Consider the following 54,091-nt stretch of genomic DNA (forward strand, 5'->3'; position numbering starts at 1 on the left):
ACGCGAAGGGCACGGCGATCCAGTTGCTCGCCGTCACCACGGTCGCAACATGCTTGCCGTAGCCGAGCGGACGCGCGAGCGCCGCCAGAAGCACGAGCGGCAGCAGCCAGCCCGCCACGTCGATCACCAGGAGCTTGACGAAGAAGGAGAGGCCGGCCGGCGTTCCCGCCGGCATGCTGCCGAGAAAATACAGCCGCCAGGATGCCCAGATGACGGCAAAGGCGGGAAGGCACCAGGCGAAGGCCCAGAAGGAGCGGACAAGCCCGCGCATCGTCAGGTCCAGCCAGCCGAACCCTTCCTGCTTCTGCCGCACGAGCAGGAAGACGCCGGTGAGATAGTGCAGGACCTCGTCAAGCCCGGGCATCGCCGAACCAGCGCTGGAGGAAGGTCTCGTAGATCACGGTCAGCGTCTCGAGATCGGCGATCGCCACCCGCTCGTCGACCATGTGCATGGTCTGTCCGACGAGGCCGAACTCCACGACCGGGCAATAATCCTTGATGAAGCGGGCATCGGAGGTGCCCCCGGTCGTCGACAGCTTTGGCGCGCGTCCGGTCACGGCTTCGACGGCGCCTGACAGCGAGGCGATCAGCCGGTCGTTGCGGGTGAGGAAGACGTGGCTCGGCCGCTCGGCCCAGGCGATGTCGTAGCGGAGCGGCGGGCGGCCCGGCCGCAGCCTTTCGTCGCGCGCGGCGGCATCGAGCCGGCGCACGATCTCGGCCATCACGGTCTCGGCCGTCCAGCTGTCGTTGAAGCGGATGTTGAAGCGGGCGATCGCCTGTGCCGGCACGACATTCGTCGCGGGATTGCCGACATCGATCGTCGTTACCTCCAGATTCGATGGCTGGAAATTCTCCGTGCCGGCGTCGAACGGCGGATGCATCAGGGCATCGGTGAGCGCGATCACGCCGCGCACGGCATTGTCGGCGAGGTGCGGATAGGCGGCATGGCCCTGCACGCCATGTACCGTGATCGTGCCGGAGACGGAGCCGCGCCGGCCGATCTTGATCATGTCGCCGAGCTGGTCCGGGTTCGTCGGCTCGCCGACGAGGCAGGCATCCCAGCGTTCGCCGCGCTCTGCGGCCCATTGCAGCAGCTTGATCGTGCCGTTGACTGCCGGGCCTTCCTCGTCGCCGGTGATGAGGAAGGAGAGCGAACCCTTCGGCGGACCGTTCTTCGCGATCTGGCGCGCGACGGCCGCGACGAAGCAGGCGATGCCGCCCTTCATGTCGACCGCGCCGCGGCCGAACATCTCGCCGCCGGCGACCTCGGCGCCGAAGGGCGCATGCGTCCAGGCCGCCTCATTGCCGACGGGCACGACATCCGTGTGGCCGGCGAACATCAGGTGCGGCCCCCCGGTGCCGATGCGGGCATAGAGGTTCTCGATCTCGGGCATGCCGGGCTCGCGCGCCGTCATGCGCTCCACTGTGAAGCCGAGCGGCTGCAGCATGGCGGCGAGCGCCGTCAGCGCCCCGCCCTCGGCAGGGGTGACGGAGGGGCAGCGGATGAGCGTTGCAAGATTGGCGATCGGATCGGCGGAGGTCATGGACATGCGGTCACGGCACGAAAGGGAGGAAGGAGAATCGAGATTTAGCCGATCGGCCGTGCGCTGTCACGCGCACCCGAAGCGCGCCTCTCAGTCTTTCGGGCGGTTGGGCAGGCGGCCGTAGTCGTTCGGCCCGTTCGTGCCCGGCCAGACCATGAAGGCGAAGAGCGCGAAGAAGGAGATGGCCGGGATGAACAGGCAGATGATCAGCGGCAGCGGCAGGTTCATGTCGTGCAGCCGCTTGACCGTCAGGAGGACGGAGGACACCGTGGAGACGAGCGCCACGCCGACGAAGACGAAGGACCAGAAGAGGAAGGAGGGATCCTCCTCCGGCACGATGATGATGCGGGCGAGCGCAGCCGAAAGCAGCATCAGCCAGAAGGCCCAGCCGAGCGCGAAGGGCGCCCGGCTGACCCGGCCGGACCAGCCGAAGAAGAGCCAGGCGAGGCTCGGCCTCTGCTCTTCCACGACCGCCATGGCTCAATCCCGGAGCAGTTCGTTGATGCCGGTCTTCGAGCGGGTCTGCGCGTCGACACGCTTGACGATGACGGCGCAGTAGAGCCCCGGCGCCGGCAGGCCGTTCGGCATGGTCTTGTCCGACGGCATGGAGCCGGCGACGACGACGGAATAGGGCGGCACCTCGCCATAGGTCACCTCGCCCGTCGCGCGGTCGACGATCTTGGTCGACTTGCCGATGAAGACGCCCATGCCGAGCACGGAGCCCTCGCGCACGATGCAGCCTTCGACGACTTCCGAGCGGGCGCCGATGAAGCAATTGTCCTCGATGATCGTCGGTCCGGCCTGCATCGGCTCCAGCACGCCGCCGATGCCGACGCCGCCGGAAAGATGCACATGCTTGCCGATCTGCGCGCACGAGCCCACCGTCGCCCAGGTGTCGACCATCGTGCCCTCGCCGACATAGGCGCCGAGATTGACGAAGGAGGGCATCAGGATGGCGTTCGGCGCGATATAGGCCGAGCGGCGCACCACGCAGTTCGGCACGGCGCGGAAGCCGGCCTTCTCGAATTCGTTGACGCTCCAGCCGTCGAACTTGGAGGGCACCTTGTCCCACCAGGACGAGTCGCCCGGGCCGCCCTTGACGATCTCCATCGGGTTGAGGCGGAAGGACAGGAGAACGGCCTTCTTCAGCCACTGGTTCACCGTCCAGGTGCCGTCCTCGCCGCGCTGGGCGACGCGCACTTTTCCGCTGTCGAGCAGGTTGAGGGACGTCTCCACCGCATCGCGCACTTCACCGCGCGTTCCGGTGTTGATGCCGTCCCGTTCCTCGAAGGCGCGCTCGATGGTGGCGGAAAGGGTGGCGAGGTCAGACAGGCTCATCGGAATTCCTTAAACTTCGAGGCTTATTTTCGATTGTCGGGATGCCGGAAGGTTGATTTCATCAATCTGCAAAATGCTCTAGAGCAAGTGCCGGAAAAGATGAAGCCCCTTTCCGGCAGATACTGTCGCACGGGCGCAATGGTAATCCCGTGGGGCCGGAAAGCGGGCCAGCAAGCAGGAAAATGACATGGCAAGACTGAAGAAGAAGAATCTGCGCCGCAAGGACGGCGTGTGGGATCCGTTGGCCGACAGCGCGCAGGACAAGCACCGCGCCGCCGTCGTGCCGCAGACGCCGCAATCGGCCCATCCGGCCTACCGGCTTGCCTATGTCGACGACGATTTCCTCTGCCGCGAGGAGCTGCGCCCGGTGCGCCTGCAGCTGGAGCTTCTGAAGGTCGAGATGATGCTCGCCGAGCGGGGCATCAAGTCGACCGTCGTGATGTTCGGCGGCGCGCGCATTCCCGCCCCCGGCCAGGAGGCCTGGGCGGCGCGCAACGAGACGCAGCGCCTCAATCTCGAGGCCGCCTCGGTCTATTACGACGAGGCCCGCAAATTCGCGCGCAAGTGCTCGGAGAAGTCGGCGGAACTCGGCTTCAAGGAATATGTCGTCGTCACCGGCGGCGGGCCTGGCGTCATGGAGGCGGGCAACCGCGGGGCGGCCGATGTCGGCGCGCCGTCGATCGGCCTCAACATCGTGCTGCCGCACGAGCAGGCGCCGAACCCCTATGTGACGCCGGAGCTCAGCTTCAACTTCCACTATTTCGCCATCCGCAAGATGCATTTCCTGCTGCGCGCCAAGGCCGTGACGGTGTTTCCGGGCGGCTTCGGCACGCTCGACGAACTGTTCGAGACGGTGACGCTGATGCAGACGGGCCGCATGGCGCTGGTACCGCTCATCCTGTTCGGCAAGGAATTCTGGCGCAGGATCATCGATTTCGACGCGCTCGCCGCCTTCGGAACGATCGCGCCCGGCGATGTCGAGCTGATGCAGTTCGTCGAGACGGCCGATGAGGCCTGGGACATCATCGTGAAGTTTTACGAGAAGCTGGAGGCCGAGCAGGCGGCAGCCGCGCTCGCTTGAGAGGCCTGGCCGGAATCGTGGCCGGGGCCTTCCGGTGCCGTTCCTCAATAAAAACGCCCCGGCATCGACCGGGGCGTTCTGCATTCGGCGCGGGGCTTACTTGTGGCGCCTGCCCATCTCGTCGGCGGTGATGAAGCCGTCGCCGTTCCGGTCGCGCTGCTTGAACATCGCGGCGGCGGCGGTTTCCATTTCCGCCTTGGTCAGCGTGCCGTTCTTGTCGGCATCGGCCCGCTCGAACATGCGGCCGCCCATGCGGTCGATCCGGGCTTCGCGCAGCGCCTCGCGGGCGGCCGCCTTCGCCTCGCCATCCGTCGCCTTCACTTCGCGGAAGGCCTTGCGGGCGTCTCGGAAGGCCTCGCGCCTGGCGTCGACTTCGGCCTTCGTCACCTCGCCGTTCTTGTCGGCGTCGAAGCGCTGGAAGGTTTCCGAGGCGCGCTGCAGCAGCTCCTCCTGCGAGACCTTGCCGTCGCTGTTGGCATCGAGGCGCTTCAGCATGCGCTCGGCCCGTTCCTCGCCACCCTTGCCGTGGTGACCCTTGCCCTTATGGGGGCGGGCATCGGCCGTGTCGATCGCGCCGTCCTTGTTGCTGTCGCGCCGTTCGAAGATCTTCTCCGCCGAGGCAAGCACTTCCGCTTCGGAAAGCGTGCCGTTCCTGTCGGTGTCTGCACGGTCGAACATGCGGCCGGCGCCCGGCAGCATGAAGGGGCCGGCGGACCGCAGCGCCTCGCGTGCCTTGTCCTTGTCTGCATCGGCGGCGTCACGCACGGCCTTGCGGGCATCGCGGAACGCGTCGTGGCGGGCCTTGATCTCGTCCTTCGTCACCTGGCCGTCGCCGTCGGCATCGAAGGTCTTGAAGGCGGCGGAGATGTTGGTCTTGAACTCGTCGAGCGAGACCTTGCCGTCCTTGTTCGCGTCGAGACGCTCGATCATCGCGGCATGGCGCGGCCCGTGCCGGCCCTCGCCCTTCGCGGCGAAGGCAGGGGCGGCGACGCCCGAAAACAGAAGGCCGGCGGCGACGGCGCCGAGGAGAAGTTCCTTTTTAGCCATGGTCATTCCTTTCATCCATCATCGTCCCTTGGGGAGGCAGGATAGGGGGAATGCCGGCCGGCACCAGTTACAAATTGGTAATTCAAGCTTTTGACGGAAAAGGGTTTTTTCCGTGTCGGGAATGTGTCGGGGCCTGCCTAGAGCAGCGCGTTGAGGAAAGCCGTCAGGTTCGAGGTCGCATAGTCGATGTGCTTGTCGCCCTCCGTGCGTTTCTCCCAGGCATCGGTGAATTCGTGACCCTCGTCGCGCGGGGTGAGCAGCACGGTCTTCATGCCGAGCGTCTTCGGCACGATGAGGTTGCGCGGCAGGTCCTCGAACATCACGGCCTGCTTCGTGTCGACCCGGTGCAGCGCCATGAACTTGTCATAGGTCGCGCCGGCCGGCTTCGGCACGTATTCGGCCGCAACGATATCGAAGACGTCGTCGAAATGGTGGAAGATGCCGAGGGCCCTCGCCGCCATCTCGGCATGCTTGACGCTGCCGTTGGTGAAGATGAACTTGCGGCCCGGCAGCGCCTGGATCGCCTCGCCGAGCGGCAGGTCGGGCGACAGCACGTCATAGTTGATCGCATGCGCCTTTTCGAGGAAGTCCGCGGGGTCGATGGCGTGATGGATCATCAGGCCCTTCAGCGTCGTTCCGTGGTCGAAATAATATTGCTTCTGCAGGGCGCGCGCTTCCTCGCGCGACAGGCCGAGCAGGGCCGAGACGTAAGCCGTCATGTTCTTGTCGATCTGGGCGAAGAGATCGACATGGTGCGGATAGAGCGTGTTGTCGAGGTCGAAGACCCAGTCACGCACATGGCTGAAATCGGCTTTGTTCGGAAGATCGGTCATGGAGCGTCTTATGGCATGCGCCTGCGCGGAGGGAAACGGAATTTTCCATGGGAGGCTGGCGCCGGCGATGGATTTGGCCCGGCCCGCGTGCTAGCGGCAGGGCATGGAACTCTGGATCCCCATCACCATCGCCGCCGCCTTCCTGCAGAACCTGCGCTCGGCCCTGCAGAAGCATCTTCAGGGCAAGCTCGGCACGCGCGGCGCGAGCTTCGTGCGCTTCGGCTACGGCTTTCCCCTGGCGATCCTCTACGTGCTGGTGCTGAACCGCATCGTCGGCCTCGCCTTCCCCTCGCTGAACTGGACCTTTGCCTTCTGGGCCGTCATCGGGGGGCTGGCCCAGATCTTCGCCACCATGCTGCTCGTCTATCTGTTCTCTCTGCGGAATTTTGCGGTCGGCACGGCCTATTCCAAGACGGAACCGGTGCAGGCGGCGATCTTCGGCTTCGTGCTGCTCGGCGAGCGCATCACCTTCGGCGCGGTTGTCGCCATCGTCGTCGGCGTCATCGGCGTGATGCTGATTTCCGTCGCCCGCGCGCCGCTTTCCTGGCGCAACACCGTCGCTGCCCTGACGAGCCGCACCGCCCTGATCGGCATCGCCTCCGGCGCGGTCTTCGGTGTCTCGGCCGTCGCCTATCGCAGCGCATCCCTCTCGCTCGACGGGCCGGGGCCGATCATGAACGCTGCGGTGACGCTCGCCTGCGTCACCACTTTCCAGACCGCTTTCATGCTGGTCTGGATGGCCTGGAAGGACAAGCGGGAAATCGTCGAGGTCTTGAGAAGCTGGCGCTCGTCCGCGCTGGTCGGCATTGCCGGGGTGCTGGGTTCGGCCTGCTGGTTCACGGCGATGAGCCTCCAGCAGGTCGCCTATGTGCGCGCGCTCGGCCAGATCGAGCTGGTCTTCACCTTCATGGCCTCGTATTTCCTCTTCCACGAGCGGGTCAACCGCACGGAAGTCGTCGGCTGCCTGCTCATCGTCTGCGGCATTCTGGGCCTGCTCTTCTGGTGAGGGGCCGGCGGCTTGGCGTCGCCGGCAGAAGCGTCAGGGCACGATCAGCGTGCCGGCGCCGTGCTCGGTGAAGATCTCCAGCAGCACCGAATGGGCGGTCTTGCCGTTGAGGATGACGACGCCCTGCACGCCGGCCTTGATGGCGTCGATGCAGGTCTCGACCTTCGGGATCATGCCGCCGGAGATCGTGCCGTCCTTGATGAGGGCGCGGGCCTCGGCGACCGAGAGTTCCTTGATGAGCTGGCCGTTCTTGTCGAGCACGCCCGGCACGTCGGTGAGGAAGAGCAGGCGCGTCGCGTTGAGCGCGCCGGCGATGGCACCGGCGAAGGTGTCGGCGTTGATGTTGTAGGTGTGGCCGTCGCGGCCGGGGGCGACCGGGGCGATGACCGGGATCATCTCGGATTTGGCGAGCAGGTCGATCAGCGTGCGGTCGACCTCCACCACCTCGCCGACGAAGCCGAGATCGAGGATGCGCTCGATATTGCTGTCCGGATCGACGACCGTCTTCTTGGCCTTTTCGGCGAAGACCATGTTGCCGTCCTTGCCGCACAGGCCGATCGCCCATTCGCCCGTCTGGTTGATGAGCGCGACGATCTCCTTGTTGATCGAGCCGGCGAGCACCATCTCGACGATCTCGACCGTCTTCTGGTCGGTGACGCGCAGGCCCCCCTCGAATTTCGATTCGATGCCCATCTTGGTCAGCATCGCGCCGATCTGCGGGCCGCCGCCATGCACCACGATCGGGTTGACGCCCGACTGCTTGAGCAGCGCGATGTCGCTCGCGAAAGCCTTGCCCAGTTCCGCATTGCCCATGGCGTGGCCGCCATATTTCACCACGATGGTCTTGTTCTCGTAGCGCTGCATGAAGGGCAGGGCTTGCGCGAGAAGGCGGGCTTGGGTTTCGCTTTCGGATAGGGACATGGCGGCCTCTTGGGAATGGGTGGGCGCCTGTTTAACGCATGTTTCGTGACGATGGAATGATCCGCCCGCCATATTGCTGCCGGGGCTTGGAAAAAGACGGGCAAGGCCCGCCGGGGGCGCAAGATCGGTGGCGGGAAAGGGCGATGGGGAATATGATGGCGCGCTTGCGCATTTGCATGAGCAAAAGCGCGCGGGAATGCCTATATAGGGCCGGAGGCCCGTTCCTCGCCCCGACGCTGCCGAAACCAGAGGGAGTGCATGAGCCGATGACGGCGCCCGACCGAGAGATGAGAGACCCCCGCCGCGACGAGGTGATCGCCGGCGAATATGTGCTCGGGGTGCTTTCCGCCGAGGACCGCCGCAAGGTCGAGGCGCGGCTCGTCAAGGACCGTCAGTTCGCCGCCATCGTCAATCGCTGGGAAGAGAACCTCGCCACCTTCGAGGACGACTACGAGGCGCTGCACCTGCCGCCGCGTGCCCGCTCCCCCATGGAGCAGCGCCTGCTCGGCGCGGCACCACGGGATGCCGCCTTCTCCGGCAGGGTCGCGGGCGGCTGCTGGGGTTCGCTCGCCTTCTGGCGGGCGCTCGCCCTTGCCTCCTTCGCCGTTGCGGCGGGCCTTGCCCTGCTGATCAGCGCGCTCATCGCTCCGCGTCCGGTGAGCGGCGGGCGCCTCGTCGCGGACCTGGCGGGAGAGGGCGCCGCGATCGATCTCGTCGCGCGCTATGACGAGGCGAGCGGCTCGCTCAAGGTGACGCCGGTCGCCGGCGGTAGCAAGGACAAGTCGCTCGAACTGTGGCTGACGCAGGAGGGCAGGGCGCCCGTCTCGCTCGGCGTGCTGCCGCAGACCGGCGAGGGCACGCTCACCGTGCCGGGGGAACTGCGTGGCCGGCTCGTCCAGGGCGCGACGCTCTCCGTCAGCGCGGAGCCCTTCGGCGGTTCGACCGGCGGCAAGGCGACCGGCCCCGTCCTCGCGTCCGGTGCCGTCCGGTTCGATTGAGCCCTATCGGGCGATGGCCGCGATGATGGCGTTGCGCAGGTCGTCGAGCCCGCGGCTTTTCTCCGAGGATGTGGCCAGCACCTCCGGATAGGCGGCCGGGCGCTTGGCGATCTTCTCAAGGGTTTCGCCCACGAGGCGCGGCACGCCGGCATCCTTGATCTTGTCGGTCTTGGTCAGCACGATCTGGTAGGAGACGGCCGCCTTGTCGAGCAGGGCGAAAACCTCCTCGTCGTTCTTCTTGATGCCGTGGCGGCTGTCGACCAGCACATAGACGCGCTTCAGCGTCGAGCGGCCGCGCAGGTAGTCGAAGACGAGCTTGGTCCAGGCATCGACCTGTTCCTTCGGCGCCTGGGCATAACCGTAGCCGGGCATGTCGACGAGCGCCATCGGCGGCAGGTCGTCCTCGGCGCCGGAAAAGCCGTCCGGGACGAAATAGTTGAGCTCCTGCGTGCGGCCGGGCGTGTTGGACGTGCGTGCCAGGCCCTTGTGGCCGACCAGCGCATTGATCAGCGAGGACTTGCCGACATTCGAGCGCCCGGCGAAGGCGATCTCCGGCGGGCCTTCCGGCGGCAGGAATTTCATCGCCGGCACGCCGCGGATGAAGATCCACGGCCTGCCGAACAGCGGCTTGTCGTCCGGCGACGTCGTCTCGGTCATAAATCGCGCCCTTGTTGTCCGGCCCCCGGCTTCCCGGTTTTGGCCGCGAAAGTCAAGCGCGCCGCTGCCGCCAGAGCTCGACGCCGAGATAACACAGGAGCGCCGCCAGCACGATGATGCCGCCGATGACGGTGCGAGCGCCCGGCACTTCGCCATGGATGACCGCCACCCAGAGCGGCGCCAGAACCGTCTCCGCCGTGCCGAGCAGGGCGGCGAGCGCCGAGGGGACGAGGCGGGCGCCGGTGACGAAGAGGGCGAGGCCGAGGCCGAAATTGAGCGCGCCGAAGACGATAAGAATGCCGAGTTCCTGGCCGCTCACGGCAAAGCCGGAGGCCTGGCTTGCCGCCACCGCGCAGGCGACGAGCGTGCCGAAGAAGACGGCGGGCGTCATGCGCACATGGGCGAAGCGCCTGGTGATGATCGTCGCGGTGGCGAAGGCGAAGGCGATCAGCAGGGCGAGCGCATCGCCCATCATCGAGACGCTGCCGCCGAGCGATTCCGAGACCATGATGGCAACGCCGCCGATCACCGCCGCGATGGCGACCCAGGTGTGGAGGGCGATCCTCTCGCGGAAGAGCAGCCATGCCATCAGCGCGGCGATCAGCGGCACGCCGGCCTGGATCAGCACGACATTGGCGACGGTCGTATAGGCGAGCGCGAGGATGAAGGATGTGGAGGCGGTGGCAAAGCACAGCCCCACCGCGATGCCGGCAAGACCCATGCCCCTGAACAGCTGCACGGTGCCGCGCGGCCCGTCACGCAGCAGCATGAAGCCGAGCAGAAAGAGGGCGGCAAAGAGCGAGCGCCAGAAGACGACGGTCCAGCCGTCCTCAATGGCCAGAAAGCGCGCCAGCGTGCCGCCGAAGCTCCAGACGACGGCCGAGCCGAGCACGAGGGCGGCGCCATAGCCCTGCCCCCGTCTCTCCGGAAGCGTGGGGGTGAGCGGAAGCGTGGAAGCGGACATGGTGCGCTCGCAAGGGCAAGTCCGGCAAAAGGGCGAGAAGCGGTCTTGCGTTCGGGCTTGCATGAAGACAAAGGGATCGCCGGGAGCATGACAGGGATGCGCCCGCACCGCTTCCATGCCAGCGACGGGGCGATGTCGCAAGCGGGCCTTGCGGAAAAATCGGCAAAAAGAAACCCCGGCGCGAGGCCGGGGTTTCCTTGGAGTTCGTCGAGGCGGTCGTCAGGATGATCCGGCTTTCTTTCCGAACAATCCCTTCAGATTGTCGAAGAGCTCGATCTTCACGCCGTGGCGCTTCATGATGATGCCCTGCTGGATGATCGAGAGCAGGTTGTTCCAGGCCCAGTAGATGACGAGGCCGGCCGGGAAGGTCGCCAGCATGAAGGTGAAGATCAGCGGCATCCAGGTGAAGATCATCGCCTGGGTCGGGTCCGGCGGCGTCGGGTTCATGCGCATCTGCAGGAACATGGTGATGCCCATGATGATGGGCCAGACGCCGATCAGAAGGAAGTGCGGCACGTCGTAGGGCAGCAGGCCGAACAGGTTGAACAGCGACGTCGGATCGGGCGCCGAGAGGTCCTGGATCCAGCCGAAGAACGGCGCATGGCGCATCTCGATGGTGACGTAGATCACCTTGTAGAGCGCGAAGAAGACCGGGATCTGCAGGAGGATCGGCCAGCAGCCCGCGAGCGGATTGATCTTCTCCTCCTTGTAGAGCTGCATCATGGCCTGCTGCAGCGCCATGCGGTCGTCGCCGTGCTTGGCCTTCAGCTCCTCCATCTTCGGCTGCATCTTCTTCATGTTCGCCATGGAGGCGTACTGCTTGTTGGCAAGCGGGAAGAACAGGCCCTTGACGACGATCGTGGTGATCAGGATCGCGATGCCGAAATTGCCGAAATAGCGGAAGAAGAAGTCCATCATCTGGAACATCGGCTTTGTGAAGAACCAGAACCAGCCCCAGTCGATCATCAGGTCGAAGCGCGGGATGGAGTAGGACGCCTCGTACTGGTCGATGATCGGCACTTCCTTGGCGCCGCCGAAGAAGAGGTTCTTGACCTCGATCGACTGGCCGGGCGCGATGGTGACGTCGTCCTGGCGGTAGTCCGCCTGGTAGCGCGGACGGCCGTCCTGGAAGTAGGAGAAGCGCGTCTCGTAGGGCGTCGCCTGCGGCGGCACGAGGGCCGTCGCCCAGTACTTGTCGGTGATGCCGAGCCAGCCGCCGGTCGCCTTGCCGGGCGCGACCGTCGTGTCTTCCTCGGTCTCGCTATACTTCACCTCGTGCAGGCCGAGATCGCCGAGCACGCCGATGAAGCCTTCGTGCAGCACGTAGACGGACGGATCCGTCGGCTTGAAGAAGCGCGTCGAGCGGCCATAGGGCGAAAGCGCGATCGCCGCATCCGTGCGGTTCTCGATGCTGTCGGTGATCGTGAACATGTAGTGTTCGTCGACCGCGATCGTGCGCGTGAAGGTGACGTTCTTGTCGTTGGTATAAGTCAGCTTGACCGGGGTGGTCTGCGTCAGCTTGCCGGTGCCGTCCTGCGTCCACACTGTCTGCGGGCCGGGGACCTGGCCGGTCGCCTCGCTGCCGACATAGCCGATTTCGGCAAAATAGCCGTGTTCGGTCTCGGCGGGGCTGAGCAGTGTGATGATCGGGCTCGTCTTGTCGACGGTCTCGTGGAATTCCTTCAGCTTCAGGTCGTCGAAGCGGGCGCCCGTCAGGCTGATGGAGCCGGAAAGCGACGGCGTGTCGATCTCGATACGGGCGGACTTGGCAAGCGCCGTCTCGCGCGTCTCGGTCGTGGTGGTTGCCGCCGTGCTGCCCGGCAGCGTGCCGCTCGTGCCGGTCGCGGTCGTCGTCGTGCCGCCGGAGGTGGTGGTCTGCTGGCTCTGGGCGGCCTGCTGCGCCTCGAGCGCGGCGCGGTCCTTTTCCAGCTTGGGGTTCACATAAAGGAACTGCCAGGCCACGAGGATCAGCACGGACAGCGCGATCGCCACGAAATAATTGCGGTTTTTTTCCATCACTCTTTCCCGGGAGCAGCAGGGCGCTGCTGCTGCTTCTGTTTCTTGACCGTCGCGATCCTGTCGTTGAGACGGGCTTCAAGGGTTTTGAAGGGGGCGCTCAACACGTCCCGTCTGGCGACAACCACATAGTCGTGTCCGGGCTCCATTGCAAACCCGGCCGATAGCCGCACCGCCTCTTTCAGGCGCCGGCGCATGCGATTGCGTTCCACGGCGTTGCCGTGCTTCTTGGTAACGGTGAAGCCGACGCGGGGCGCTTCGTCCGGCATCTGCCGGTCGCGCACTTCGAGAAGGAACAGTGGTCCCTTGCGTTTCTCGCCCTCGCGCACAAAAAGAAACTGCGGACGGCTTTTCAGCCGTCCGACAGCAGGTTTCTCAACAGTTTTCGTCATGTGCCCGTCGCCTCTGTTCGGGCAGGCACGGCCTTAGGCCGAGAGACGTGCGCGGCCGCGGGCGCGACGTGCGGACAGGACCTTGCGGCCGCCCTTCGTTGCCATGCGGGCGCGGAAACCGTGACGACGCTTGCGAACAAGCTTGGAGGGTTGGTAGGTACGCTTCGACATTTATTTAATACCGCGGTGTGCGGCCCTTCTTGGGTTTGCGTTACGCAAGGAGCGTTGAAGTCCGGCATAGGCTTGCCCTCGCGGGAAGCCAAGCTTTCCGGACGTGCGCGGCTTATAAGGGCAAAAACGGTCGAAAGTCAATTGCGGACGCGGCGCCGTGCGCGACTGTCACAATGGTTAACGGGGTAACGCCTAGAAGTTGCACCTGAATTGTGCTTTGACATGCTTTGGTCACGTAACGTGAGGCGGCTTTCCCGGATTTCCAGGCTTCCTTCCCGCCCCGGTGCATTAGCGATTGCAAATGCGCCCAATGTTTGGGCGGTTGTATCAAAGTCTAATTAACTTTTAGCGTTTACCTTCCTTCCCAAGGCGAAGCGGGTGGGGCCCTCTTGCCATCCATCCTTCTTGGAGTGTGACGTGAAGATACGCGGCAAAATCTATCTCATCGTGGGCTTGATGGGCCTCATCTCCGTCCTCATCGGCGGGATCGCCGTCCATGTGGTGTCGGAATACAGCGACAAGCTCCGCCAGTATGAGAACGCCGCCGACCGCGCCTTCCTCGGCGAACACCTGAACCGCCAGGTCACCGCCGTCGTCATGGAATCCCGCGGCATCTATGCCTCCAAGGACATGGAGGGCGCCGCGAAATTTGCCGAGGGCATCGCCAAGGAGCTTGACGGCATCGACAAGACGCTGAGCGAATGGCGCCCCATCGTGCCGGAGGCACAGAAGGCCGCGTTCGACGCCGTGGTGGCGCGCGCCGCAGAATTCCGCACCTTCCGCATGGAAACGGCCCGCCTCGGCACGAGCGTCTCCATCGCCGCGGCCAACGAACAGGGCAACAACGAGGGCAACCGCGCCAACCGCAAGGCCTTCCAGCAGGAGATCGACGCCGTTGTCCAGACGGACAACGAGAACCTCACCGCGATCAAGGCCGATGTCGCCGCCTTCGAAACCCTCATGCTGATGCTCGTGCTCGGCACGGTCGGCGTCGGCCTCGTGCTCGGCGGTGGCGTTGCCTTCTATATCGCGACCAATGAGCTCAGCCGTCCGATTCAGAACGTGACCGAGACGATGAACCGTCTTGCCGGCGGTGATCTCGACACGGAAGTGCCCTATACCGGACGCAAGGACGAGATCGGCGAGATGGCCGCCGCCGTCGCCATCTTCCGCCAGAATGCCATCACCGTGCGCGATCTCAACGCCCAGGAGGAGATCCTGCGCGAGAAGAGCGCCGACCTGCAGTCCTCGATCGCCACCGTGGTGCATGCCGCGGCGGCGGGCGACTTCTCCTCGCGCATCGACAAGGACTACCACAACGAGGACCTCAACCGCTTCGCCCGCAGCGTCAACGAACTGGTCGCCGGCGTGGAGGAGGGCATTGCCGAAACCCGCCGCGTCATCGGCGCGCTCGCCGAGGGCGACCTGACGCAGACCATGGACGGCACCTTCCGCGGTGCCTTCGCCGAATTGCAGCAGAACGTCAACGCGACGCTCGCCACCCTCCAGCGCACCATGCGCGAGGTACGCGCCTCGACGGATGCGATCAACGCCAATTCCGGCGAGCTGCGCACCGCCTCCGACGACCTTTCCAAGCGCACCGAGCAGCAGGCCGCCGCGCTGGAGGAGACCTCCGCCGCCCTCGAGGAGATCACCGCCGCCGTCAAGAACTCGACGGAGCGGGCGAACGAGGCGACGACCATGGTCGGCGAGGCGACGCAGAGCGCCAAACAGTCCGGCGACATCGTGCGCAATGCGATCGGCGCGATGAGCCGCATCGAGCAAGCCTCGAACGAGATCAGCCAGATCATCTCCGTCATCGACGAGATCGCCTTCCAGACCAACCTTCTCGCGCTCAATGCCGGTGTCGAGGCAGCGCGTGCCGGCGAGGCGGGCAAGGGTTTTGCCGTCGTCGCGCAGGAAGTGCGCGAGCTCGCCCAGCGCGCCGCCAGCGCCGCCAAGGACATCAAGGGCCTCATCACCAAGTCGGGTGACGAAGTCTCCGTCGGCGTCAAATATGTGCAGGAGACGGGCGCGGCCCTCTCCGACATCGAAAACCGCGTCGTCACGATCAACGACCGCATCCATGCGATCGCCACCGCGGCCCGCGAACAGGCGACGGGCCTCCAGGAGGTCAGCACGGCCATCAACCAGATGGACCAGGTCACCCAGCACAATGCCGCGATGGTCGAGGAGACCTCGGCCGCCACGCACAAGCTGAAGGGCGAGGCCGACAGCCTGGCCGATCTCGTCGCCCGCTTCCGCACGGGCGATGCCGCGCAGCGCGTGGCGGCCGTGCGTGCCGAGACCCGGCCGGTCGAATCGCCCGCCCGCCGCATGATCGGCAATGTCGCCCGTGCCTTCGGCGGCAATCGCGGCGCTGCCACGGCGGCTGCCGCCCAGGAGAACTGGGAGGAATTCTGATCGCCGCCCCCGCGCCCTGAGGGGCGCGCATGGGGCGCTGCGGCATTTCGTAGCCGGATTCCGGCCTTTGGCGCGGCGGTCGCGGGATCGCCGCGTTTTTGCCGTTTCCGCGGCGCCGTTGGAAAATTTGCCGCAATCTCCTATGATTGGCAGGAATACGTCGCCGATCCCTGGGTCGCGACGCGGCCTGCCGAGGAGTTGAAAGATGGTGGACAGAGACGGGGTACCGTCCTTGACCGAGAAGCCGGTGCCGGCGGTCGGCTTCCTGTCCGGCCTGTCGGGACGGCTCCTCCTGGTCACGGCGATCTTCGTCCTGATCGCCGAAGTGCTGATCTTCGTGCCGTCGGTCGCCAACATGCGCCTGCAATGGCTGCGCGACCGCCTGAACACGGCGGCCGCCGCCAGCGTCGTCATCGAGGGCCTGCCGGACCACGAGCTGCCGCGCGCCGTACAGGAAGAGACGCTGATGGCGACCGGCACCAAGGCGATCATCCTGAAGCGGGAGGACGCCTCCCGCATGGTCGCCGCCGTCGACATGCCGCCGAGCATCGACGCGCAATACGATCTTTCCGACGTCTCGACGCTGACCGCCGTCTACGACGCCTTCGACACGCTGCTGTTCGGCGGCGACCGCGTCATCCGCGTCTTCGGCCCGGTCGGCGAATCGAGCACGCGCATCGAGCTGCTGCTCGACGAGCGGGCACTGCGCCGCGCCATGCTGGGCTATGCGCGCAACGTCTTCATCCTGTCCATGATCATCTCCGTGGTCACCGCGAGCCCCATCTTCTTCGCGCTCAACCGCCTGCTGATCCGCCCGATCCGCCGCATGACCGCGAATATCCAGGAATTCGCCGCCGACCCGTCGAACCCGGCGCGCGTGCTGGAGCCGTCCGGCGGGCGCGACGAGATCGCCGTCGCCGGCATCCATCTCGCCGCCATGCAGCAGACGCTGCAACGCACGCTGAAGGAGCAGAAGAACCTCGCCGATCTCGGACTTGCCGTGTCGAAGATCAACCACGACATGCGCAACATCCTCTCCTCGGCCCAGCTGATGTCCGACCGCCTGTCCGACGTCGACGACCCCGTGGTCAAGCGTGTCGCGCCGAAGCTCCTGCGCAGCATCGACCGGGCGGTGGGCTATACCAACGAGGTGCTCTCCTACGGCCGGATGCGCGAGCCGGAGCCGCGCCGCCGCTTCGTCGCGCTGCGCCCGCTGGTTCAGGAGGTTTCCGAGGTGCTGGCGCTCGATTCGCGCAGCGACATCGATTTCGTCGCGCAGGTCGAGCCGGGCCTCCAGGTCGATGCCGACAGCGAGCAGCTCTTCCGCGTCATCCACAATCTGTGCCGCAACGCCGTCGAGGCGCTGTCGCAGGACAGCGGCGCGGAGCGGCGCACCGTGCTCGTCACGGGGCTTCGCACCGGCAGCGTCGTCTCCATCGCCATCGACGACAACGGCCCCGGCATGCCCGCCAAGGCGCGCGAAAACCTCTTTGCCGCCTTCCGCGGCTCCGTGCGCTCGGGCGGCACGGGCCTTGGCCTTGCGATCGCCCGCGAGCTCGTGCTCGCCCATGGCGGCACCATCGCGCTGGTGGAAAAGCCGACGCCCGGCACGCTGTTCCGCATCGAACTGCCGGACCGCCCCGTCCCCCTCGACGCCTTCCGCCACCGCGCCTCGTAATCCGGGCCTCTGCCGCTCCCCGTGTGACGGCCCGATGAAAAAAGTACATTATTTCTGCGAAAGACGCTTGCAATAGACCGGAGGACCCTTTAGAGAACCGCCTCGCAGCCGGGCAACACGCCCGCCACTGCCAGCGCACCCGTAGCTCAGCTGGATAGAGCACCAGACTACGAATCTGGGGGTCAGGAGTTCGAATCTCTTCGGGTGCGCCATTCTTTCCAATCCATAAAGATTATCTGCCGCCCGGCTCCGCGGTCGAATCTGGCTGTCCTCGGCTTTCTCCCGGCATTGCCGTTCGCGTGACCGATATGCCACGCGAGGAGCTCCGTGGCGGTCCTTGCCTCCGGGCTCTCTTCAAAACCGCCCGCCGCTCGGCTAAGCAGGGATGAACGGTGCGAGGTATGCACCGGCGAAACCTTGAAAGCGGAAGGAAGCGGGGCATGATGAACCGCGAAATGCCGCGCGTATTGCGTCGCGTGATCTTCGCCGGACTGCTTGCCCTTGCAGGTTGCGCCGGCCGGCCGGAGGGCGTGCTCGTGCCGAGCGGCGAAACGCCGGCGGGCGTCTCCACGGTCGACCTCCTGGTCGCCACCACCCGCGCGCCCTCGCAGCAGCCGGGCGTGCTGTTTTCCGGCGAGCGCGGCTCCGAGCTCGTCATGCGCGACATTACCGTCTCCATTCCGCCGGACGGCAAGCGCAAGGTGGGGCAGGTGCAATGGCCGGAAAAGCTGCCGGCCGATCCGATGAAGGATTTCTCCACCGTCAGCGTGACGCCGATCGACAGCGCGAAGGCCGGCCGCGCCTGGCTCGACGGGCACCTGCCGAAGAGCCGTCGCGTGCTCGTGTTCGTGCACGGCTTCAACAACCGCTATGAGGATGCCGTCTATCGCTTCGCGCAGATCGTGCACGATTCGAAGACCGACGCCGCACCCGTCATCTTCACCTGGCCCTCGCGCGCCAGCATCTTCGATTATTCCTACGACAAGGAAAGCACGAACTATTCGCGCGATGCGCTGGAGGAGCTGCTGCGAGCGGCGGTCGACACGCCGGAGGTCGGCGAGATCACTATCATGGCCCATTCCATGGGCACCTGGCTTGCGGTGGAGACGCTGCGCCAGATGGCGATCCGCGACGGGCGCGTGCCGAAGAAGATCCAGCAGGTCATCCTCGCCTCGCCCGACCTCGACGTGGACGTCTTCGGCCAGCAGCTGCGCGCTATCGGCGCGGAGCGCCCGCAATTCACGCTCTTCGTTTCGCGTGACGACCGGGCGCTGACGCTCTCGCGGCGCATTTCCGGCAATGTCGACCGGCTCGGCCAGATCGACCCGTCCCAGGAACCCTATCGCAGCATGCTGGAGAAGCAGGGCATCATCGTGCTGGACCTGACTGCACTGAAATCCGGCGACAGCCTGAACCACGGGAAGTTCGCTGAAAGCCCGGAGGTCGTCCGGCTCATCGGCAACCGGCTGATCGCCGGCCAGACCGTCACCGATTCCGAGGTCGGCCTCGGCGACCGGCTCGGTGCGGTGGCGCTTGGCACGGCGCAGACGGTGGGCAGCGTCGCCAGCATCGCGGTCTCCACGCCCATCGCCGTCTTCGATCCGGTGACACGCAAGAACTACGACGACCAGTGGCTGCGGTTCGGCCGCTCGGTCGAGGATACCGCGGTGACGGCGACCGGACAGTAAAAAGGCGGCCCCCGCAGGGGCCGCCCTTCCGCGATGATCCCGCGGGGTCAGCGGACCCAGATCACCTCGCGGGTGCTGCGGTCGACGAGAACGGGACGTTCGTCGACATAGATGTAGCCATAGGTCGGGCTTTCCGGCACTTCGACGATCTGGACGGTGTCCGGGACCACGACACCGGCCTCGACCGGGCCTTCCAGCACGACGGGCTCCAGCGGGTGGCGCTCGACATAGGTGATGGTCGTCTCCGGGATATCAGGCGAGATGCTGGCGGTCGTCTCGATCTCGGGCGCATAAACGACCTGGCGGCTGTCCGTGCGCACGATCACCGGGCGGTTGTCGATATAGACATAGGCGAGGTCCGGATGATCGGGGATCGGCGTCAGCGTGACGGTGTCGTCGAAGCGCGTGTCGGCGGTCAGCTGTCCGTCCAGGACGACCGGCGGCGTCGGGTTTTCCATCACATAGACGCGGGCATCGTCCGGAACGGCGGCTTCCGCGCCGATCGCCACGCCGACGACGCCCCCGACGATGGCGCCGACCGGCCCGCCGACCACGGCGCCCGCAGCGGCACCGGCGGCACCGCCCGCAGCGCCGCCAAGAACTTCCTTGTCGCCATCGTCCGCATGGGCGACCGTGGCGCCGATGAGTGCCAGCGCGGCACCGGCCATGAGAATCTTGCGCATGTCTTTCTCCTTCGAAAGTTGGGTTTCCCACCCCTTCGGCGGAGACAACGTGGGATGCCCTGCCCGGTTCCCGCAGAACGCGGATCGGGCATCACGATGTGTAACGCGCGTTAACCGGCCTCTTCAGGCGATCTCGGAATCGCGCCGTGCGATTTCATAGTCCTCGTGGTGCACCTGCAGGCCCTCGCCCGTCACCACGACGATGCCGTAGGCGGCAGGCTCGTCCACCGAGAGCGAGGCGTTCGGCGTGTCGAAGGGCATCGGCTGCTGGTGGACGGGGCTCTTGAAGATGGAGAAGGGAATGCCGCGATGCGAGCCGCCGATCGTGCGGTGCACATGGCCGGCGAAGATGTGGCGCACATTGCCGTGTTTCAGCACGAGATCGTAGAAGGCGTCCTCGTTGCCGAGCCTGATCGCGTCCATGCCGGTAAAACCCGTCTTGTGCGGCGGGTGGTGCATGAAGAGGAGGACCGGAAGGCCGTTCGCATCCGCCAGCATCCGGTCGAGCCAGGCGAGGCGCCGCTCGCACAGGTAGCCGGCATGGCTGCGCGGATAGTCGTAGGGTGGAGCGAAGAGCGTGTCGAGCAGCACCACGCGGCAGTCGTCGAAGTCGATTACCTGCTGCACGAAGCCGTCCTCGTCGGGCGCCACATGGGCGAAGGTCTCAAGGAAACGCTCGCGATAGTCGTGGTTGCCGATGGTGATGGCGGCAGGCGGCACGAGCAGCGACAACAGGTCGCGCAGGCGCTCGTAGGACATCGTGTCGGCACGGTGCGTCAGATCGCCGGTGAAGATGACCCGGTTGGCGTCGGCATGGTGACGGTTGACATGCTCGATGCCGGCAAGCAGGCGCTGATAGGGATCGAGGCCGATGATCTTCGTGCCCTCGGGCACCATGTGCAGATCGGTGAAGACAATGAGCTTGGTCATGAACGGGCCTCGTGGCGAACGGATTGTCCGGGATGGGCAATCTCCTCCCGGGTGCTTTTCGTAGCGTGCAAACCCGTCGCATGAAAAGCAGTTGGAACGAGCGGCAATCTGATATATCAGGAGAATGAAGCAACTGGTCCCCGCCATGGCCCCGGGGATGGAAACCGCCGCCGGACCGGCACAGACGGAGCATATCGACATGAGATGGAAGCGTACGATCCAGCTGCTGGACGTTCATTGCGAAGGCGAGATCGGCAAGGTGGCGATCGGCGGCGTGCCGAAGATCCCCGGCAACACGATCGCCGAGCAGCTCCACCACATCAACACGGTGGATGACAGCCTGCGCCGCTTCCTGTGCCTGGAGCCGCGCGCGGCCGCAACCGGTTCGGTGAACCTTCTGGTTCCCGCCAAGCGGCCGGAAGCCGATGCCGGCTTCATCATCCTGCAGGCCGACCAGGCGCACGCCTCCTCCGGTTCCAATTCGATCTGCGTCACCACGGCGCTCTTGGAATCCGGCATCGTCGAGATGAAGGAGCCGGAAACGGTCGTGGTGCTCGACACGGCCGCCGGCCTCGTCAAGGCAACGGCGACCTGCCGCGACGGGCGTTGCGAGAAGGTCAGGCTCACCATGGTGCCGTCCTTCGTGCAGGAGCTCGACGTGGAAATCGACACGCCGCACTGGGGCCGCGTGCGCTTCGACATCTCCTATGGCGGCATTTTCTATGCGCTCGTCGATGTCGACCAGATCGGCACGAAGATCGAGAAGGCCAATGCCCGTGCGCTTGTCGATGCCGGCATGGCGCTGAAGGACCTGATCAACACGTCGATGAAGGTGGTGCATCCGGAAATCCCGGAGATCAGTGGCGTTGCCTATGTCATGTTCCGTGATCGCGACCCGGATGGCCTGGTGCGGACCGCCACCACCATGTGGCCCGGCCGCGTCGATCGCTCGCCCTGCGGCACCGGCAACTCGGCCAACCTCGCCACGCTGCATGCCCGCGGCCTTGCCAAGGTGGGCGATACGTTCCGCTCGCGCTCGATCATCGGGTCCGAATTCGAGGTGGGACTCGAGGCCGAAACGGTCGTTGCCGGCCGCGAGGCCATTATCCCGACCATCACCGGCCGCGGCTGGACGTTCGGCCTGCACCAGATCGCGCTCGACCCGACCGATCCGCTGGCGAACGGCTTTGCGATGACGGACACCTGGGGGCCTCAGGCGGGCGAGATCCGCTGATCCCGCCCCAAGGGAAGGCTTAGTTTCCGGCGTAGTGCTTCTCGATGGCGCCGAGGGTGATCGGGTCGATCTCCGCATTCTCGGCGCCGGCAATCAGCTTGCGTCCGGCAAGCACCTGCTTGATGGCGAGGCGGGCGTCGGCGCTGAGCTTTTCCGGCGTGTCGCGCAGGATGACCTCGAGATCGACATCGCGCATCTCGAAGGCCGCGACGAGGCTGGTCACCGCCTGTTCGACATTCTTCACGATGCCGGTGCCGCTCTGCTGCATCAGGCCGAATTTCAGCTTGCCGTAGCTGTCGCCGCGGTCGGCGGCCTGCTTGAAGTAGCCGGCGGCCGCGGCAAGGTCCTGCGAGATGCCTTCCCCGGCTTCCAGCATGAGGCCGAGATTGATCATCGCATCGACGCTGCCACCCTCGGCGGCGAGGCGGTAGAAGGCCGCCGCCCGTGCATTGTCCTCCTCGATCAGGCTGCCGTCGTCGAGCAGCACGCCGAGATTGAAGGCGGCGGTCTCGTCGCCGGCGGCGGCTGCCTTGTCGAACCAGCGGGCCGCCGCCGCGCCGTCGATCTTCGTGCCGATACCGTCGCGATAGGCGACGGCGAGATTGTAGGCGCCGAGCAGGTCGCCCAGTTCGGCAGCCTTCTTGTAATGGCTGAATTCCGCGGCGGCATCGCCGCGCTTGCCGAGCATGGCGCCGTAGTTCACCATCGCCACCGTATGCCCGAGCGCGGCCGCCTCCGCATAGAGCTTCATGGCCTCGAGGTCCTGGCCGGCGCGCTCCAGCGCCCGGGCAAGCTGGAAGGCCATGCGCGCGCTGCCGCCGGCATTGTAGGCCTCGCGGCAGGCCGACAGCGCCGGGCCGATCTTGATGTCGTCGAGCGCGACCGGCGCGAAAGCTGTGTCGCGCGTCATGTCGTAGCGGCTGCCGGCGCTGGCGTCGCATCGGTTTTCGATGGAAAGCGCATCGGCCCTGGCGCCGCCTGCGGCGCCTGCAAGAAGGACCGCGAAGAAAAGGGCGCGGCCAGCCGTCTTCATTCCTGTGGATCGCTTGATCATGATCCGTCTCCCTTCGTTGGATGACCGCACCTTAGAGGACGGGCGAAAGACGGCTGTTTCCGCGGGAACAGAAGGAGCGGGCAGGGCGGCGCATAAGGGGTGCAGGGCAGGCGGTGCGCGGTTGACGGCACGGTCTGCATCGGTTCAATTCCATTCCGTCGGGTTTGATCTCGCGCGAAAGGCATGTCATGCGAACGCTCAACGCTTTCAGTCCGGTCTCCTTCAGCCGCAGGCTCTTCATTGCGGGCGGCGCGCTGGCCCTGACGGGCATCGGCATCCGCGCCACCCAGGCCAATGCCGTGATCGGCAAGGCCGTCGAGATCACCGGCGACGTCACCCGCAAGCAGGCGAACCATCTCGAGGGCCTGAAGGCCGGCGCGAGCCTGATGGACCATGATTTCCTCAAGACTGGCAAGGAAAGCTTCGCCTCGCTGGAGCTCGGCGACGACACCAGCCTGCTGCTCGGCAGCGAGACGGAACTCTTGATCGACACCTTCATCGCCGGCCAGGGTGGCGTCATCGAGCTCGGCACGGGGCAAATGGTCTTCGACCGGCCCGAAGGCCTTGCGAAGATCGACCTCACCATGCGTACCGCCTTCGGCATGATCGGCGTGCGCGGCACCAAGTTCTTCGCCGGTCCGAGCCGCGGCGTCTTCGCCGTCTTCGTCGAGCACGGCCTCGTCGAGGTCTCGGGCGGCGGTGTCACGCGTCCGGTCGGCCGCGGCGAGGGCGTCGAGATCGCGTCGGTGGGCGCCGCGCCGGGCGAGATCACCCGATGGGGCGAGGCCCGCATCCGCGAGGCCTATGCAAGCGTGGGGATCCGCTGACGCGCCTGTAAAATTGGGGGAAGGGCGGGTATGCGCCCGCGCCGGCCCGGGCGTCAATCGAGCGTGAACAGCTCCATCGTGCCGAAGCCGCGGATTTCGTGGTTGCCAATGGCGCGCAGCGGGCGGCTGGTCTCGCCGGCCGCGCGCGGCCCCACGCAGATCTGGGTCCCCAGGAACTTGTTGGCATCCTGCAGCCGGGCGGCAAGGTTCACGGCGTCGCCATGGGCGGTATAGTCGAGCTTGCCGCCGGTCCCCACTTCCCCGAGCACCGCCATGCCCGTCTCGACGCCGATGCGCGTGCGCCCGAACGCCTTTTCGAGGAAGGCGGGGCGGCGGCGCATCTCTTCCGTCAGCGCACGGATCTCGTCAGCGCAGGCAAGCGCCTTGTCGACATGGCGCTCCAGATCGTCGGGCGCGTTGAAGAGCGCGTGCACGGCGTCGCCCACCACCTTGTCCACCATGCCGCCATGCCGCGCAACGAGGGCATTGACCTCGGAAAAGTAGATGTCGAGCAGCTTGACGAGATCATGCGGTCCGATCTTCTGGGCAAGCGCGGAAAAGCCCTCTATGTCCGTGAACAGGGCCGTTACCTGCCGTTCCTCGCCGGCGACGCGGCCGAGATCCGGGTTGTCGATATAGCGGGCGACGACGGATTGCGGCAGGTATTGCGCAAAGCGCTGGCGGGCCGTCGCTTCGGCCCGGCGCACATGGGCAAATTGCAGGAGGCCGGTAACGAGCGCCGCGGTGGCGACGATCAGCGAAACGCCGACCGCATCGGAGAGCAGCGCGGTGCGCGCATAGAGCAGGACCGACGCGCCGAAGACGAGGCCGACGAGCCCGATGCCGGCGAGCGCGGCAAAGAGCGGGCGAAGCCGCGCCGCGGCCAGCGCCGCCGCCGCCCCGGCGAGGAAGGCGAAGCCCGTTTCGACAGGCAGGAGGCCGAGGTCGCGCGTCGGGATATGATCGGTCAGGATGGCGTTCGCCACGTCGGCATGGATTTGCACCGACGGTTCGAGCGGCATGGAGGCGCTGGTGCGCAGCCCGCCGAGATTGGGCAGGCTGCTGCCGATCAGCACGACCTTGCCGGCGATCCGGTCCGCCGGCACCGTACCCGCGACGACATCCGCCGCCGAAAGGGTCCGCGCGCCGATCGTGCCGGCGCTGCTCGCCACGAAGCGCAGGCTGCCGTCCTCGTCGAGCCGAAGGATGCGGGAATCATGGCGCAGCCAGGCCGGACGGCCGCCGAGCACCGGCGTGCGCGCACCGGCCGCAAGGCGCGCCGCCTCGACGCCGAGCGCCGGATAGGCGGCATTGCCGACGATCGCATAGGCCTGCACCCGGCGAACCACCGCGTCCTCGTCGCCGACGAGGAAGGCGGCGGCTGCCGCCTTTGCCTTGTCCTGCAGGAAGGAGCACGAGCTTTCCGTGCCGTCGATGAACCAGAGTTCCGGCACGTCGACCGGTTGTTGCAGGGCCAGCGCGGGCACGGGATGCGGCGCTCCGTCGAACGTCTCGCCGATGAGGAAGCCCAAGATGGTCGTCGTCTTGCCGATGGCGCTTGCCAGCGCTGCATTGGCGGGGTCGTCCGCGGCGCAATTGGTGCTGAAGACGAAGTCGAAGGCGATCGCGGCCGGTTTCGCGGCGGCCAGGTGTTCGATCAGCACCGCCGTCTGCGTGCGTGTCCAGTCTCGCTCCGGCGCGCTCTGGAAGGCCTTGCGGTCGATGTCGACGACGACGATCCGGTCGCTCTGGGCCGCCGGAACCGCCTGGGTCAGGGCATCGAAATAGAATTCGCGCTGCCGCTCCAGCGCCGTCTCGCCAAGGAAGAACAGCGCCAGCGCGCCGGCAAGGCTCGCCACGAGGCCGGCGGCAAGCGGTCTGTATCTCTTGGCGATCATGACCCTGGGATCCGCGGGCTATGGCAATTCCGGCATGGATTCGTTGCGGCGCCGCGTTTTGGGTTGCATCGGTGCACTCTAGTCATCGTCCGGCTCGGCGATGGTCCGCAACCGGCCGATATGGCAATGGATGATGCCGTCGTTGCGGCGGATGGCGCCGGCTTCCTGCAGCGCGAGGATCGACCGGTTGATCTTCGGCCGGCTCGCGCCGACGATGCTAGCGATCTCGGTCTGGCTCAGCGAGATCTGGAGATTGGCGCTCTCCGGCAGCTCCTCGCCATGGATGTTGCGCAAGGTGGCGAGGAAGAAGCGCGCCACGCGCGCATCGAGGTCGTAGAGCGCGATGGTCTCGAGCTGTTCCGTCGTCTCGCGCAGCTTGGTGCAGAGATAGTGGATGATCGCTTGCGCGGCCGTCGGGTTGCGGGTGAGGATCTCCAGGAAGTCGCGCTTTGCGATGACATAGCCTTCCGTCGCGACGACGGCGGTGGCATCTGCCGAGCGCGGCTGGCCGTCGAGGATCGCCATTTCGCCGAGGATGGAGCCCGCCTCGAGCTGGCGCAGCGACAGTTCCTTGCCCTGCGGCGTGATGAGCGAGAGCTTGATGCGGCCGGAAACGAGCACGATGAGATAGGTGCCCTCGTCGCCGCGCTGGAAGATCACCGTGCCGGCCGGCCATTTGCGAAAGGTGGCGATGCCGGCGATCTCGCCGATCGTGTCCTTGCCAAACCCCTCGAAAATCGGAAAAGAACGCCAGAACGCGGCACTCTTGTTGATCTCGTTCATATCCGGTTTCCCCCGACCGCCGCGGACGAAACAAACATACGCCGCTCGGTTGAAATCTTCGCCCAGCCGCCGGGCGCTTGCAACAGAAAAGAACGGAGCTTTCCGGGACGGCCTCGTCTCCTATTGGCAGATGCGGACGCGTTTGGTGATGGACTTGCCATGTGGATCTTCCGTGCGGATGCGCTTGGTGATGCAGGTCTGCTGGTAATGCCCGTAGTAGCCCTGCGCATAGGGCGTACCGGCATGGCTGGTCGCGATGAAGGTGAAGGAGACGGCGGCAAGGGCAAGGGCGAGGAGAGAATGACGCATGGAGGTTCCGGCAGGAAGGGGGCGGGGTGTCGTGATCTCGTTGTCGCACGGCGGCGACGCCTCTTCTGTTCCGCCGGGAACAGGCGATATCGTTCACAAAAAGAGAACGATCTGTCTTTCGATCGGCCGTCTAGTTTGACGAAAGAAAGCTGATATCTCTTCGTCAACGCAAACGCCGAAGCCTCAGGAGCTTTCCATGCAACAGAACGCCGTCGTCCTCGTCGGACGCATTCTTCTCGCCCTCATGTTCATCACCGCCGGTTATCCGAAGCTCATCGATCCCTCGGGCACGGCCGGCATGATCGCCGGTGCGGGCCTCCCGGCTGCGACCGCGCTTGCCTATCTCGCCGGCATCTTCGAACTCGTCGCCGGCATTTTCGTCCTCGTCGGCTTCCAGACGCGCATCGCGGCCTACCTTCTTGCCGCCTTCAGCGTGTTCACGGCCCTCGTGTTCCACAGCGGCACGATCGCCATCGAAGGCTTCCCGGACGGCGCCAACGGCCTGCTCACCGTCTTCAACGGCCTGATGATGTGGAAGAACATCACGATCGCCGGCGGCTTCCTCGTGCTCGCCGCCTTCGGCCCCGGCGCCTTCTCGATCGACGCCCGCCGCTCGGCCGCCTGAACAGGCGCCGAACCTCGATCCTCCCAGAAACCCTTCCCGGCCTCCGGGGAGGGTTTTTCGCCGTCGGGCCTTTGGAAAAGGCCGCTGCCGCTGGAAAGCCGAGGCTCTTGCTGCTATGCGCACGGGCAGACAGTCATGCGGGAGATGCCGATGTTTTCCAATTCCTTTCCGGACCGGGCCGTGATGGCGGAGCTGATGGCCCGCATGCTTTGGGAGATCAAGGCGGTGCATTTCCGCCCCGAGGAGCCCTACAAGCTCGCCTCCGGCATGGCCTCCCCGGTCTACATGGACTGCCGCAAGCTGCTCTCCTATCCGCGCATCCGCTCGGCGATCATGGATTTCGCCGCCGCGACCCTCGTGCGTGAAGCCGGCTTCGAACGTTTCGACGTGATCGCCGGCGGGGAGACGGCCGGCATTCCCTTCGCCGCCCTCCTCGCCGACCGCCTCGCCCTGCCGATGATCTATGTCCGCAAGAAGCCGAAGGGCCACGGCCGCAACGCGCAGATCGAAGGCGTGATGCCGGAGGGCGCGCGCGTGCTCGTCATCGAGGATCTGGTCACCGTCGGCGGCTCCATGTTCACCTTCATCGACGCGATCCGCGCCGCCGGCGGCGTGGTCGACCACGGCATGTCGCTGTTCTACTACGGCATCTTCAAGGAGGCCGAGGCGCGTTATGCCAATGGCGGCGTCAGGCTGCATCACATCGCCACCTGGCGCGACGTGCTGGCCGTGGCGCGGCAGGAGAAGCTGTTCGACGACGTGACGCTCGCTTCCGTCGCCGCCTTTTTCGATGCGCCGCTCGCCTGGTCGGCCGCCCATGGCGGCGTTGCGGAACTGCCGACCTCGTAAAAGCCTCTGGCGCTTTCCATCGAGATCGTTTAAATCGATTGAAATCGGCTCTGCCGGAATTGCCTAGGGAGGAACGGGAATGATCCTGTGTTGTGGTGAAGCGCTGATCGACATGCTGCCGCGGACGACGACGCTCGGCGAGGATGCCTATGCACCCTATGCCGGCGGGGCGATCTTCAACACGGCGATCGCGCTCGGCCGCCTCGGCGTGCCGACCGGCTTCTTCACCGGCCTTTCCGACGACATGATGGGCGACATCCTGCGCAGGACGCTCGGCGAAAGCGGCGTCGACTACAGCTATTGCGCAACGCTTTCGCGCCCGACGACGGTCGCCTTCGTCAAGCTCGTCGACGGCCACGCCAGCTATGCCTTCTATGACGAGGGCACCGCCGGCCGCATGATCACCGAGGCGGAGCTGCCGCTTCTCGGCGATGATTGCGAGGCGCTGCATTTCGGCGCGATCAGCCTCATTCCCGAGCCCTGCGGCTCCACCTACGAGGCGTTGCTGCGGCGCGAGCACGAAAAGCGCGTCATCTCGCTCGATCCCAACATCCGGCCCGGCTTCATCAAGGACAAGGACGCCCATCTCGGCCGCATCCGCCGCATGGCGGCCATGGCCGACATCGTCAAGTTCTCCGACGAGGACCTCGCCTGGTTCGGCCTCGAGGGGGACGAGGAGGCGCTTGCCCGCCACTGGCTGCACCATGGCGCCAAGCTCGTGGTCGTCACGCGCGGCGCGCAAGGCGCCGTCGGCTACAGCGCGAACCACAAGGTCATCGTGCCGAGCGAGCGCGTGAGCGTGGTCGACACGGTCGGTGCCGGCGATACGTTCGATGCAGGCGTGCTCGCCTCGCTGAAGATGCAGAACCTCCTCACCAAGTACCAGGTCGCCCGGCTCGATGAGGACCAGATCGCCAAGGTGCTGGCGCTCGGTGCCAAGGCCGCCGCCGTCACCGTCTCGCGCGCCGGCGCCAACCCGCCCTGGGCCAAGGAAATCGGGCTGGCTTAAGCCGACGGGCGCACCCCGAAAAGGGCGTGTCGGGCCCGAAGTGCGCCTTCATCCGCCTGTCATCGCAGCGTGGTCAAAGGGGCCATGCTCGATCACACCGCTCCAGATTCGCCCGATGCCGCCCGCCCGAACGGCCCGGCGCCCACCATCCTCGTCGTCACGGATGCCTGGCACCCGCAGCTGAACGGCGTGGTCCATACGCTGGAGGAGCTGGCCCGCTCGATGGCGGAGGAGGGTATCGAGGTTGCCTTCCTGACGCCGCAGGGTTTCACCACGGTGCCGCTGCCGTCCTATCCGGAGATCCGGCTCGCCATAGCCTCGAAGCGCCGTGTCCTGGCCGAGATCGAGAAGATCGCGCCGGACTATATCCACATCGCCACCGAAGGCCCGCTCGGCATGGCGGCACGGCGCGCCTGCCTGGAGCGCCGCCTGCCGTTCACGACGGCCTATCATACGCGCTTTCCCGAATTCATCAGCGCGCGCCTGCCCGTCCCGGAAAGCCTCAGCTACTGGTGGCTGCGCCGCTTCCACAATGCCGGCAACGGCATGATGGTGGCGACCAAGTCGCTCGGGGCGGAAATGGCGGCGCGGGGCTTCGTGCGCATCAAGCGCTGGTCGCGGGGCGTCGATACGAAACTGTTTGATCCGGCGCGGCGCCGCGATCTCGGCCTGCCGCGACCCGTTTTCCTGAATGTCGGGCGCGTGGCGGTGGAAAAGAACCTGCCCGCCTTCCTCGGCCTCGATTTGCCGGGCAGCAAGGTCGTCGTCGGCGACGGGCCGGATCTTGCCGCGCTGCGCCAGCGGTATCCGGACGTGCATTTCCTCGGCCGCAAGACCGGCGAGGAGCTTGCCGCGATCTATGCCGCGGCCGATGTCTTCGTCTTCCCGAGCCGCACGGACACGTTCGGCAATGTTATGCTGGAAGCGCTGGCAAGCGGCGTTCCGGTCGCCGCCTTTCCGGTCACGGCCCCGCGGGACGTTCTGGGCGAGGGCGGCGCCTTGTCGGAGGATCTGCGGGAAGCGGCTCTTGCCGCGCTCGACATCCCCAAGGAGGCCGCGCGCGGCCGTGCCATGGCCTATAGCTGGCGCGCCTGTGCCCGCGAGTTCCTGGGCAACCTCGCCCGCGTGCCGCGCGATGCATTCGCGGCACGCCGCCTCAGCCTGCGCTGAGACTACGTCGCCGCCTTCAGCAGCGCGGCCACGAGGCCGGCTGTCGAGGAATCGTGCCCCTCGGCGCTTTCCTTGCCCTCCACGACCGGCAGCAGGCCCGTCGCCAGCTCCTTGCCGAGCTCCACGCCCCATTGGTCGAAGGAGTTGATGTTGAAGAGCGCGCCCTCGACGAAGACACGATGTTCGTAAAGGGCGATCAATCGGCCGAGCGCGAAGGGCGTCAGGCTGTCATAGACCATGGTGATCGACGGGCGGTTGCCGGAGAAGACGCGGTGCGGGGCGATCCTGTCCGCCTTCGCCTCGTCCATGCCCTTCGAGGTGAGCTGCGCCTTGGCCTCGGCCAGCGTGCGGCCCTTCATCAGCGCTTCGGACTGCGCCAGGCAATTGGCGATCAGGAGCTGATGCTGGTGGCGCAGGTCCTTCTCGTGACCGTTCGCCGCGATCATGAATTCCGCCGGGATGATCGCCGTGCCCTGGTGGATGAGCTGGTAGAAGGCGTGCTGCCCGTTGGTGCCGGGCTCGCCCCAGACGACCGGGCCGGTCTGGCCCTCCACCGGCGTCGAATCCATCGTCACGGACTTGCCGTTCGATTCCATGTCGAGCTGCTGGAGATAGGCCGGGAAGCGCGACAGGCGCTGGTCGTAGGGCAGGATGGCGCGCGAGGGATAACCCAGCACGTTGCGGTGATAATAGCCGATGAGGCCGAGCAGCATCGGGATGTTTTCCCGGATCGGCGCTTCGCGGAAATGCGTGTCGATCGCGTGGCCGCCGGCGAGGAATGCGGCAAAGTTCTCCTTGCCGATGGCGATCATCAGCGGCAGGCCGATAGCCGACCAGATCGAGTAGCGCCCGCCGACCCAGTCCCAGAAGCCGAAGACGCGGTTTCCCTCGATGCCGAAGGCGGAGACCTTGTCGAGCGCCGTGGAGACCGCACAGAAATGGCTGCCGACCGCCGCCTCGCCGAGTGCATCGGCGATGAACCTGCGCGCCGTCGCGGCATTCGTCATCGTCTCGATCGTCGTGAAGGTCTTCGACGCGACGATGAAGAGCGTGGTTTCGGCCGAAAGAAGTTTCAGCGTGTCGGCGATATGCGCGCCGTCGATGTTCGAGACGAAATGCAGGCGGGGACCGTCATGATAGGGGGCGAGCGCCAGCGTCGCCATGACGGGGCCGAGATCCGAGCCGCCGATGCCGATGTTGACGACGTCGGTTATCTTCTTGCCCGTCGCGCCTTTCAGCGCGCCGGAGCGGATGCCGTCGGCAAAGGCGCCCATGGCGTCGAGCACGGCGTTGACGTCCGGCATGACGTCCTTGCCCTCGACGAGCACCGGCGTGTTGGCGCGGTTGCGCAGCGCCGTGTGCAGCACCGCGCGCTCCTCCGTGATGTTGATGATGGCGCCGGAGAACATCGCGTCGCGCTTGCCCTCAACGTCCGCGTGCCGGGCGAGTGCTTCCAGCCCGTCGAGCACCGCATCGTTGACCGCACACTTGGAATAATCGAAGAGGAGGTCGCCGAGCGTGGCGTTGTAGCGGGAGAACCGCTGCGGATCGGCCGCGAAGGCAGCCCTTATGTCTGTGGCGTTGGTATCGCGAACGATGGATTTCAGCTTTTCGACAAGCGCGTTCATCGGCGTCTTCCTTGGCTTGGGACGATGCCGGCTAGCTAGTCGCTTTGGCAGGAGCAAATCAAGACCGCAAATGCCACTTGGCGAAAAAATTAAATCGGTTTAACCGGGGCGCACGTCAGCCCCGGAGATCCTTGCGCAATATCTTGCCGACATTGGATTTCGGCAGCTCGTTGCGGAACTCGACGAATTTCGGCCGCTTGTAGTTGGTCAGGTTGGCCGCGCAATGGGCCTTCACGTCCGCTTCGGTCAGCGCGGGGTCCTTGCGCACCACGAAGAGTTTCACCGCCTCGCCGGAATGCTCGTCCGGCACGCCGATCGCCGCGCATTCGAGAATGCCGGGATGCGACATCGCCACTTCCTCGATCTCGTTCGGGAAGACGTTGAAGCCGGAGACGAGGATCATATCCTTCTTGCGGTCGACGATCTTGATAAGGCCCTCCGGCGTCATGAAGCCGATGTCGCCGGAGCGGAAGAAGCCGTCCGGGGTCATCGCCTTGGCCGTCTCGTCCGGCCGCTGCCAGTAGCCGGCCATGACCTGCGGGCCGCGGATGCAGATCTCGCCCACCTCGCCGAGCGCCAGCGTCCTGCCGTCGTCATCGCGGATCTCGATGTCCGTCGAGGGCAGCGGCAGGCCGATCGTGCCGGTGAATTCCGGCTTGTCGAAGCGGTTGGCGGTCGCCACCGGCGAGGTTTCCGAAAGGCCGTAGCCCTCGGTGATGGCGCAGCCCGTCATCTTCTGCCAGCGCTCGGCGACCGGCCGCTGCACCGCCATGCCGCCGCCGAGCGTCAGCACGAGGCCGGAAAGGTCCAGCTTGGCGAAGTCCGGATTGTTCATCAGCGCGTTGAACAGCGTGTTGAGCCCGGGGAAGATATGCACCCGGTATTTCGCCAGCTCCTTGACGAAGGCCGGGATGTCGCGCGGATTGGCGATCAGCACATTGTGACCGCCGAGCGCGATGCCCATCAGCCCGTTCACCGTCAAGGCGAAGATATGGTAGAGCGGCAGCGCGCAGATGAAGACGAGCTGGTCCGGCCGCTTCTTGATATGGAAGGTCGGCTCGATCCACAGCTTGATCTGCTCCATGTTGGAGAGCAGGTTGGCATGGGTCAGCGTCGCGCCCTTCGAAACGCCTGTCGTGCCGCCGGTATATTGCAGGAAGGCGGTGTCGTCCGGCGCGATGTCGACGGGTTTCAGCGTGCCGCGCGCGCCTTCCGCCGTCACCTGGGTGAACGGCACATGGCCCGGCAGCGACCAGGCCGGCACGAGCTTCTTCACCTTGCGCACGACGAGGTTGACGATGAGGCCCTTGAGCCCGAGCATGTCGCCCATCGTGGCGACGACGACATGCCTGACGGCCGTGCGTGAGACGACCTGCGCCACGGTGCTCGCGAAATTCTCCAGCACGAACAGTGCCTTGGCGCCGGCATCCTTCAGCTGGTGTTCGAGCTCGCGCGGCGTGTAGAGCGGGTTGACGTTCACCACGACGAACCCGGCGCGCAGGATGCCGAAGATGATCACCGGGTTCTGCAGGATGTTCGGCATCATGACGGCGACACGGTCGCCCTTTTCGAGGCCCCTTGCCTGCAGCCAGGCGCCGATCCGGGCCGAGGCCGCCTCGAAATCGCGGAATGTCAGCGTCTTGCCCATGCTGGTGAAGGCCGGGCGATCGGCATAGCGCGCGCAGCAGCTCTCGACGAGGGCGCCGATCGAGGCATGTTCGAGCGGGGCGATCGCCTCCGCCATGCCTTCCGGGTAGGAGGCAAGCCAGAAACGGCCGGTCGGTTGCTGGGAAGTGTCCTGGATCGTGGCCGACATGATGTTCCTCCTCTTGCGCGCGGTCCCGCCGGCACCGAAGGGTCCTCCAACCATCCGATGCACACAGGATGAAGCTTTTGACAAGCGTCATCAAGGGCCATCGGTAACTTACATTGACGTAAACGTCAACAATCCACCTGCGGCCCGCCGTTCCATCTTTCGTGAACGGGCGATCGCGCCCGTCTGCGACCTCTCGGCGCGCCCCGCCAAAAAAACCACGTATATGTTTAACATTCTTGGGATACACCTTATCTAGACAGTCGGCCGGAGCCCGGCCCCAAGGGAGTGGACGAGTTTGCTGCATTCGGAACATCGCAGAAGTGAGCCCCGGTTTCTCGGCGCGGCGCGCCCGAGCAGCGTCGCGCTCATATCGCCCATCTCGGCGGCGCGCTGGCTCCTCGTCCTCATCGTGTTCGCCGGCATCTACTTCTTCCACGGCTTCGTCGTGCCGGTGCTTGCCGCGCTTGTCATCGCCTTTGCCAGCTGGCCGCTCTATTCGCGCCTGCTCGCCCAGGTGAACGGCAATCGCACGCTCGCCGCCTCCATCGCCATCCTTCTGATCCTCGCCTTCATCGTCGGGCCGATCATGATCGCCTCGACCTATGCCTTCCACGAGATCCGCGACTGGATCGGCTGGGCCGTCGAGACGAACCGCACCGGCGCGCCGACGCCGGACTGGATCGGCGCGCTGCCGGTGATCGGCGGCTGGCTCGACATGCAATGGACGCGCTTCCTCGATCACCCGGGGGCCATCGGCGAGCTGACGCAGATCGTCAGCGGCGCCAATATCGGCAATATCTACCGGGTTGCGCTGGCGGCCGGCGGCAAGGCCTTCGGCCTGCTGCTCGCCATGCTGTTCATGCTGATCGCCCTCTTCTTCATCTACCGCGACGGCCAGTCCTTCGCCGGCCAGGTGGATCGGCTGGGCGAGCGCATCCTGCCGATGCGCTGGGAGCGCATCTCGCGCATCGTGCCGGCGACGATCAGCTCCACCGTCACCGGCATGACGCTGATCGCCATCGGCGAAGGCATCGTGCTCGGCATCGCCTACTGGATCGCCGGCGTGCCGTCGGCCGTCACGCTCGGCGTCCTGACCGGCATCATGGCGCTCTTCCCCGGCGGCGCGCCGCTTTCCTTCACGCTCGTCTCCATCTATCTCGTCTCCAGCGGTTCGCCCGTCGCGGGCCTCGCCCTCTTCGTCTGGGGATCGGTCGAGCTCTTCATCGTCGACAAGACGCTGCGGCCCCGCCTCGTCGGCGGTCCGATCAAGCTGCCGTTCCTGCCCACCTTTTTCGGCCTCATCGGCGGCGTGAAGACCATGGGGTTCCTCGGCCTCTTCATCGGCCCCGTCCTCATGGCCCTCCTCGTCGCCATCTGGCGCGAATGGATCCGTGAGGTGGATGCCACCGAACCGCCGTCGCCGATCATCCTCGAGCCGCCGTCCGACACCGGCTCGAGGCTCGATCCGGAGCACAAGGTCGGCTGACCGGGCTGGAAGCCCTCAGCGCATGCGCCGGCCGCACGACGGAGGAATCCGCATGCAGACCACAAGCCCGCCGGTTCCGGCGGGCCTTCCTGCCTCGCGCGGTCGAAGGCCGGTGTGCTTCGCCCAGACGCCTGTGTCCAGGCACGTTGCCGGCGACAGGCGGTTCTCCGCTCCTGGCCGAACCACCGTCGTCTGCTCTGCGCCAATATGGTAGCCTTGCGGCATGAACGAGCTTTCCAGCGAAACATTCTTCAGCGCGCTTCCTGTCTTCGTCGATTTCGCCGGCGTTGCGGACAGTCACAACTATCATGCGCTGCCCCCCGACTGGGCGCTGGCGACGGCGGATATCGTCGATTCCTCCGGCGCGATCGAGGCCGGCCGCTACAAGGCGGTCAACATGGCGGGCGCCAGCGTCATCTCGGCGGTCCTGAATGCGCTCGGCAACAACGATCTTCCCTTCGTCTTCGGCGGCGACGGCGCCATCGTCGCCGTGCCGCCTTCCGGTGCCGAAAGGGCGCGCAGTGCCCTTTCGGCGGTGCAGAACTGGGTCGGCAAGGAACTCGGGCTGACGCTGCGCGTCGCGCTCGTTCCCGTCGCCGAGATCATCGCCGCCGGGCGCGAAGTGCGCGTCGCACGGTTTCAGGTCACCCCGGACGTTTCCTACGCGATGTTTGCCGGCGGCGGGTCGAGCTGGGCCGAAGCGCGCATGAAGGAGGGGCGCTTTGCCGTGCCGCCGGCACCGCCGGAGGCCTATCCGGACCTTACCGGCCTCTCCTGTCGATGGAACCCGATCCGCTCCCGCCACGGCGACATCGTCTCGATCATCGCGCTTCCCGCCGGACAGGGCAACGCGCAGGCCTTCGAAGCCCTGGTCCTGGAGATCGTCGCATTGGCCGGCGGCGAGGAGCGGGAGGGCCATCCGATCGCGCCGGAGGGCCCGAAGATCGGCCTGTCCGGCGCCGGTTTGTCGGTGGAAACGAAGGCGGCCCCGAAGGGAGGGCGCATCCGGCACTGGTTCGTCATCCTCGGGCAGCATTTCCTGACCGCCGGCCTTTACCGCCTCGGCCTGACGCTCGGCCGCTTCGACCCCAAGGCGTACCGCCGGGATGTGGCCCGGAACGCGGATTTCCGCAAGTTCGACGATGGCTTGAAGATGACCATCGACATCGACCCGGCACGGTTTCGGCAGATCGAGGCCCGGCTGGAGCAGGCCGCAGGCGCCGGCATCTGCCATTTCGGCCTGCACCGGCAGGATTCGGCACTGATGACCTGTATCGTGCCGACGGCGCTCCGGCGCGACCATATGCATTTCATCGACGGCGCCGCCGGCGGCTACGCCATGGCCGCCACCCGCCTGAAAAAACAGATATCCGACGCGCCGACCGCGCCGTGAACAGGCATTTTACGGGTTTGGAAGTGAGTGGTGCCGCTTACGGGCATTGAAGCGCCGTAGCATAGGAAAACACGTTCTAACAACGTGTCGCAAACTGCCTGACTCTCTCGATAGGTTCTTGTTTCATTCTCATATTTTGAGTAGCATCGTGTTGCATCACGTCATCACGGCCAAGGTGGACCGAAAGGGGGACCGGTTTGGCGCGCTCGCTCAACAAGCTGTCCGCTCTCGCGGTGAAGAATTCTGCTCCAGGCAAATACTCAGATGGTGGTGGCCTTTGGCTGCATAAGGCAGACAGTGGCGGCAAGTGGGTATTCCGCTTCACGATCTATGGCCGGCGGCGGGAGATGGGTCTCGGATCCACAAATGACGTGTCGCTGAAGGACGCGCGCGAGGCCGCCGACCGGTGGCGGGGCATCGCGGCCAAGGGGCTCGATCCGATCAAAGAGCGTGAGCGTGAGCGGCGGGAAGCTGAAAAGCGCCTCCACCTCCTGCGCGAGGTCGCCGAGGACGCCTATGAAAGCCGGAAGGCCGAACTGAAAGGCGACGGCAAGGCCGGCCGGTGGTTCAGCCCCCTTGAGCTGCATATCCTTCCCAAGCTCGGAAAGACCCCTGTCGCTGAAATCGATCAGACAAGCATTCGGGACGTGATATCGCCGATCTGGCACGCAAAGGCTGAGACAGCACGAAAAGCGCTGAACCGGCTCGCTATCGTCATGCGTCACGCTGCGGCACTCGGGCTTGAGGTTGACCTGCAGGCGACGGACAAGGCGAGGGCGCTCCTCGGGCAGCAGCGCCACAAGGCGGAGAACATCCCGGCGCTGCCGTGGATCGACGTGCCGGCCTTCTATGCATCGATCTCCGAGCCTACGATTACCCACCTCGCTTTGCGGCTCCTGATCCTCACAGGCGTCCGCTCCGGGCCGCTTCGCCACCTTTACGAAAGCCAGATCGATGGCAACGTTTGGACGATACCGGGGGAGGCACAGAAGGGCCGCAAGGACAAGACGCCGGATTTCCGCGTGCCGCTCGTTCCTGAGGCGCTAGCCATCATCGACCAGGCCAGGGCCTATTCCCGTGACGGCTACCTGTTCCCGAGCGTCAAAAGGGGCGTGATCAGCGATGCCACCATGTCGAGGCTCATGGAGCGCCGAAAGATGGATGCCCGCCCGCATGGCTTCCGATCGAGCCTGCGCGACTGGATCGCGGAGACGACAGACACGCCCTTTGATGTGGCGGAGACGATGTTGGGCCATACGGTCGGCGGAAGGGTCGAGCGGGCCTATCGCCGAACGGATTTCATTGAGCAGCGCCGGAAGCTTCTGGAGCGCTGGACGAGCCATGTCACCGGCAAGGGCGGCAAGCTGCTTCGGCTGGTGGAGAACGGATAGCAGGAACCCGTAGGGATAGGCCGGCCAGCCGACAAGCCAGGATGCACCGCCTGGTTTCCCTGCGGTGACACGGTGCCGCTTAAGGTGCAGGCGATGAATACAATTGGTTATCCGACAATCCGCGAGGCAGTGAAGTTCTGGCGCGACCGACCCTGGCGAAAGCAGGCGGGTTCCTTCACCGCCCTGCCCGAGGCCATGTTATTGATTGCCGCGGAGCGGGTTAAAGGGTGGCGGGACGACGATCCGGGCGATGCTCTGGAGTTCCCTCAACGAGACAAGGGAGAGGCGCTTGGTCGCTTTCAGGCTGCGATGCGGATCGTCTGCGATGCCATTCTCGAAGAAAAAGTCGAATTTGCTTTGACAGAGAAGGCGGGCGGGGAATTTCTGCGCCAAGTGCCTGAGGGTGACCTAGACTATCGCTTGGAGAGCCATAACCGCAAGCCACACGTCTGGAACATTGAGAACCCCTTCGCACGGTTCATGTTCTGTGAAATGAGCCTGCATGAACCGCTTGCCTTCAAACCAATCGGTACACACAGAATATGGATACTAACGGAAAGCCTAAAAAACTTCCTATCGGGCGAAGCACTCGCCAAGACAATACCTGTTGAAATTAGTCCGAAGCCCTCGTCTCATCGAAAGACCGCTTCGCGCGCAGCTATCACTGCGGCGATAGAAAAGTGTATTCGATTTTCCAACGACAAGAACTATCGAATGCTTACGAAGGATGAGGCAGGAAAACTTGTCCGAGATCATTTTGCTGACATCAGCTTGAATGCGTCGAGGGATATGATCAGAGCCATCATCAGCGATACCTTTGCCGAAGACTTCTCAAATACGCCTGGCCCGCAAACAAACGCCGCCATGAGAGCAAAGCGCCCACAGGAGCTGGAAGAATTTCGCGGCTATTTGGCCTCCGCGAATTTCCGCGAGATATAGATGAATTCCGCGTAAGCCGCGGAAATAGACGGCGAAATTTGTGTTGCCCAATGTTGCTTCCGTAAGCACATCACAGAAAGGCAACACAAATGGACATTACTTCGTCGCAATCCGCTTCGGTTGAGCGCCTGCTCACCGATCAGGAAGTAGCCGATATCTTCCAGGTGCACCGCGGGACCATCTGGCGCCGGGTCAAGGACGGAACGCTCCCCAAGCCCATCCGCATCGGCAGCATCACCCGCTTTCCCCAGTCTGAAATTGTCGCAGCTCTCGAAGCCGCGAAGCAACAGCGCGCGGCGTAAGGGGGCGACCATGAAAACGACAAACCCGGCGGCGCGGGCAGGCGCCAACCGGGTCCAGGATGTCAAAGCGTTTCGCAGCAGCATCGACAATCTGGACCTTACCGAAAATCCCAACAAATCTCAATCTGAAATGCTGGCGGCTCACTCCGTCATGCGTCGTTTCGGCGTGTCGTATTTTCACGCCCTGACCGTCTGCCAGCTCTCCGGCCTTGGAGGTACGGCAGCATGAGCAAATTTTCTCTTCGCGCAGTCATCACCCTTCCGGACGGCTCCGAAAGCCTGCCGGTGACCGTCGTCGGCCGGCAGGCCTGGATGCTCGATCAGTTGATACAGGCCGGATCCCGCGGCCTGACATCGATCGAGCGGCCGGCCCCAAGGATTTCGCATTACATCTACAAGCTTCGGGGGGTCGGCTTCGATATCGACACCGAGTATGAAGCCCATGCCGGCCCGTTCCCGGGAAGACATGGGCGGTTCCGCCTCCTGTCTAAGGTCCAGATCATTTCGGACAGCCGGAAGGCGGTGGCGGCATGAACGCGGCTCACCTCGCAAAGATGCTTGGTGGCGAGGTGGCTGGAAGGGATCGGGTGCTTTGCCCCGGTCCCGGCCACTCCTCGAAAGACCGAAGCCTGTCCGTCACTCTCTCTGGCGAAGATTTCATCGTGCACAGCTTTGCCGGCGACGACTGGCAGTCCTGCAAGGACTATGTACGTTCCATCGTCGGCCAGGGCGGCGTGTTCATGAAACCGGCGCGCGACCGAGCCGACGCGCCCCACGGCGGGGCGGGAGACAGTGCCGATCGGACGCCCCGCGCTCTCGCCCTCTGGTCTGAAGCTCGCCCCCTGACCGGAACGCCAGCAGAAATCTATCTGGCCTCCCGAGGCGTTCCCTACACCGGCCCGGCGCTCCGCTGGCATCCCTCCTGCCCCTTCGGTGAAGGTCGACGTGTCGGCGCTCTGATTGCCCTGGTTCGCAACATCATCGACGGTCAGCCGCAAGCCATTCACCGGACAGCGATCGACCGCGACGGGCGCAAGCTCTCGGATCTCGGATCGAACGGCCGCCTTGCTCTCGGTCCGACTGGTGGCGGCGCGGTTCGGCTCTTCGATATCGAGTGCGGTGCACTCGGCATTGGCGAGGGTATCGAAAGCACTCTGTCCATTCGCCGGCTCCCCGACTTGGGGAATATGCCGGTATGGGCGTGCTTGAACGCTGGTGGCATCGGCTCCTTCCCGGTCATCCCGGGCCTGTCGGCCTTGTGGATCGCACAGGACAACGACCCGGCCGGCCACCGTTGCGCCGGGGATGCGGTTGCTCGGATGGCTGCAGCCCGGATCGAGACAATCGTCCTTTCGGCAAAGGAACCCGGCGCAGACCTCAACGATATCGGGAGAGTGCGCCATGCTTAACCCAGAAGTCAGCCCCGCAGGTTTCCCCCAACAAGAAGGTCTGTCCGTCGTGCACTTCGATCCCAACAAGCCGCAGGCATCGAGGGGCAAGCCTCCCCCGCGCTTTGTGCGGACGAATACAAACGTCATCATGGCGACGGTCTTCGATCCGATCCGCTGGACGGTGCCTGGCTATCTCGCGGAAGGCCTCTCCGTCCTGGCCGGCCGCCAGAAGCTCGGAAAGACCTGGCTGGCTATCGACTTCGCCCTGGCCGTCGCGACCGGCGGCATTGCCATGGGCAGCGTCTCTGTCGAGCAGGGCGACGTTCTCTATATCGACATGGAGAATGGCCCTCGACGCATCCAGCGCAGGATAGAAACGATCCACGGCCATCTGCGCGACCGCCCCGACCTTTCCCGGTTGGAATGGGTGACGGAAGCGCCGCAGCTCGACAAGGGTTTCATCGGCGCCCTTGAGGATTGGCGGCAGAGTGTCCGCCAGCCGCGTCTCGTTGTCATCGACGTTCTTCAGCGCATCAAGCCCGCTGGCAATGCGAACCGCAACAGCTACGAAAACGACTACTCGACATTCGCGCCGCTCCAGCAGTGGGCGACCAAGCACGGGATTGCTGTGTTGGCACTGCACCACACCAAGAAGGGTGGCGCGGACGATCCGCTGGAAGCGCTCAGCGGCTCCAACGGCCTCTCAGCCTGCGCCGATACCACCCTTGTCCTTGACCGCGATAGCAACGGCATCACGCTCTATGTTGGCGGCCGAGACGTTGAGGAGAAAGAGTCCGCCCTCTCCTTCTCGTCGGGTCTGTGGACCGTGAAGGGCGATGCCGGCGATGTTCGGCGCACCAGCGAGCGCGGCTCCATCCTTGCCGCACTGGAAGAAGCAGACGAGCCGCTGTCCCCGACAGACATTGCGGATGCGACCCGAATGTAAGCGCACAATTCGGGGCACCTGTTCATTGAAAATCGAATGAAGGATTCTGTGTCCACAACGGAGACTGTGGACATAATGGCATTGGATATCTTGACTGGATCGGGGCCCCTTCGGGCTGTGAAGGTTCTTTCCAACGGGAAGCGACGGTTCGATCCCATCGAGAAAGACCGGCTGATCGACGCTGCAATGAAGCCCGGGGTATCAGTCGCCCGCCTGGCACTGGCGCACGGCGTCAACGCCAATCAGTTACGCAATTGGGTGAAGCTTCGCCGAGATCGGCAGGCAGAGGGTGCTTTGACGGTTGTTGCGGGGGAGGAAACATCGGCTTTTGTTCCGGTGGTTTCAGCGTCGCCGATTGCGCGGCAGCCCGACATGCCGGCTCGTCCATCATCGGCAGGAATGCGACTGACGGCGTCTCTGCCGAACGGTGTGCGGCTTGAGCTTGAAGATGCGGATGAGAAGGCCTTGTCCGCGATGATCGAAGTTCTGGGGCGTTGCAATGTTCCGGCTGGCTGACGATCTTCGCGTCTATCTTCACCGGGACCCGATCGACTTTCGTGCGGGGATCAACAGCTTGGCGATCGTAGTCGAGCAGTCGATGGGCTTGAGCCCGTTCGAGCGTGCTGTGTTCGTCTTTTGCAACCGTCGGCGCACCCGGATGAAGCTCCTGTTCTTCGAGCGGTCAGGGTTTGTGCTCGTTTTGAAAGCCTTGTCCGAAGACCGGTTTCGCTGGCCCCGCCGCGAGGCGCCGGTCGTGACGCTCGATACCGAACAGTTGCGCTGGTTGCTTGACGGCATCGATCTTGACGCGATGGTGCGCCATCCTGTCCGGCAGTATGAGTTTGTCGGCTGAAGGCTGTTGACGGAGCGGGGCGGCTCAGATTCAAAGCTACGATGACACGAGCCGGCACTCCTGATGTTGCGGAACTGATGGCGCTTCTGGCGGCGAATGCTGCGGAGAACGCCGCGCTGCGGGCTGAAAGGGATGCTCTTGCACAGCGTGTCTTCAAGCTCGAGGAAGAACTGGCGCTTGCACAACTTCATCGTTTTGCGCCGCGCAGCGAAAAGCATATGGATCGCGTCTTCAATGAAGCCGAGAACGCCGCTCTGGAGGCCGATGCGGATGAGGGCTTGGCCGATTGTGACGAGACAGACGCCACTGAGCTTCCCGACACGGGATTGCCAGAGGTGGAAAAGCCCGAAGGCGTCAAGCGCGGGCGTAAACCTCTTCCGGCAAACTTGCCCCGCCAACGCGTTGAATATGACCTTGCCGACGATCAGAAGACCTGTCCGTGCTGCCGCCATCCGTTGCATCGCATGGGCGAACTCGTCACCGAGCAGCTGCATATCGAGGTGAAGGCGACCGTGTTGCAGAATGCCCGGGCGAAGTATGCTTGCCGCAACTGCGAGCGCACCGGGATCAGCACGCCTGTCATCATCGCGCCGATGCCTGCACAGCCCTTGCCGGGCAGTATTGCCACGGCCTCGACGCTGGCCTTCGCGCTGGTTCACAAATATGTCGACGGGACACCTCTCTATCGCCTGGCGCAGGCCTTCGAGCGTGCTGGCGTTCCTGTCAGCCGTGGCGCCCTCGGCCATTGGGTGATCGGTTCGAGCGAAAAGCACCTCGTTCGCATCTACGATGCACTGAAACAGCGGCTCTTGTCGCAGAGCGTCATCCATGGTGACGAGACCACGGTGCAGGTGCTGAAGGAAAAGGGCAGGAAAGCAACGGACGAGTCCTACATCTGGGCCTATCGCAGCGGGCAGGACAGCCTCGAGCCGGTTGTGCTGCTCGAATATCAGCCCGGTCGTGGGCAGGTGCATCCGCAGACTTTCCTTGGTGACTATCGCGGCATCCTGATGAGCGACGGCTATCAGGCCTGGCGCACCCTGAAGGGCGCAACGCATGTCGGATGCATGGCGCACGCCAGGCGACGCTTCGTCAACGCCTTTAAGGCCGGGAAGAAACAAAGCGGGCGGCCCGCGCAGGCATTGAAGTTCTTCGACCAGCTCTACCGGATTGAAAGGCAGGTGCGGGACGAAAAGCCCGATGATGGCGAAACGCGGGCCGATTGCATCCGACGCTTGCGCCAGAAACACAGCGTTCCGGTCCTGGATGCCCTGAAGGAGTGGCTCGACAGGATGGTTCCCAAGGTCGTGCCCGACACCAAGCTCGGCGATGCGATCTCCTATACGCGAAACCAGTGGGAATATCTGACCCGCTACACCGAAGACGGCAGGATGCCGATCGACAACAATTTATTGGAACGCGACATAAGAGTTTTTGCAACCGGAAGAAAATCCTGGCTCTTCTGTGACACCGTCGATGGGGCCAAGGCAAGCGCCGTCATCTACAGCCTTATGCTGACCTGTCGCGCCTGTGGCGTCGAGCCATTCGCCTGGTTGCGACACGTCTTCACCGAAATGCCGCAGCGTCCAGACGGCGCCGACATCAACGACCTCCTGCCATTCAACTTCGCAAAAACCGCACCTGACTGATCAAGGCCCATCGGCAAAAGCCGATCACCCTCATAGCGGCCAAGTCAACGCGCAGGGAAATGCGCGCTTACACCCGAATGCCGAACCAGAACGTCCGTCAGCTTCTCGTGAGCATGGGGAAATCCGGCGAGGTCGTGAAGGTGTCCCGCGGCCGGTATGTGCACCACAAACGTGATGACCTGATCACAAAGGCGGGGGCCGATCACAACAATCACAAAGTCACAAACGAGGCCTGACATGAAGGAAATCAATCACATGTCCGCTGAAAACAAAGGGGTATCCCAAGTTTGTGATGTTGTGAGCGTTGTGATCGACCCTCAGGGTAACACGACCACCAATCACAAATCAGACCTCTCTTGCGAGGCCATAGCCGATGCCGCCGCATGGCTGGCCTCTCGGCCCGAGCCGATCCCGCACGTCATCCCCGCCCTGAAGGAGCGCTTTGGTCTCACCGGCCTCCAGGCCTGCCAGGCCATCGCTCTCGCTCGGCAGGCGCCCATATCGAGGGCAGGAGATGTGCCATGACGTTCGGCAGTTATCTCCTTTCCTGCATCACCACACTGCTGGTCTTCATTCTCCCCGCCTATGGGCTAACCGCCTGGAAGCTGCGCAGCTCCACCGCCAGGCGCAACGCGAAGGAAAAGCACCATGAGTTCATCTGATGTTGTGGATAGCCCGAAATGGGTTCGTCTCGAAATCGTGTGCGGCACCCTCAGTGGCATCTTCAGGGAAGATAGCCGCGGCAAGCACGAGTTGGTGATGGTGTACGCGCCGTTGCCGTGCACGACCATAGAGCTGGTGGATGACAGCGGCAGCCGCGAGAGCGTCGGCGTCATTTTCAGCGGCGAGCTTGCTGACATCCGCCGAGGGGCAGAGAACCTTGGCCGGGAATATGGCGTTCCCGTCGTCGATTGCACGCTCGATCCGGTCGGTGGGCGGCAATAGAGGGCGGCAAAATGCATCATGCGCTCCAGAAGGATAGTACCATGAACGCCGCCAATCTGATCGAGCCCGGGGAGGGCAACGTCATCGCGCTTGTCGATGCGTCGGCAGTCAGGCTCCACATCCTGCCGGACGAGGTGATGACGATTGCCGAGGCATCAGCACATGCCGGAAAGTCGACCAAGACAATCCGGCGATGGTGCGAGCAGTTCGGAATTGCGCGTCAGGTTCGAAAGAATTCCCCGCTTCAGGTTTCCCGGATCGCACTCGATATGGTCATTCACGGCGACTGGCCGGCGCTGGAGCGACTGAAGGCCGGCGACCGCGGACATCGGCTCATCGGCTTCTATCGTACGCTCGCCGACCTCGATTGATCAAAAAAAGTTCCGCCAAATGTCCAACCATGTCCAACGGTGTCTAACTATGTCCAACGGTGTCCAATTGATAAGGTATTGAAATAACGTTATATTTTCTGAAATCCAAAAGGGGTTTCGACCATGGCAGGCACTTTTCTTGATCTCTTTCGCGGCACGGGAACGGGTGGTGCCGGCGGCAACCAGATGACAGCGTCTGCACCCCAGCAGGCACAGGGCGGATTCTTCGATCGCTTGGACCCAGATCTTTTGCTTTCGATCAGCACTGGTCTTCTGACCGGCAAGACCATGCAGGAACAGCTTGGCAATGCGGCTCTCGGTCTGGCGCAGCACCGCAAGGACCAGCGCCAGCGGAACAAGACGCTCGAAATTTTGGGCAGAGACAACCCGGATCTCGTCAAGGCCGTGAATGCGGGCCTCCTGACCCCGGCCAGCGCTTTCGAGATGGCTTACAAGGAGCGGCGTGAGAGCCTTAAGGCCCAGAAACCGAGCCGCAAGTTCGTCACGCTTCCGAACGGCGCGTACGGGTTTGTCGATGAGACGAACCAGACGTTCACACCCATGGGCAATGCGCAAAAGGCCGAAAGCCGGCCCGCTCTCGCGCAGGAATACCAGTACGCGAAGGAGAACGGTTACGAGGGTGGCTTCACCGACTACATTCAGTTGAAGCGCTCCGGCGGCGGCAGCGGCGATAATGCAGGCTTCAAGGTGCCGGGTGGCTATCGGCTGAAAGATCCAGCCAATCCGAGCCTGGGCGTCGAGCCCATTCCTGGCGGCCCCGCCGAGGAGATGCCCGGCGAGCTTTCGGCTCGCATCGGTATGGCCAAGACTTTCATTGAGCAGGCTCCGTCGCTCCGTCAGAAAATCACGAACGGCGAAGTGACCGGATGGTTGGACCAGGCTATTGCCGAGGGTGGATATGGCGACCGCGGGCAGACTTACCAGGATCTCCAGTCTGGGGTTGACGCTCTCATGCGCCTGATGACCGGTGCCGGGATGAACGAAACCGAGGCGAAGCAATATGCCTCTCGATATCTGCCCACCAGCAGAGATACAGCCGCCTCGGCTGCAAATAAACTCGATCGTCTGGTGAGGGAGCTTGAGGCAACCGCAGCGGAGGCGTCCCGTGGTCGTGGTGGTTTCCAATCGCCCCGCCAGCGCTCCGGCAGGATCGACGACCTTGTGCGCAAATACGGGGGTTGACCATGGCAACGCTCCAGCAGCTTGAAACCGCCCTCATCAATGCTGATGCAGCCGGCGACACGGAAGCGGCCACCGAGCTTGCCCACGAGGTCGGCCGCCTGCGCCGGGAGCAGGCTGCCGCGCAGGAGCCGGCACCAGAGGGCGATGGGATGGCTCTTAACGTGACGGCCGGCCTCAATCAGTCGATTTACAATACCCTCGGCGCGCCGGTCGATTTCTCCCGCTGGCTGATCAACAAGGGTATCGAGGGAGCGAACTACGTCACCGGCTCAGAAATGGACACCATCCCGACCGACAGTTTCGGCGGCAGCGAATCCATTTCGAGCATGTTCGGGGCCGTTGGCGTTCCCGAGCCGAAGGACATTCAGGCGCTCACACCGGAAGAGCGGATAGCCCGAGGTGTCGGCGAAGGCGTCGGATATACCGTCACGCCTGCCGGTATCGTCGGTGCTGGTGCCCGTACCGGTGCCCTGACCGGGCGAGCCCTCGATACAGCAACCCGCATGCTCGGCTCGGGGAACAGCGTGGGGCGTCTGGCCGGTGACGCGATTGTCGGTGGTGCGTCCGGTGCCGGCGCGACGGCGGCCATGGAGGCCACGCCGGATAGGTACGATGCCCTGGCCGGGATGGGCGGCGGCATCATGGGCGGCGGCGTCGGCGCACTCGCCGCTGGCGTCCCGGCAATGCTCCAGAGTGGTTTCCGCATGGCACGGGACGCTGCTGCACCACTCTACCAGGCCGGCCGGGAACGCCTTGCAGCTCGGCAGCTCGCCGATAGCGCAACTGACCTATCCACCTTCCGCCGGTCGTTGGAAGAGCCTGCACAGGATCTGGTATCCGGTTCTCAGCCGACGACGTTCCAGGCAACGGGAGACATGGGCGTCGGCGGGCTTGAACGCGGCATTCAGACGAAACGGCCCGAGGCGTTTCAGCAGCGCCGCGTTGATCAGAATTCCGCCCGGCTTGCCGCCCTTGAAGGCGTACAGCGTGACGGCTCACCCGAAAAGGTGGCCGATGCCGCCCGTCAGATCGTCCAGGCCGTCAGCGAGCGTGCCCAGGCGGCCTATGATGATGTTGTGGCGCGGGCGACGGCCGGTGCCGATGAAGTCGTGGCAGGCGCCCGCCGATCGGTCGATGACGCTGCCACGGAAATGGGCATTCTGAACCAGCGCATGGGAGAAGGCGCTGGAGCCCGCGCCAGCGGCGATGCAATGCGTTCCTCCCTTGAGGAGGCCCGCGCCGCTGCGAAGGCCGCCGAACGCTCGCTTTGGGAAGCCGTTGACCCGGATGGTTCCTTGGCTCTTCCCGCACAGAACACCCGGCAGCAGGCCACCACCCTGATTGCTGAGCTTCCCCGCTCCGCCAAGCCGCCAAGCGGTGAGGAGGGGGCCATCTTCGACGTCGTGAGCCAGTACGGGGACACCATCCCGTTTTCCGAGCTGACCGCGCTCCAGAGCCGGATCAAGGCTGAGATGCGCGCCGAGCGCCGCAACTTCGGGGAGACGCCGGCTTACCGCCGCTTGTCCATGTTGAGCAAGGCGACCGATGCTGATATTGAATCCGCAGTCGCGGGCAAGATCCAGCAGGAAGCGCAGGCCGTGGCTCGGGGCGAAATGGACGAGGCCGAAACGCTTTTCGCCCGCATGTTGCAGGATCAAAGAGGCTGGTATGAGCAGCGCACCCAAGCCCAGGCAATGGGGCAGAGCGTTGGCGAAAGTCTTGGAACCGATGCCACCGGCAGATCGGGCCGAGTTCCTGCAACATCTGGAGGCCAAGTATCGGGCGGTTTCGGATTTCGAGGTTCTGAGGGAAATTCAGGAGTACAAGAAACTGGCCTCCTCCCCAACTTCGACCCCGGCGCCCGAGACCGACTAGACGCCGCCCGCACGGCCACCCGCGAGCGTGTCGAAACCTTCGACAACAAGACACTCGGTCCCATGCGCCGCCGCCCGGCCTACACGGCTCCCTATGACATGGCCGCGGAGTCTGTCCCGGCCAAAGTGTTCTTTGGCCGGCCGGAGAGCGCCCGCGCCATCGATCAGTACCGCCGTGCGGTCGGACAGGAAGTCGCCGATCAGCAAATCCAGCAATATGCGGTTTCGAGGCTCCGGCAAGCCGCGTTCAATGCGGACGGCTCGGTGAACCCATCCAAACTGGACACCTGGCGCCGATCCCATGCCGAAGCGCTCGACAAGCTTCCCGCTCTTCGCCAGCAGGTGGACGAGCTGGCGCACTCCGCACGCGGTCTTGCAGACAGGACGGAGGCGGCCACTCGAATTGGCAAGGCCGCGGCGAAAGTGTCGAATGCCCAGATAGCTGAAGCCGCTCGCCGGCAACGCCTCATGACGGACGCTGCGCAGCGCAGCCGCCTCGGCAAGGTGATGAACGCTGACAGCGCCGACGCCGTGGTGAAGCAGATCGGGAGCGTCTTTGCCCGCAAGGATGCCGGTGCCGAGATGTTGAAGCTGAACCTTGCCACGCGAGGCGATCCGGAAGCGCGGGCCGGTCTTCGCCGCGCCGTGGTTGACCACATTCTCGGAAAGTTCGTCGGCAATGCCGAGGCCGGTACGGGCGGGCAGTCTCTTATCAAGGGTGAGGCGTTTCAGACATTCGTCAAGGAAAAGGCAGGTGCGTTGCGCGCCGCCGGCTTCAGTGATGACGAAATCAAGACCGTCCAGAACATAGCGGCCGACATTCGCCGGTCAAACCGCTCGATTTCGGCGCTGCGCATCCCTGGTGGCAGCAACACCGCGCAGGACATCTATGCCGCGGCAAAAAGCGATGCTGCCAGCTCCATCCTTTCCCGGCTGCTCGGCGCATATGCTGCCGGCGGCAGCATCGTGTCGGTGGTGGGCGGCAAGATGGCTTCAGCCCTTCGCGAGGCAGGGTTTCAGAGCGTCGACGATATTCTGGCCGATGCCCTGCTGAATCCGACCCGTGCAAAGCTTCTCCTTCAGAAGATACCGACCAGGACGGATAGCGGCGCGATCGACCGTCTTGCGGAGCTTTATCGTCGGATGCCGGTTGCCACCGCCGGCACCATGCAGGGCGAAGGGGACAGGCAGAAGAAGGCGGCAAGGCTCGGCGGCGGCAATCAAACCCATCAGTGGATCGCACAGCGTCTCAGCACCTTCGGCGGCATGGGCGACAATGAAATCAGCGGCGTCATGGATGCCCTGCGTTCGGATCGCTCGGGCGCGGCCGGCAAGGTCATGAAAGACCTCATTGGCCTGGAGGGCATGAAGCTCTCCGAGACCGATAAGGCGGCGGCGATCCGCTACATCCTTGAAGGCACCCTTGGTCAAAGCGCGAATACGCCTGCTTCCCGGTGGCAGGGGCAGCGCAGCGGAAGCGCCGACAAGATGCCGTTGGAAATCACGGTTCCAGTCCGCGTGAGATGAAAGCAGAACCCATGATCGAGACGAGGAAGAACATGGCACGACCAAGCAAATTCCAGCCTGCCTATTGCGACCTTGTGATTGAGCACATGGCCGAAGGCGCAAGCCTGACTTCATTCGCCGCCGAAATCGGCGTGGCGCGTTCGACGATCAACGAATGGATGGAAGCCCACTCCGACTTTGCGGACAGTGTAAGGATTGCCAAGGCCAAATGCGCAGCCTGGTGGGAGAAGCGCGGGCGAGAATTGGCCGTAGAGGGCGGCGGCAATGCGGCGCTCGTCATGTTCGGCCTGAAGAACATGGGGGCCGACGACTGGCGCGAAAAGCAGGAAGTCGAACAAAGAACGACGGTCGAGGCAGCAGACCCGCTTACGGCGCTGCTGGCGCACATTGCAGAGCATGGCAAGCGGATTCATGATCGATAGGCGTTGGCGGAGGGGCGCACATTGACTCGCCTACAAGGCAGGACGAGCATTTGCCGTGCGAATGGTGTTCCGGACGGAAATTCACAAACGCCTCTCAGCGAGGCCCTATGGCGGTTTCCGGGGTTTTCGGAAGCTTACGCGCGCGAGGCGAAGCGCGGCCGGACGTGTCCCTCTCGGTATATTCGGAGATGCTCCTTAAAAAACTGGCCGACAAGTTGGGAATCACGCCCGAGGACGTCCAGCGAATCTGCGCAGGGAGCTCGTGCTTGGAGAAAAAGCCTAGCATCGTTTGCAGTCCCCGCTAAACGCAGGACCGTTCGAGATGCATTCCCTCTCGGACAGAGACACTGATCAATACGAACGAAGCCTGCGAATTCTGGTTCGTAACGGCTATTCAATAGGCGATAAGCTTGTAGCTGAAGGCCTTGCCCGAACTTGGGAAGGCCGACGCAGGCCCTGGTGCAACACCGGCCAGTAAGGGGGGCCGGTCGCCTCTGATCCATGCTATCAACGTGGTTTTGCAGTGTGCTTTCGCCTATCGACTCCTCCACCCATTCATTGCATCCTGTTCCTGTCCGAACTATAGGAGGTGTTGCGTAATGGCTCGGCAGATTGCGCTTTGCTTCGTGATAGGCGTGATTGCTTACGCCTGCTTTTGGATGGCGTGGCAGTGGTTTTGATCCTTTTGTGAATGGAACCCGAGGAGATAGCCGTGACCATCAAGCCCGTGAAATTCACAGTGAAGAAACCTGTTGTGATTGACGGTCATGATGTCGGCACCGGGGTCTACGTCGGGCAGAAAATTTCGGACACCGAGATAGAGCGTTCAGCAAACCGACCCGTTTCCTATTTCCTCCACCTCGCCGTCCCTGAGGAGATCAGGGATCAGACGGCGATGCGACGCTTCGATCTGGACGTTACGGACCTTGTGAAGAAGGGGCATATCATCATCTGTTAGGCGGCCAACACAGAAACTCTGGGCTTGGTCCTGTGTGCCGGCCACCTGTCGTGGCCGGCTCTGGTACCGGTAGATGGACGGGCAAACTCATAGGGAACGCCGATACGATAACTACCTTCTCGCGGTCACTTCGTTTTCGTCTCGTGTCAGGAACTGCAGCGTCACGGCGCCGATATTTTCTTCCAGCCATTTCGCCATGGCGAGTTCCTCATCGAGAATTCGGCGGCAAACCGTAGCGGTCTCCTCATCGCCGACATATTCGGCCGCGGCGATTAGAATCCGATAGCTCGCAATCTCCATGTGCTCGAATGTGTAGCTCGCCAGGGAACCCTTAACGACTTCGTCGCTGGCGAATACGCCGCCCAGACCTTGCGCCATCGCGGTTAGCTTGCCGGCCGCGTCCTTGAACGCCGAATTGCCTTCGCCGAGCCTGTCCAGGCATCCCTTGAGAAGCAATGCTTGCTGCTTGGTTTCATCGATGTGCTTGCCGATGCGCGCTTTCAGTTCCGGCTAGTTTTCCAACCGTTCGAACTGAGCGTTTAGCATCGTCTCGGCTTGCTCCTCCATAGCGTTGGCGTCGCGGAGCCATGCGATCAGATTGTCTCGGGCGCTTGTAGCCATTTGCTTTCTCTCCTCTTGTGAAGAGAGCGGAACCACACCGGCGCTGCATTGTTCCCCTGACGAAAGGAGAACGACAATGACAACGCCTGACAGCAGAGAACCTGTTTCTCCCACGCCCGAGGTAGAAGATCCCCATCCCGGTAGTATCTCGGACGGGACACACCCCGCGGCGAGGGAACACAGCCAACCCAATGCAACTGAAACAAGTGGCGCTGAGCGTGTTCGAGGAAGCGCCGAGAAGACCGCGCCAAAGCGAAAGGCGAGCCGTATAAATTCTGAAGCACCGAGACATCCGAACAAAGGCGCCTACGGCACTTGATTCGAGAACCGAGGTTTCATCGCCGCACAACCCGCTGATCGGCTTAGAAATGACCCGGCAGCGAGGGCAGTCGCTCCGGGCCTCGGTTCTGTCCATCCAGGGGAGGATTGGAACGAACACCCGGGACACTATCCAAGCGAAGCACGGGTTTCAACCTCCCTTGCGTGAGTATGCCGCGAGGTCTTGAAGCCCGATAACCGAATCAATAGATTCCAACACGGCGCTGCAATGTGGCGCTTTCCTTGTTGATCACCAACGTTTTCAGTGAGGTAGAAATGATCTCTACGATGTTTGATCGCCCGGTCTATCTGAAAGAGCGGAAGGATCTGGTGAGGGAAATAACGTGCGTGGAAGACGCGATCGACTTCCTTGAGGAATTTCCCGAGCGGGACCGCGATCTGGTCCACGATGCAACCCTGAAGACCTGCTACATGGCGCACGATGGGCATAAACCGCTTCGTGTAGCGCGTGACGCAATCCGGTCTTACGGCAAGAAAAAGGGCCTTCTCGTGAAGGAGCCCGCCGTCCAGCCCTGGATGGTCAAACCGTCCACCGGCGGCGGGCGCGTTTCCCTCTGAATCAAATGTCGATGGCGGGAGGCTGCGAATGCAGCCTCTCGTTCGGAACCTTATCAAGCAGTGCTGGTTTTCCGTGCATGAGAGACACGGAACGAAAAGCCAAGGCTGGCATGAGCCGCTTCCTCGTGACCATATTCGTCATCGCGGTCCTCATCGCCGGCTTCTACATCGTGTTCTGGACACCGGGCGAGCCCGAGGTGCAGCCTACGCCGAACGCGATCAACCGATCTGAATGAGGTGCCGAGATGGACAGGATCTATCCGCAGGGCGGTGCTGACAATTTCGATGATCCGCCGCCGAGCCGCGAAAACGAGGAACGAGCAAGCCGCCGAATTCTTCTTGCAATGCTCGGAGCAGCGCTGACCGTAGGAGGCTTGTATGCGGTCGGCGTGCTGTGCGGGGTCGTTGCCCGGGCTGTATGAGCGCGGAAGACGCCTCTCCGCCTCGGCAGGGTGCTTTGTTTCTGAGAGGCTTGCGATAACCTCGCAAACAGCAGGCGCCGGCCGTCGTTGCGTGCGGTGCGCCATCTGCTATTCATGAGCGATGACACTTAAACGCGATCAGCAAATTGTTGCGCTAAAAGAACAAGGTTGGGCGAGCAAGGACATCGCCGCATCAGTCGGTTTAAGCCCGTCGCGTGTAACTGCCATCTGCCGAAACTACCGCGGCAGACGCGATACCCCACCGCTGCCGCCTGGCATTTCAACAAAGACGGCACAGTTTGTGAAGCAAACAATCGGCGTGTGGCCTTCACCCGAAACCGCTGATTTCATAGTTAAGCGGCTGACCGCTATCATGGCGGGCACGCGAGGAAGTCGAGCAGTTCGCGAACTCGGCGTTTGGCTTCAATCGTTGGGCCTGATCCCGTAGGCCGCCACACCGTTATCCGGCTGTCACCTCTACGGCGTCCACAGGCACCCAGCCGGACGAGCACGGGCCACGGTAGACCATTCGAGGGTTCACGGGGCTAGAGACGCCACAGCGTCCATCGCCATAGACGATCCCATGCCAGCCGTTTTTCTGGTCGCATAGGAAGACCTCGGCGCCCAAGCGCAATGTCCCGACTTCAGGGTTGTCACTTCCCGCGGCGGCTCTCACCGACAGGTGATCGCTACCTTCCGAATTCAGGCCAACGACGACCCCATTCGATCCGCAAGCATCCATGCCGTCGCCGCCGACTTCGACATATTGAGCCGAGATCGGCGTCGCAATCGAAAGCGCCAGCGCAACCGCTATCAAGCGAAACGGAGAGGAACGGCGAATCTTCACCGTCAATCCTCACCCAGCACTTCGGAGAGGTATTTGCCGTCATCGGTGAATACCTCGATGACGCGCCATCTATCGTCCTCG

Annotated in this window: 57 protein-coding genes, 1 tRNA gene and 1 pseudogene (2 of these 59 running past the window's edge); 36 read left to right on the top strand and 23 right to left on the bottom strand. The window is 64.2% G+C overall.

Annotated elements, in window-relative coordinates:
- From WMC41_RS00275 to dapD, 4 genes are all read right to left on the bottom strand, one after another.
- On the bottom strand, positions 1-364 hold the 5' portion of the coding sequence (locus WMC41_RS00275; RefSeq protein WP_288078426.1) for a hypothetical protein. The gene continues 233 nt to the left of window position 1, outside the view; 364 of the gene's 597 nt are visible here — the first part of the coding sequence; it begins with the start codon at positions 362-364; its stop codon lies beyond the left edge, outside the window.
- On the bottom strand, positions 351-1,544 hold the full coding sequence (gene dapE, locus WMC41_RS00280) for a succinyl-diaminopimelate desuccinylase (protein WP_432348405.1): 1,194 nt from the start codon (positions 1,542-1,544) through the stop codon (positions 351-353). The genes WMC41_RS00275 and dapE overlap by 14 nt, the downstream gene beginning before the upstream one ends.
- A gap of 90 nt (positions 1,545-1,634) precedes the next feature.
- Positions 1,635-2,021 (bottom strand): DUF805 domain-containing protein, encoded by a 387-nt coding sequence (locus WMC41_RS00285; protein WP_288078424.1) that lies wholly within the window; start codon positions 2,019-2,021, stop codon positions 1,635-1,637.
- 3 nt (positions 2,022-2,024) lie between these two features.
- The gene (gene dapD / locus WMC41_RS00290; RefSeq protein ID WP_244767277.1) at positions 2,025-2,882 is read right to left on the bottom strand and encodes a 2,3,4,5-tetrahydropyridine-2,6-dicarboxylate N-succinyltransferase; all 858 of its coding nucleotides are present in this window, start codon (positions 2,880-2,882) and stop codon (positions 2,025-2,027) included.
- Between the two features lie 187 nt (positions 2,883-3,069).
- Here dapD and WMC41_RS00295 point away from each other — a divergent pair, with 187 nt between their 5' ends.
- Positions 3,070-3,963, top strand: a complete 894-nt coding sequence (locus tag WMC41_RS00295) for an LOG family protein (RefSeq protein ID WP_244767278.1) — start codon at positions 3,070-3,072, stop codon at positions 3,961-3,963.
- Between the two features lie 96 nt (positions 3,964-4,059).
- Here WMC41_RS00295 and WMC41_RS00300 read toward each other — a convergent pair whose 3' ends face one another.
- Both WMC41_RS00300 and WMC41_RS00305 read right to left on the bottom strand, forming a co-directional pair.
- On the bottom strand, positions 4,060-5,010 hold the full coding sequence (locus WMC41_RS00300; RefSeq protein WP_432346570.1) for an EF-hand domain-containing protein: 951 nt from the start codon (positions 5,008-5,010) through the stop codon (positions 4,060-4,062).
- A gap of 137 nt (positions 5,011-5,147) precedes the next feature.
- Positions 5,148-5,843 carry a pyrimidine 5'-nucleotidase gene (locus WMC41_RS00305; RefSeq protein ID WP_432346572.1) on the bottom strand — a complete coding sequence of 232 codons (696 nt, stop codon included), beginning with the start codon at positions 5,841-5,843 and terminating at the stop codon, positions 5,148-5,150.
- 103 nt (positions 5,844-5,946) lie between these two features.
- Between WMC41_RS00305 and WMC41_RS00310 the strand changes: the two genes are divergently transcribed.
- A complete protein-coding gene (locus WMC41_RS00310; RefSeq protein WP_432346573.1) occupies positions 5,947-6,849 on the top strand; it encodes an EamA family transporter in 903 nt (300 codons plus the stop codon).
- A gap of 33 nt (positions 6,850-6,882) precedes the next feature.
- Here the strand turns inward: WMC41_RS00310 and argB are convergent, their stop codons facing one another.
- On the bottom strand, positions 6,883-7,770 hold the full coding sequence (gene argB / locus WMC41_RS00315) for an acetylglutamate kinase (protein WP_272804249.1): 888 nt from the start codon (positions 7,768-7,770) through the stop codon (positions 6,883-6,885).
- Between the two features lie 287 nt (positions 7,771-8,057).
- Here argB and WMC41_RS00320 point away from each other — a divergent pair, with 287 nt between their 5' ends.
- Positions 8,058-8,768, top strand: coding sequence for an anti-sigma factor (locus WMC41_RS00320; protein WP_432346575.1), 711 nt, complete (start codon positions 8,058-8,060; stop codon positions 8,766-8,768).
- Positions 8,769-8,771: 3 nt separating this feature from the next.
- On the opposite strand, the gene yihA is transcribed toward WMC41_RS00320, so the two are convergent.
- The 5 genes from yihA to rpmH all read right to left on the bottom strand — a co-directional run bounded on the left by yihA (position 8,772) and on the right by rpmH (position 12,968).
- Entirely contained in the window at positions 8,772-9,425 is a 654-nt protein-coding gene (yihA, locus tag WMC41_RS00325; RefSeq protein ID WP_288078418.1) for a ribosome biogenesis GTP-binding protein YihA/YsxC, read from the bottom strand.
- A 52-nt stretch (positions 9,426-9,477) separates the two neighbouring features.
- The gene (locus tag WMC41_RS00330) at positions 9,478-10,389 is read right to left on the bottom strand and encodes a DMT family transporter (RefSeq protein ID WP_272804251.1); all 912 of its coding nucleotides are present in this window, start codon (positions 10,387-10,389) and stop codon (positions 9,478-9,480) included.
- 219 nt (positions 10,390-10,608) lie between these two features.
- On the bottom strand, positions 10,609-12,405 hold the full coding sequence (gene yidC, locus WMC41_RS00335; protein ID WP_244767286.1) for a membrane protein insertase YidC: 1,797 nt from the start codon (positions 12,403-12,405) through the stop codon (positions 10,609-10,611).
- Complete coding sequence (gene rnpA / locus WMC41_RS00340; RefSeq protein ID WP_244767287.1) at positions 12,405-12,797, bottom strand: ribonuclease P protein component; 393 nt, start codon at positions 12,795-12,797, stop codon at positions 12,405-12,407. The genes yidC and rnpA overlap by 1 nt, the downstream gene beginning before the upstream one ends.
- Positions 12,798-12,830: 33 nt before the next feature.
- Positions 12,831-12,968, bottom strand: coding sequence for a 50S ribosomal protein L34 (gene rpmH, locus WMC41_RS00345; protein WP_037405882.1), 138 nt, complete (start codon positions 12,966-12,968; stop codon positions 12,831-12,833).
- Positions 12,969-13,385: 417 nt separating this feature from the next.
- Here rpmH and WMC41_RS00350 point away from each other — a divergent pair, with 417 nt between their 5' ends.
- From WMC41_RS00350 to WMC41_RS00365, 4 genes are all read left to right on the top strand, one after another.
- A complete protein-coding gene (locus WMC41_RS00350; RefSeq protein WP_432346579.1) occupies positions 13,386-15,392 on the top strand; it encodes a methyl-accepting chemotaxis protein in 2,007 nt (668 codons plus the stop codon).
- A gap of 205 nt (positions 15,393-15,597) precedes the next feature.
- Entirely contained in the window at positions 15,598-17,070 is a 1,473-nt protein-coding gene (locus WMC41_RS00355) for a sensor histidine kinase (RefSeq protein ID WP_244767289.1), read from the top strand.
- A 135-nt stretch (positions 17,071-17,205) separates the two neighbouring features.
- Positions 17,206-17,282: transfer RNA gene (locus WMC41_RS00360), tRNA-Arg, on the top strand.
- Positions 17,283-17,510: 228 nt separating this feature from the next.
- Positions 17,511-18,758, top strand: a complete 1,248-nt coding sequence (locus WMC41_RS00365) for an alpha/beta hydrolase (RefSeq protein WP_244767290.1) — start codon at positions 17,511-17,513, stop codon at positions 18,756-18,758.
- Positions 18,759-18,805: 47 nt separating this feature from the next.
- Here WMC41_RS00365 and WMC41_RS00370 read toward each other — a convergent pair whose 3' ends face one another.
- Together WMC41_RS00370 and spdA are read right to left on the bottom strand one after the other, a co-directional pair.
- The gene (locus WMC41_RS00370) at positions 18,806-19,441 is read right to left on the bottom strand and encodes a DUF1236 domain-containing protein (protein WP_244767291.1); all 636 of its coding nucleotides are present in this window, start codon (positions 19,439-19,441) and stop codon (positions 18,806-18,808) included.
- Between the two features lie 123 nt (positions 19,442-19,564).
- Entirely contained in the window at positions 19,565-20,371 is an 807-nt protein-coding gene (gene spdA / locus WMC41_RS00375) for a 2', 3'cyclic nucleotide phosphodiesterase SpdA (RefSeq protein WP_432346582.1), read from the bottom strand.
- Positions 20,372-20,570: 199 nt separating this feature from the next.
- On the opposite strand from spdA, the gene WMC41_RS00380 reads away from it, so the two are divergent.
- Entirely contained in the window at positions 20,571-21,605 is a 1,035-nt protein-coding gene (locus WMC41_RS00380; RefSeq protein ID WP_432346584.1) for a proline racemase family protein, read from the top strand.
- Positions 21,606-21,624: 19 nt separating this feature from the next.
- Here the strand turns inward: WMC41_RS00380 and WMC41_RS00385 are convergent, their stop codons facing one another.
- The gene (locus WMC41_RS00385) at positions 21,625-22,659 is read right to left on the bottom strand and encodes a tetratricopeptide repeat protein (RefSeq protein WP_432346586.1); all 1,035 of its coding nucleotides are present in this window, start codon (positions 22,657-22,659) and stop codon (positions 21,625-21,627) included.
- A 188-nt stretch (positions 22,660-22,847) separates the two neighbouring features.
- Between WMC41_RS00385 and WMC41_RS00390 the strand changes: the two genes are divergently transcribed.
- Positions 22,848-23,486: a FecR family protein gene (locus WMC41_RS00390; RefSeq protein ID WP_432346588.1), complete on the top strand. Its 639-nt coding sequence runs from the start codon at positions 22,848-22,850 to the stop codon at positions 23,484-23,486.
- A 53-nt stretch (positions 23,487-23,539) separates the two neighbouring features.
- Here WMC41_RS00390 and WMC41_RS00395 read toward each other — a convergent pair whose 3' ends face one another.
- The 3 genes from WMC41_RS00395 to WMC41_RS00405 all read right to left on the bottom strand — a co-directional run bounded on the left by WMC41_RS00395 (position 23,540) and on the right by WMC41_RS00405 (position 26,476).
- Positions 23,540-25,381, bottom strand: a complete 1,842-nt coding sequence (locus tag WMC41_RS00395; protein WP_432348407.1) for a CHASE2 domain-containing protein — start codon at positions 25,379-25,381, stop codon at positions 23,540-23,542.
- A gap of 81 nt (positions 25,382-25,462) precedes the next feature.
- Positions 25,463-26,167 (bottom strand): Crp/Fnr family transcriptional regulator, encoded by a 705-nt coding sequence (locus WMC41_RS00400; RefSeq protein WP_244767297.1) that lies wholly within the window; start codon positions 26,165-26,167, stop codon positions 25,463-25,465.
- 120 nt (positions 26,168-26,287) lie between these two features.
- On the bottom strand, positions 26,288-26,476 hold the full coding sequence (locus WMC41_RS00405; protein ID WP_432346590.1) for a hypothetical protein: 189 nt from the start codon (positions 26,474-26,476) through the stop codon (positions 26,288-26,290).
- Between the two features lie 196 nt (positions 26,477-26,672).
- Between WMC41_RS00405 and WMC41_RS00410 the strand changes: the two genes are divergently transcribed.
- From WMC41_RS00410 to WMC41_RS00425, 4 genes are all read left to right on the top strand, one after another.
- The gene (locus tag WMC41_RS00410; protein ID WP_244767299.1) at positions 26,673-27,101 is read left to right on the top strand and encodes a DoxX family protein; all 429 of its coding nucleotides are present in this window, start codon (positions 26,673-26,675) and stop codon (positions 27,099-27,101) included.
- Between the two features lie 150 nt (positions 27,102-27,251).
- Positions 27,252-27,950 carry an orotate phosphoribosyltransferase gene (locus tag WMC41_RS00415; RefSeq protein WP_272804259.1) on the top strand — a complete coding sequence of 233 codons (699 nt, stop codon included), beginning with the start codon at positions 27,252-27,254 and terminating at the stop codon, positions 27,948-27,950.
- 79 nt (positions 27,951-28,029) lie between these two features.
- Complete coding sequence (locus WMC41_RS00420) at positions 28,030-28,959, top strand: carbohydrate kinase family protein (protein ID WP_244767301.1); 930 nt, start codon at positions 28,030-28,032, stop codon at positions 28,957-28,959.
- A gap of 84 nt (positions 28,960-29,043) precedes the next feature.
- Positions 29,044-30,129 (top strand): glycosyltransferase family 4 protein, encoded by a 1,086-nt coding sequence (locus WMC41_RS00425; RefSeq protein ID WP_272804260.1) that lies wholly within the window; start codon positions 29,044-29,046, stop codon positions 30,127-30,129.
- Between the two features lie 2 nt (positions 30,130-30,131).
- Here the strand turns inward: WMC41_RS00425 and pgi are convergent, their stop codons facing one another.
- The gene (pgi, locus tag WMC41_RS00430; protein ID WP_432346593.1) at positions 30,132-31,757 is read right to left on the bottom strand and encodes a glucose-6-phosphate isomerase; all 1,626 of its coding nucleotides are present in this window, start codon (positions 31,755-31,757) and stop codon (positions 30,132-30,134) included.
- A gap of 115 nt (positions 31,758-31,872) precedes the next feature.
- A complete protein-coding gene (locus WMC41_RS00435; RefSeq protein ID WP_288078408.1) occupies positions 31,873-33,573 on the bottom strand; it encodes a long-chain fatty acid--CoA ligase in 1,701 nt (566 codons plus the stop codon).
- A 367-nt stretch (positions 33,574-33,940) separates the two neighbouring features.
- Here WMC41_RS00435 and WMC41_RS00440 point away from each other — a divergent pair, with 367 nt between their 5' ends.
- The 20 genes from WMC41_RS00440 (at position 33,941) to WMC41_RS00535 (ending at position 51,223) form a co-directional block, all read left to right on the top strand.
- Entirely contained in the window at positions 33,941-35,059 is a 1,119-nt protein-coding gene (locus tag WMC41_RS00440; RefSeq protein WP_244767620.1) for an AI-2E family transporter, read from the top strand.
- Between the two features lie 223 nt (positions 35,060-35,282).
- Positions 35,283-36,452 (top strand): DUF3095 domain-containing protein, encoded by a 1,170-nt coding sequence (locus WMC41_RS00445; protein WP_432346595.1) that lies wholly within the window; start codon positions 35,283-35,285, stop codon positions 36,450-36,452.
- Positions 36,453-36,649: 197 nt separating this feature from the next.
- The gene (locus WMC41_RS00450; RefSeq protein ID WP_432346597.1) at positions 36,650-37,843 is read left to right on the top strand and encodes a tyrosine-type recombinase/integrase; all 1,194 of its coding nucleotides are present in this window, start codon (positions 36,650-36,652) and stop codon (positions 37,841-37,843) included.
- Positions 37,844-37,936: 93 nt separating this feature from the next.
- Positions 37,937-38,782 carry a hypothetical protein gene (locus WMC41_RS00455; RefSeq protein WP_432346599.1) on the top strand — a complete coding sequence of 282 codons (846 nt, stop codon included), beginning with the start codon at positions 37,937-37,939 and terminating at the stop codon, positions 38,780-38,782.
- An 89-nt stretch (positions 38,783-38,871) separates the two neighbouring features.
- Positions 38,872-39,084, top strand: coding sequence for a helix-turn-helix transcriptional regulator (locus tag WMC41_RS00460; RefSeq protein ID WP_432346601.1), 213 nt, complete (start codon positions 38,872-38,874; stop codon positions 39,082-39,084).
- A gap of 10 nt (positions 39,085-39,094) precedes the next feature.
- On the top strand, positions 39,095-39,313 hold the full coding sequence (locus WMC41_RS00465; protein WP_432346603.1) for a hypothetical protein: 219 nt from the start codon (positions 39,095-39,097) through the stop codon (positions 39,311-39,313).
- Positions 39,310-39,618 carry a winged helix domain-containing protein gene (locus WMC41_RS00470; RefSeq protein WP_432346605.1) on the top strand — a complete coding sequence of 103 codons (309 nt, stop codon included), beginning with the start codon at positions 39,310-39,312 and terminating at the stop codon, positions 39,616-39,618. Before WMC41_RS00465 ends, WMC41_RS00470 begins: the two co-directional genes overlap by 4 nt.
- Positions 39,615-40,493 (top strand): DUF7146 domain-containing protein, encoded by an 879-nt coding sequence (locus tag WMC41_RS00475; protein ID WP_432346607.1) that lies wholly within the window; start codon positions 39,615-39,617, stop codon positions 40,491-40,493. Before WMC41_RS00470 ends, WMC41_RS00475 begins: the two co-directional genes overlap by 4 nt.
- Positions 40,486-41,421, top strand: a complete 936-nt coding sequence (locus WMC41_RS00480) for an AAA family ATPase (RefSeq protein WP_432346609.1) — start codon at positions 40,486-40,488, stop codon at positions 41,419-41,421. The genes WMC41_RS00475 and WMC41_RS00480 overlap by 8 nt, the downstream gene beginning before the upstream one ends.
- Positions 41,422-41,496: 75 nt before the next feature.
- A complete protein-coding gene (gene tnpA, locus WMC41_RS00485; protein ID WP_332909300.1) occupies positions 41,497-41,937 on the top strand; it encodes an IS66-like element accessory protein TnpA in 441 nt (146 codons plus the stop codon).
- Positions 41,921-42,274, top strand: a complete 354-nt coding sequence (gene tnpB / locus WMC41_RS00490) for an IS66 family insertion sequence element accessory protein TnpB (RefSeq protein WP_269832258.1) — start codon at positions 41,921-41,923, stop codon at positions 42,272-42,274. The genes tnpA and tnpB overlap by 17 nt, the downstream gene beginning before the upstream one ends.
- 41 nt (positions 42,275-42,315) lie before the next feature.
- Complete coding sequence (gene tnpC, locus WMC41_RS00495) at positions 42,316-43,923, top strand: IS66 family transposase (RefSeq protein WP_432343401.1); 1,608 nt, start codon at positions 42,316-42,318, stop codon at positions 43,921-43,923.
- A 237-nt stretch (positions 43,924-44,160) separates the two neighbouring features.
- Complete coding sequence (locus tag WMC41_RS00500; protein WP_432346611.1) at positions 44,161-44,448, top strand: hypothetical protein; 288 nt, start codon at positions 44,161-44,163, stop codon at positions 44,446-44,448.
- Positions 44,445-44,585, top strand: coding sequence for a hypothetical protein (locus tag WMC41_RS00505; protein WP_432346613.1), 141 nt, complete (start codon positions 44,445-44,447; stop codon positions 44,583-44,585). The genes WMC41_RS00500 and WMC41_RS00505 overlap by 4 nt, the downstream gene beginning before the upstream one ends.
- On the top strand, positions 44,572-44,868 hold the full coding sequence (locus WMC41_RS00510; protein WP_432346615.1) for a hypothetical protein: 297 nt from the start codon (positions 44,572-44,574) through the stop codon (positions 44,866-44,868). Before WMC41_RS00505 ends, WMC41_RS00510 begins: the two co-directional genes overlap by 14 nt.
- A 41-nt stretch (positions 44,869-44,909) precedes the next feature.
- Positions 44,910-45,239 (top strand): hypothetical protein, encoded by a 330-nt coding sequence (locus WMC41_RS00515; protein ID WP_432346617.1) that lies wholly within the window; start codon positions 44,910-44,912, stop codon positions 45,237-45,239.
- Positions 45,240-45,362: 123 nt separating this feature from the next.
- Positions 45,363-46,442: a hypothetical protein gene (locus WMC41_RS00520; protein ID WP_432346619.1), complete on the top strand. Its 1,080-nt coding sequence runs from the start codon at positions 45,363-45,365 to the stop codon at positions 46,440-46,442.
- A gap of 2 nt (positions 46,443-46,444) precedes the next feature.
- Positions 46,445-49,843: a hypothetical protein gene (locus WMC41_RS00525; RefSeq protein ID WP_432346620.1), complete on the top strand. Its 3,399-nt coding sequence runs from the start codon at positions 46,445-46,447 to the stop codon at positions 49,841-49,843.
- 11 nt (positions 49,844-49,854) lie between these two features.
- Positions 49,855-50,265 carry a hypothetical protein gene (locus tag WMC41_RS00530; RefSeq protein WP_432346622.1) on the top strand — a complete coding sequence of 137 codons (411 nt, stop codon included), beginning with the start codon at positions 49,855-49,857 and terminating at the stop codon, positions 50,263-50,265.
- A gap of 712 nt (positions 50,266-50,977) precedes the next feature.
- Positions 50,978-51,223, top strand: coding sequence for a hypothetical protein (locus WMC41_RS00535; RefSeq protein WP_432346624.1), 246 nt, complete (start codon positions 50,978-50,980; stop codon positions 51,221-51,223).
- 111 nt (positions 51,224-51,334) lie between these two features.
- Here WMC41_RS00535 and WMC41_RS00540 read toward each other — a convergent pair.
- A pseudogene (locus WMC41_RS00540) lies at positions 51,335-51,844 on the bottom strand (ferritin-like domain-containing protein).
- 594 nt (positions 51,845-52,438) lie between these two features.
- Between WMC41_RS00540 and WMC41_RS00545 the strand changes: the two are divergent.
- From WMC41_RS00545 to WMC41_RS00555, 3 genes are all read left to right on the top strand, one after another.
- Positions 52,439-52,741, top strand: a complete 303-nt coding sequence (locus WMC41_RS00545) for a DUF982 domain-containing protein (protein WP_432346626.1) — start codon at positions 52,439-52,441, stop codon at positions 52,739-52,741.
- A gap of 77 nt (positions 52,742-52,818) precedes the next feature.
- Positions 52,819-52,977, top strand: coding sequence for a hypothetical protein (locus WMC41_RS00550; RefSeq protein WP_432346628.1), 159 nt, complete (start codon positions 52,819-52,821; stop codon positions 52,975-52,977).
- A 9-nt stretch (positions 52,978-52,986) separates the two neighbouring features.
- Positions 52,987-53,163, top strand: a complete 177-nt coding sequence (locus WMC41_RS00555; RefSeq protein WP_432346630.1) for a hypothetical protein — start codon at positions 52,987-52,989, stop codon at positions 53,161-53,163.
- Between the two features lie 460 nt (positions 53,164-53,623).
- On the opposite strand, the gene WMC41_RS00560 is transcribed toward WMC41_RS00555, so the two are convergent.
- Both WMC41_RS00560 and WMC41_RS00565 read right to left on the bottom strand, forming a co-directional pair.
- Positions 53,624-54,016, bottom strand: coding sequence for an integron (locus tag WMC41_RS00560; RefSeq protein WP_432346632.1), 393 nt, complete (start codon positions 54,014-54,016; stop codon positions 53,624-53,626).
- Positions 54,013-54,091, bottom strand: partial view of a hypothetical protein gene (locus WMC41_RS00565; protein WP_432346634.1) — the end only. 350 nt of this gene lie beyond the right edge of the window; the window shows 79 of its 429 coding nt (coding positions 351-429); its start codon lies beyond the right edge, outside the window; its stop codon occupies positions 54,013-54,015. The genes WMC41_RS00560 and WMC41_RS00565 overlap by 4 nt, the downstream gene beginning before the upstream one ends.

This window comes from Shinella yambaruensis (genome assembly GCF_050859155.1).
Taxonomy (GTDB): domain Bacteria; phylum Pseudomonadota; class Alphaproteobacteria; order Rhizobiales; family Rhizobiaceae; genus Shinella; species Shinella yambaruensis.

Bases quoted from the DNA above. Each gene is read 5' to 3' on its own strand.
- dapE (WP_432348405.1), bottom strand. From the start codon at position 1,544: ATGACCTCCGCCGATCCGATCGCCAATCTTGCAACGCTCATCCGCTGC.
- WMC41_RS00285 (WP_288078424.1), bottom strand. From the start codon at position 2,021: ATGGCGGTCGTGGAAGAGCAGAGGCCGAGCCTCGCCTGGCTCTTCTTC.
- dapD (WP_244767277.1), bottom strand. From the start codon at position 2,882: ATGAGCCTGTCTGACCTCGCCACCCTTTCCGCCACCATCGAGCGCGCC.
- WMC41_RS00295 (WP_244767278.1), top strand. From the start codon at position 3,070: ATGGCAAGACTGAAGAAGAAGAATCTGCGCCGCAAGGACGGCGTGTGG.
- WMC41_RS00300 (WP_432346570.1), bottom strand. From the start codon at position 5,010: ATGGCTAAAAAGGAACTTCTCCTCGGCGCCGTCGCCGCCGGCCTTCTG.
- WMC41_RS00305 (WP_432346572.1), bottom strand. From the start codon at position 5,843: ATGACCGATCTTCCGAACAAAGCCGATTTCAGCCATGTGCGTGACTGG.
- WMC41_RS00310 (WP_432346573.1), top strand. From the start codon at position 5,947: ATGGAACTCTGGATCCCCATCACCATCGCCGCCGCCTTCCTGCAGAAC.
- argB (WP_272804249.1), bottom strand. From the start codon at position 7,770: ATGTCCCTATCCGAAAGCGAAACCCAAGCCCGCCTTCTCGCGCAAGCC.
- WMC41_RS00320 (WP_432346575.1), top strand. From the start codon at position 8,058: ATGAGAGACCCCCGCCGCGACGAGGTGATCGCCGGCGAATATGTGCTC.
- yihA (WP_288078418.1), bottom strand. From the start codon at position 9,425: ATGACCGAGACGACGTCGCCGGACGACAAGCCGCTGTTCGGCAGGCCG.
- WMC41_RS00330 (WP_272804251.1), bottom strand. From the start codon at position 10,389: ATGTCCGCTTCCACGCTTCCGCTCACCCCCACGCTTCCGGAGAGACGG.
- yidC (WP_244767286.1), bottom strand. From the start codon at position 12,405: ATGGAAAAAAACCGCAATTATTTCGTGGCGATCGCGCTGTCCGTGCTG.
- rnpA (WP_244767287.1), bottom strand. From the start codon at position 12,797: ATGACGAAAACTGTTGAGAAACCTGCTGTCGGACGGCTGAAAAGCCGT.
- rpmH (WP_037405882.1), bottom strand. From the start codon at position 12,968: ATGTCGAAGCGTACCTACCAACCCTCCAAGCTTGTTCGCAAGCGTCGT.
- WMC41_RS00355 (WP_244767289.1), top strand. From the start codon at position 15,598: ATGGTGGACAGAGACGGGGTACCGTCCTTGACCGAGAAGCCGGTGCCG.
- WMC41_RS00365 (WP_244767290.1), top strand. From the start codon at position 17,511: ATGATGAACCGCGAAATGCCGCGCGTATTGCGTCGCGTGATCTTCGCC.
- WMC41_RS00370 (WP_244767291.1), bottom strand. From the start codon at position 19,441: ATGCGCAAGATTCTCATGGCCGGTGCCGCGCTGGCACTCATCGGCGCC.
- spdA (WP_432346582.1), bottom strand. From the start codon at position 20,371: ATGACCAAGCTCATTGTCTTCACCGATCTGCACATGGTGCCCGAGGGC.
- WMC41_RS00380 (WP_432346584.1), top strand. From the start codon at position 20,571: ATGAGATGGAAGCGTACGATCCAGCTGCTGGACGTTCATTGCGAAGGC.
- WMC41_RS00385 (WP_432346586.1), bottom strand. From the start codon at position 22,659: ATGATCAAGCGATCCACAGGAATGAAGACGGCTGGCCGCGCCCTTTTC.
- WMC41_RS00390 (WP_432346588.1), top strand. From the start codon at position 22,848: ATGCGAACGCTCAACGCTTTCAGTCCGGTCTCCTTCAGCCGCAGGCTC.
- WMC41_RS00400 (WP_244767297.1), bottom strand. From the start codon at position 26,167: ATGAACGAGATCAACAAGAGTGCCGCGTTCTGGCGTTCTTTTCCGATT.
- WMC41_RS00405 (WP_432346590.1), bottom strand. From the start codon at position 26,476: ATGCGTCATTCTCTCCTCGCCCTTGCCCTTGCCGCCGTCTCCTTCACC.
- WMC41_RS00410 (WP_244767299.1), top strand. From the start codon at position 26,673: ATGCAACAGAACGCCGTCGTCCTCGTCGGACGCATTCTTCTCGCCCTC.
- WMC41_RS00415 (WP_272804259.1), top strand. From the start codon at position 27,252: ATGTTTTCCAATTCCTTTCCGGACCGGGCCGTGATGGCGGAGCTGATG.
- WMC41_RS00420 (WP_244767301.1), top strand. From the start codon at position 28,030: ATGATCCTGTGTTGTGGTGAAGCGCTGATCGACATGCTGCCGCGGACG.
- WMC41_RS00425 (WP_272804260.1), top strand. From the start codon at position 29,044: ATGCTCGATCACACCGCTCCAGATTCGCCCGATGCCGCCCGCCCGAAC.
- pgi (WP_432346593.1), bottom strand. From the start codon at position 31,757: ATGAACGCGCTTGTCGAAAAGCTGAAATCCATCGTTCGCGATACCAAC.
- WMC41_RS00435 (WP_288078408.1), bottom strand. From the start codon at position 33,573: ATGTCGGCCACGATCCAGGACACTTCCCAGCAACCGACCGGCCGTTTC.
- WMC41_RS00445 (WP_432346595.1), top strand. From the start codon at position 35,283: ATGAACGAGCTTTCCAGCGAAACATTCTTCAGCGCGCTTCCTGTCTTC.
- WMC41_RS00455 (WP_432346599.1), top strand. From the start codon at position 37,937: ATGAATACAATTGGTTATCCGACAATCCGCGAGGCAGTGAAGTTCTGG.
- WMC41_RS00460 (WP_432346601.1), top strand. From the start codon at position 38,872: ATGGACATTACTTCGTCGCAATCCGCTTCGGTTGAGCGCCTGCTCACC.
- WMC41_RS00465 (WP_432346603.1), top strand. From the start codon at position 39,095: ATGAAAACGACAAACCCGGCGGCGCGGGCAGGCGCCAACCGGGTCCAG.
- WMC41_RS00470 (WP_432346605.1), top strand. From the start codon at position 39,310: ATGAGCAAATTTTCTCTTCGCGCAGTCATCACCCTTCCGGACGGCTCC.
- WMC41_RS00475 (WP_432346607.1), top strand. From the start codon at position 39,615: ATGAACGCGGCTCACCTCGCAAAGATGCTTGGTGGCGAGGTGGCTGGA.
- WMC41_RS00480 (WP_432346609.1), top strand. From the start codon at position 40,486: ATGCTTAACCCAGAAGTCAGCCCCGCAGGTTTCCCCCAACAAGAAGGT.
- tnpA (WP_332909300.1), top strand. From the start codon at position 41,497: ATGGCATTGGATATCTTGACTGGATCGGGGCCCCTTCGGGCTGTGAAG.
- tnpB (WP_269832258.1), top strand. From the start codon at position 41,921: ATGTTCCGGCTGGCTGACGATCTTCGCGTCTATCTTCACCGGGACCCG.
- tnpC (WP_432343401.1), top strand. From the start codon at position 42,316: ATGACACGAGCCGGCACTCCTGATGTTGCGGAACTGATGGCGCTTCTG.
- WMC41_RS00500 (WP_432346611.1), top strand. From the start codon at position 44,161: ATGAAGGAAATCAATCACATGTCCGCTGAAAACAAAGGGGTATCCCAA.
- WMC41_RS00505 (WP_432346613.1), top strand. From the start codon at position 44,445: ATGACGTTCGGCAGTTATCTCCTTTCCTGCATCACCACACTGCTGGTC.
- WMC41_RS00510 (WP_432346615.1), top strand. From the start codon at position 44,572: ATGAGTTCATCTGATGTTGTGGATAGCCCGAAATGGGTTCGTCTCGAA.
- WMC41_RS00515 (WP_432346617.1), top strand. From the start codon at position 44,910: ATGAACGCCGCCAATCTGATCGAGCCCGGGGAGGGCAACGTCATCGCG.
- WMC41_RS00520 (WP_432346619.1), top strand. From the start codon at position 45,363: ATGGCAGGCACTTTTCTTGATCTCTTTCGCGGCACGGGAACGGGTGGT.
- WMC41_RS00525 (WP_432346620.1), top strand. From the start codon at position 46,445: ATGGCAACGCTCCAGCAGCTTGAAACCGCCCTCATCAATGCTGATGCA.
- WMC41_RS00530 (WP_432346622.1), top strand. From the start codon at position 49,855: ATGATCGAGACGAGGAAGAACATGGCACGACCAAGCAAATTCCAGCCT.
- WMC41_RS00545 (WP_432346626.1), top strand. From the start codon at position 52,439: ATGATCTCTACGATGTTTGATCGCCCGGTCTATCTGAAAGAGCGGAAG.
- WMC41_RS00550 (WP_432346628.1), top strand. From the start codon at position 52,819: ATGAGAGACACGGAACGAAAAGCCAAGGCTGGCATGAGCCGCTTCCTC.
- WMC41_RS00555 (WP_432346630.1), top strand. From the start codon at position 52,987: ATGGACAGGATCTATCCGCAGGGCGGTGCTGACAATTTCGATGATCCG.